We start from the raw sequence: 57,671 nt of genomic DNA, 5'->3' as shown, positions 1-57,671 counted from the left end.
TGGGCACTTTCACGGATATCGCCGTCAAAGGTCAGGATGTTGATCATCGGCAGCGCGTGACGTTTACCCACTTCATAGTCGTTAAAGTCGTGCGCCGGAGTGATTTTCACGCAGCCGGTGCCTTTTTCCATGTCGGCGTGTTCGTCGCCAACGATCGGAATACGACGGTTAACCAGCGGCAGAATGACATATTTGCCAATCAGATCTTTGTAACGCGGATCTTCCGGGTTAACGGCTACGCCAGTATCGCCCAGCAGGGTTTCCGGACGGGTAGTCGCAACCACCAGATAATCTTTACCGTCTGCGGTTTTCGCGCCGTCAGCCAGCGGATAGCGGATGTGCCACATCGAACCTTTCGATTCGCGGTTTTCCACTTCCAGGTCAGAGATAGCGGTGCGCAGTTTCGGGTCCCAGTTTACCAGGCGCTTGCCACGGTAAATCAGGTCTTCTTTATACAGACGAACGAAAACTTCTTTCACCGCATTGGACAGGCCTTCGTCCATGGTGAAGCGTTCACGCTCCCAGTCCACGGAGTTGCCGAGACGGCGCATCTGACGGGTAATGGTGCCGCCGGATTCCGCTTTCCATTCCCAGATTTTGTCGATGAAAGCTTCGCGGCCGTAGTCGTGACGGGTTTTACCTTCTTCTGCGGCAATCTTGCGCTCAACGACCATCTGGGTAGCGATCCCGGCGTGGTCAGTACCGACCTGCCACAGGGTGTTTTTGCCCTGCATGCGCTGATAGCGGATCATGGTATCCATGATGGTTTGCTGGAAGGCGTGACCCATATGCAAACTGCCGGTGACGTTCGGCGGCGGGATCATGATGCAGAAACTTTCCTGGCTTTCATCGCCATTAGGCTTAAAGTAGCCCTGCTTTTCCCAGTGCTCGTAAAGCGGCTGTTCGATATCTTGTGGGTTATATGTCTTTTCCATTATTTCCAGGTTGCCGTATTCAGGTTGAAACCAGCCACGCGGTAGGCTTTATAGCGTTCGCGCGCCAGTTGTTTCAGAGAATCTTCATAAGGAACGAAGTCTACCACTTCTGTGAAAGCGGTGGCAAAATCTGCAAAGCTTGTTCGCAGACTAATCAATATATCGCGCGGGCTGCTGCTGCGTTTTTGCGGCCAGGCGATCTCCACCGGCGCACCGCCGCGCGGTCCTTCTCCCGCTAAATTATGCGGAACAAAGCTTTCTGCCGGACGCGCCCACAGGGCTTCATCCAGCCGGTAAGCCTGCTTTTCATCTTCACAGGCGATGAGCACGCGCTTACCACTGCGCCAACGTTCTGCGGCAATTTCACACACCAGCTGCTCAACGGCGCTTAAGCCATCGACGGTGGTGTCATTGTCCAGAAGGTAGAACGTCGCGTTTTTCATAAATGGGGCTTCTTGTGGTGGATTTAAATATTGCTGCATTCCTCACCCTAAAAGATGAGCAATGAATTTCTATTGCGCTCGATCGGTTCCCTCTCCCTTAGGGAGAGGGTTAGGGTGAGGGTAAAACGCAAACTTACTCTTCGCCGTTAAACCCAGCGCGGTTTAACAGGAACTGTGCCAGCAACGCTACCGGACGACCGGTGGCGCCTTTTGCTTTACCAGAACGCCAGGCGGTACCGGCGATATCCAGGTGCGCCCAGTTGTACTTACGGGTAAAGCGTGACAGGAAGCAACCTGCGGTAATCGCCCCACCAGGACGACCGCCAATGTTCGCCATATCGGCAAAATTGGACTCCAGTTGTTCCTGATACTCGTCACCCAGCGGTAAGCGCCATGCGCGGTCACCGGATTGTTCAGACGCGGCAATCAGTTCATGGGCCAGCGGATTATGGTTCGCCATCAGACCGGTAATGTGATGACCCAGCGCGATCACGCAGGCACCGGTCAGTGTCGCCACGTCAATCACCGCTTCCGGCTCAAACCGCTCAACGTAAGTTAACACGTCGCACAGTACCAGACGGCCTTCGGCGTCGGTGTTCAGCACTTCAACAGTTTGACCGGACATGGTGGTTAACACATCGCCCGGACGATAGGCTCGTCCGCCAGGCATGTTTTCGCAGCCTGCCAACACGCCGATAACGTTAATCGGCAGTTGTAGCTCCGCGACCATCCGCATCACGCCGTAAACCGCTGCCGCACCGCACATATCGTACTTCATCTCATCCATGCCTTCTGAAGGCTTGATGGAGATACCGCCGGAGTCGAAGGTTAAACCTTTACCCACCAGCACGATTGGGCGTGCATCTTCCGACGCGTTGCCTTTGTACTCAATCACGGACATCAGCGATTCGTTTTGCGAACCCTGACCGACCGCCAGATAGGAATGCATCCCCAGCTCTTTCATCTGCTGTTCGCCGATAACGCGGGTGATGACATTCTTGCTGTAGCTGTCAGCCAGCTGGCGCGCTTGTGAAGCGAGGTAAGCGGCGTTACAGATATTCGGCGGCATATTGCCGAGATCTTTCGCTGCTTTAATCCCGGCGGCAATCGCCAGACCGTGCTGGATCGCGCGCTCACCGCTGGTCAGTTCACGGCGGGTCGGCACGTTGAACACCATTTTACGCAGCGGACGACGCGGTTCGCTCTTGTTCGTTTTCAGCTGATCGAAACTGTAGAGCGTCTCTTTTGCCGTCTCGACAGCCTGACGCACTTTCCAGTAGTTGTTACGGCCTTTAACGTGCAGTTCAGTCAGAAAGCAGACCGCTTCCATTGAGCCAGTATCATTCAGCGTATTAATGGTTTTCTGAATAACCTGCTTGTACTGACGCTCATCCAGCTCACGTTCTTTGCCGCAACCAATAAGGAGAATTCGCTCGGAAAGTACATTCGGAACATGGTGCAGCAACAATGTCTGCCCCGGTTTTCCTTCCAGTTCGCCCCGACGTAGCAGGGCGCTGATGTACCCATCGCTGATTTTATCGAGCTGTTCTGCAATCGGAGAAAGGCGACGTGGTTCGAAGACGCCCACGACGATGCAGGCACTCCGCTGTTTCTCCGGGCTACCGCTTTTTACACTAAACTCCATGCACTACGCTCCTGAATCTTAAAGACAACGGCGGTGGCTACAGATAGAATTGCAAGCTTTCGTAACTCATGTCCGCTGTTGCGATGACTTCGTGTTAATCTTAACGTTATTACGGCATTGGCACGTCAGAACAAAATCTGAGAGGTGAATCCGTTGAGTATAATTATCTTAGCGACGATTTCGACGACTCAAGAGAATAAATGACGTTTAAGCCATGAAACAAGCTAAAATCCTGCAAAAGACGAGTTTTTACGGGCGTATTTAAAGTGATAATCATAAGATATCTGGTGCGGGAGACGCTCAAAAGCCAGCTGGCGATACTCTTCATCTTGCTTTTGATCTTCTTCTGTCAAAAGTTAGTGAGGATCCTCGGCGCAGCGGTTGACGGCGATATTCCGGCGAATCTGGTGCTCTCCCTGCTCGGGTTGGGCGTGCCGGAAATGGCGCAGCTTATCCTGCCATTAAGCCTGTTCCTCGGGCTGCTGATGACGCTGGGCAAACTGTATACCGAAAGTGAAATTACGGTAATGCATGCCTGCGGCCTGAGCAAAGCGGTTCTGGTGAAAGCGGCAATGATCCTTGCGGTATTCACGGCAATCGTCGCGGCGGTTAACGTGATGTGGGCGGGACCGTGGTCATCGCGTCATCAGGATGAAGTGTTAGCAGAAGCGAAAGCGAACCCTGGCATGGCGGCGCTGGCGCAAGGGCAATTCCAGCAAGCGACTAATGGCAGTTCGGTGCTGTTCATCGAAAGCGTTGACGGCAGCGATTTCAAAGATGTGTTCCTCGCGCAAATTCGACCAAAAGGTAATGCACGTCCTTCTGTGGTGGTGGCCGATTCCGGACATTTAACCCAGCTGCGCGACGGCTCCCAGGTCGTCACTCTCAACCAGGGAACGCGCTTCGAAGGCACTGCACTGTTACGTGATTTCCGCATTACGGACTTCCAGGATTATCAGGCGATCATTGGTCACCAGGCGGTGGCGCTCGACCCGAACGATACCGACCAGATGGACATGCGTACATTGTGGAACACTGACACCGATCGTGCCCGCGCAGAACTGAACTGGCGTATCACGTTGGTATTCACCGTGTTTATGATGGCACTTATGGTCGTACCGCTGAGCGTGGTTAACCCACGTCAGGGACGCGTACTATCGATGCTGCCAGCCATGCTGCTGTATCTACTTTTCTTCCTGATCCAGACCTCCCTGAAATCGAACGGCGGTAAAGGTAAGCTGGACCCGACGCTGTGGATGTGGACCGTTAACCTGATTTATCTGGCTTTGGCGATTGTTCTCAACCTTTGGGACACCGTGCCGGTCCGCCGCCTGCGCGCCAGTTTTTCGCGTAAAGGAGCGGTGTGATGCAACCTTTTGGCGTACTTGACCGCTATATCGGTAAAACTATTTTCACCACCATCATGATGACGCTGTTCATGCTGGTGTCGCTGTCAGGCATTATCAAATTTGTCGATCAGTTGAAAAAAGCCGGGCAGGGGAGTTACGACGCGTTAGGCGCAGGAATGTATACCTTGCTGAGCGTGCCGAAAGATGTGCAAATATTCTTCCCGATGGCGGCTCTGCTTGGGGCGTTGCTTGGTCTTGGGATGCTGGCGCAGCGCAGCGAACTGGTGGTGATGCAGGCTTCTGGTTTCACCCGTATGCAGGTTGCGCTGTCGGTGATGAAAACCGCCATTCCGCTGGTCTTACTGACGATGGCGATTGGTGAATGGGTTGCGCCGCAGGGCGAGCAGATGGCGCGTAACTACCGTGCGCAGGCGATGTACGGCGGCTCGTTGCTCTCTACCCAGCAAGGCTTATGGGCGAAAGATGGCAACAACTTCGTCTACATTGAGCGGGTTAAAGGAGACGAAGAGTTAGGTGGCATCAGCATTTATGCCTTTAACGAGAATCGTCGTCTGCAATCCGTACGCTATGCTGCTACTGCGAAGTTTGACCCGGAACATAAAGTCTGGCGTCTGTCGCAGGTTGATGAATCTGATCTGACCAATCCGAAACAGATTACCGGTTCGCAGACGGTGAGCGGCACCTGGAAAACCAACCTCACACCGGACAAACTGGGCGTGGTGGCGCTGGACCCGGATGCACTCTCCATCAGTGGTTTGCACAACTACGTGAAGTATCTGAAGTCGAGCGGTCAGGATGCCGGACGTTATCAGCTCAACATGTGGAGCAAAATCTTCCAGCCGCTATCCGTGGCGGTGATGATGCTGATGGCGCTGTCGTTCATCTTTGGCCCACTGCGTAGCGTACCGATGGGCGTGCGTGTGGTCACCGGTATCAGCTTCGGTTTTGTCTTCTACGTACTGGACCAGATCTTCGGTCCGCTGACGTTGGTTTACGGCATCCCGCCGATCATTGGCGCACTGTTGCCAAGCGCCAGCTTCTTCTTAATCAGCCTGTGGCTGTTAATGAGAAAATCGTAACCTGATGAACGAATAAAGGGAGCTAAAGCTCCCTTTATTATTGTTAGCAAAGTGTGCTTCGTTCATGCCTGAAAAATCATGAAAATCCAATATATTGCAGTGGTGTAGGCATGATAAGACGCGCCAGCGTCGCATCAGGCAAAGACAAATCGCGCCTGACTTACCTTCTTCTTCCCCCAGCAAACTCCCCAACATCCCACGTACAATCTGATTCGTCACCTGGCGGGCGGCGCTTTTCGCCATTGTTTGCACCACACCATCTTTCTTCCCGCCGCGTGGTCCGGTAGTGCCAAACAAAATATCCTTCAATCCACCAAGAATGCCGTCATCTACCGCTACCTCTTTCCCTTTCGCGGGGGGATTATTTTGCTGCTCGGTACTGGCCTGTACGCCTTTTTGCAACATCTCATAGGCGGATTCCCGGTCCACGTCATCCTCGTACTTGCCATACACCGGAGAGTGATTAATCAAGCCATTACGCTCATCTTCCGTCACCGGTCCCATCCGCGAACAAGGCGCAATCACCATCGCCCGTTCCACCACAGAAGGGCTTCCTTTCGCATCCAGAAAAGAGATCAACGCCTCGCCGGTGCCCAGTTCCTGAATCGCCTTTTCGGTATCAAACGCCGGATTGGCCCGCATGGTTTGCGCCGCAGCTTTTACCGCTTTCTGATCTTTGGGCGTAAAAGCACGCAAAGCGTGTTGAACGCGATTACCGAGCTGGCCGAGCACATTATCTGGAATATCAGACGGGTTTTGCGAAACGAACCAGACGCCCACGCCTTTTGAGCGAATAAGCCTTATCACCTGCTCAATCTTATCCAGCAGTACCTGCGGGGCATCGTTAAACAGCAGATGTGCCTCGTCGAAGAAAAACACCAGTTTTGGTTTCTCCAGATCGCCCGCTTCCGGCAATTGTTCATACAACTCTGAAAGCATCCACAGCAGGCTGGCGGCATACAGTTTCGGCATCTGATAAAGCTTCTCGGCGCTGAGGATATTGATAACGCCTTTACCGTTGGCATCGGTGCACATCCAGTCTTTGATATCCAGCATCGGCTCACCAAAGAAGTGTGCTGCGCCTTGCTGTTCCAGCGACAACAGCCCGCGCTGGATGGCACCAACCGATGCGCTACTGATATTTCCGTACTGATTCTGGAAGGATTTGGCGTTATCGCCGATGTACTGGGTAATTGCCCGCAGATCTTTAAAGTCGAGCAGCAACAATCCCTGATCATCAGCAATGCGGAAGATGATATTCAGCACGCCAGACTGCACATCGTTGAGATTCAACAGCCGCGCCAGCAACAGCGGCCCCAGATCCGAAACCGTCGCCCGCACCGGATGGCCTTTCTCGCCAAAGATATCCCACACCACCACTGGATTGGCATGCGGTTGCCAGTCATTGACGCCGATATTTTTAAGCCTTGCGAGCAGTTTTTCCGACGCCGTTCCTGCCTGCGCGATGCCGGTCAGATCGCCTTTCACATCGGCCATAAACACCGGAACACCGATTTCCGATAGAGACTCCGCCAGTTTTTGCAGCGTAACGGTTTTACCCGTCCCCGTTGCGCCAGTAATTAGCCCGTGACGGTTAGCCATTCCCGGCAGTAAAAACAGTTCTGTGTCCGGCGTGCGGGCAATTAACAGGGGTTCGCTCATGAGATATCCTCCAGTTTCCTGCCTGGAGTATAGGCAACGGCTGCGCACTCTTCACCGCTAAATTCAGCAGATTGCGAGACGCCTTCCAAAGAGATTTAAGTGCCGGGCGACAGGCACCCGGCAAAGAGATCAGAAGTCAGCTTTCAGAACCACGCGGTAACGCGCCTTACCGTCGCGCACATGCTTGATGGCGTCGTTAATTTTCGACATCGGGAACAGTTCGGTGGTCGGCGCAACCTTGCTGCGGGCGGCAAAGCGCATCAGCTTACGCAACTCATAAGGCGTGCCGGTAGCAGAACCAGAGACGCTGCGGTCGCCCGCAATTAACGTAAAGGCCGGAACAGACAGCGGCGTGAGAACCGCACCGACAGTGTGGAAATTACCGCCATAGGTCAGCGCCTCAAAATAGGGCTGCCAGTCGAGGCTGACGTTCACAGTATTGATAATGAGATCAAACTGCCCCGCTAGTGCTTTCAGTGCCTGCGGATCGCGGCTATTCACCACTTTATCGGCACCCATCGCCAGCACTTCCTGCTCTTTCGCCGGATTAGAACTAAAGGCTGTCACCTCGCATCCCATTGCGTGCAGAAGTTTTATAGCGATATGCCCCAGCCCGCCAATACCAATTACCCCAACGCGGCTGGTAGCAGTGATATGGTGCATCAACAGTGGTTTAAAGACCGTGATACCGCCGCACAACAGCGGCCCGGCGGACTCGATATCAATATTTTCTGGCAGTGGAATCACCCATTGCCAGTCCGCACGCAACTTCTCGGCAAAGCCACCGCGATTCATAATCGTCGGCACCGCACCTTGCTTGCAGTTGATCTGATTACCGCTAATACAGGCATCGCAATGCCCGCAGCTGCGTGCCGTCCAGCCAATCCCGACACGCTGACCGACCAGCAAACCTTTATCCTGTGCGGCGCTCCCGAGCGCCACCACGCGACCAATCACCTCATGCCCGGCAACCAGCGGATATTGTGAAAATCCCCATTCGTTATCGATCATCGACAGATCGGAATGGCAGATCCCGCAGTAATCCACCTGCACTTCAATATCTTGTGGCTTCAGCTCACCGGGATCGTACTCATAAACTTCCAGTTCGCCGCCCGCTTCTTTTGCGGCATAGCTTCTTATCATCGACATTTTTTGGTCCTTCTCTGGTGTTGTCTGGGAAGTGTAGAGCATGGCAGGGCGGGGTGCCTGGAGTGTGACAAAGGTTACACATCGCTGTATGCAATGCTGAAAATTTCAGCACTTAGCGAGGTGCGAGCAAGCTGGCGCTTGCATGGTGGCGTGCGACAGGTATAATCCACAACGTTTTCCGCATACCTCTTCAGTGCCGAAGTGGCGAAATCGGTAGACGCAGTTGATTCAAAATCAACCGTAGAAATACGTGCCGGTTCGAGTCCGGCCTTCGGCACCACATCGTATGCAAATAGAGTCGCTCAAGGGCGGCTTTTTTTGTGTCTGGGAGCCGTTAGTTACCTATCTTTCTCGCTATTTTAACTCTCTCAGGGCTAACCAATTCCAACCCATCGCAAACAAAAAATGTTGGTACAGGCGTTGGTATTTTCGGTTCGATATTAATTTGTATTAGCTCAGTCCTGATCTGACAGCTATCTGCCAGATCAGGTTCGGATTAATACATTATATCTGCCCGCCTACACCTTTAAACTTCTCAATAAACGCGACGATCTTCTGGAAAACCGTCTGTTTTTTCGTCTTATATTGCGGATTTAACGGACTGAGTTTTGGCAATGTCTCGTTTAATTCCGTGCCATTTTCGGTGGCGTATTCGCGTTTTAAAGACGTGCGAATATAGCGTTTCGCCGCCTCTTCATTGAGATTTTCTTCTTTGATCAATGCTGCTGCTTCACGTTGCTGTTCGCGTTGAGCAAAGGTAAAAAACGCGTCAATGATGCTGGCTTTATCCGGCAAATCATCCAGGTTCGTTTGTTGAATAAAATCGACCACCAGACCTTCTTTGGCACGGTTCCCAAGGCTTGAACGAATTAAGCGTTTGACCTCTTCGGTCATTTCGCCCTTACCTTTGTTTTGTCTGTTGTGTTCGAAAATCAGTCCAAGGATATAATCCAGGTTTATTTCCTGAGACTTCAGCAAATCGACCTCAAAAACCACGTCATCCCAGTCAGTGGTTGATTTTTCTTTTTTATCAGCTTCTTTCTCGCGGCGCTGCCAGTCACGAATATCGTTATAGGCAGAACGATAATCCTGAATCTTGCGTTCAGCAGGGAGACGAATCGTTTGCAATTCAGCGAACTTTTCATCATCCACATAATGTTCTTCTTTGAATTTTTCTACCGCAACAGGATCGCTAAGATCGATTTGTTGCAGGGCTTTCAGCGTGGCAAATTCATCATAGTTTTGCAGGATGTTCTCGGCACGCAGGTATTCACCAAACAGTTTAACGAAGTCTTTCTTCTCTTTTTCACTTTCAATACTGGCAGGGTCAGGGAACCGTTGTTCCAGTTCTGAAACTACTGCCATAAAGCCGCGCTTAGCTTCACCAGTGGCAGCATCAGTAAAGCCTTCCATATACTCTGCATAACTCTTTTCTAACACCACATTTTTGGTATTTTTATCACCAAACAGCGTTATGGCATCAATGGTTGAGCGTTCCAGATCCCGGAAAGTGACGATGTTACCGAAGGTTTTAGTAGCGTCATAAATGCGGTTGGTGCGGGAAAATGCCTGCATCAGGCCGTGAAAACGCAAGTTTTTATCGACGAATAGCGTGTTCAATGTTGGAGCATCGAAGCCGGTTAAAAACATCCCCACGACGATTAACAAGTCAACATCCTGATTTTTAACCCGCTGAGCCAGGTCCCGATAGTAGTTCTGAAAACCCTTGCTATCAGTACTGAAATTCATTTGAAAATGGTCGTTATATTCACGAATTGCAGCATCCAGAAACTCTTTAGCACTGCTGTCCATTGCGCTGGTATCAAAAGTTTCATCGGAAATTTCACCAATGGCATTTTGTTCTTCATTAGCGGCAAAGGAGAAGATTGTTGCAACACGTAGCGGTTTATAGGTGGCCGATTTATTAGCTGCTTCCTCTTGTAACCGTTTAAACGTCGCGTAATAGGCTTTCGCGGCATCCACGCTACTTACTGCCAGCATGGCATTAAAGCCTTTAGAGCCTGGGAAAGTACGGTGGGTCTTCTGGCGGAAGTTATTCAGAATATATTGCGTAATTTCCTGTATACGCATGGGATGAAGAAATGCCTGCTGATTTTCAGCCGCACTCAGTTTTTTCTCGTCGGTTTCTGTCTCTAAAGACTTAAACTGTGGCCGCACATCGTTGTAGTCCACCTTGAATTTAAGCACTTTTTCATCTCGAATCGCATCGGTAATAACATATGAATGCAATTCACGACCAAATACGCTGGCGGTCGTTTCTGAACCTAAAGCGTTTTCCGGGAAAATAGGAGTGCCGGTAAAACCAAACTGATAATAGCGTTTGAATTTCTTCTTCAGGTTTTTCTGCGCTTCTCCAAACTGGCTGCGGTGACATTCATCAAATATAAACACCACTTGCTGATTGTATACAGGCAGGTCGCTTTCTGCTTTCATCAGGTTATTAAGTTTCTGAATAGTGGTGACGATAATTTTGTTATCGTCCTTATCCAGATTTCGTTTAAGACCTGCGGTATTTTCCGAGCCGTTAACACTATCTGGCGAAAAACGCTGATATTCCTTCATGGTCTGGTAATCGAGGTCTTTCCTGTCGACCACAAAGAAAACTTTATCAATAAAGTCCAGTTCCGTTGCCAGACGCGCGGCTTTAAAGCTGGTCAGTGTTTTACCAGAACCGGTAGTGTGCCAGATAAAGCCACCACTTTCGGGGTTAGACCAGTTTTTCGCTTTATAGGAGCTGTTGATTTTCCATAAGATTCGTTCGGTGGCGGCAATCTGGTACGGTCGCATCACCAGTAGCGTCTGGCTAATATCGAACACGCTGTAGTTCACCAGAACATTAAGCAGAGTATGTTTCTGGAAAAAGGTAGCGGTAAAATCTTTGAGGTCTTTAATCAGCGTGTTGTCTGATTTCGCCCAGTTCATTGTGAAGTCAAAACTGTTTTTATCGCGCTTTGTGGTGTTGGCAAAGTAACGGGTATCGGTGCCGTTAGAAATGACAAACAGTTGCAGATACTTAAACAGAGAATTTTCGCTGTTAAAACTCTCTTTGCTGTAACGATGTATCTGGTTAAAGGCCTCACGAATCGCCACGCCGCGCTTTTTCAGTTCGATTTGTACCAGTGGTAAGCCATTAACCAGGATCGTGACGTCATAACGGTTAGCATGAGAACCCGCCTGTTCAAACTGCTGGATAATCTGCACCTTATTGCGCATGAGATTCTTTTTATCTATCAAATAGATGTTCTCAAGACGCTCGTCATCAAAAATAAAGTCGCAAATATAGTCGATATGGATTTTACGGGTCTTATCCAGAATGCCATCACTCGGGTTGTCCAGATATTGCTCCGTGAAACGCCGCCACTCGCTGTCATTAAACACCACACCATTGAGGTTCTGAAGCTGTTCCCGAACGTTGGCCAGCATCGCTGACTGTGATTTTACGGGTATAAATTCATAGCCCTGATTCCGCAGGTCCTGAATTAGTTCACGTTCCAGGTCCGATTCGCTCTGATAGCTGTCGCTTGTTTGCTCAGTTTTGATGTACTTATCAAGGACGATAAAGTTATTGGATTCAGCAATGGTGTGTGTTTGATGAGTCATAGCGCATCCTTTGTGCCGTCTGGCAAGGGCCGGAAGGGCGTTAATGGTGACTTCCAGCGTGTAAAAATAGTCTAAATACTGACCGGATGTTAAGGTGATCCGGTCTGTAATAATGGTCAATTAATTACTGACAGTTTCAGGTTTCGGGAAACTGAACAGTAAATCACGATAGTACTCGTATTGTTTCTGGCGCAACTCGATTTCACGCGGAAGACCTTCGGTAATCGAATTTGTTAAGATGTCAAATTTATCGAGAGTCGCTGCGATTCTAGCTTGTTCGTTATAAGATTCCTCCGGATTACCGGGGCATGGGAAGGGGATTTTAATGTCTTTGAGCATCGGTTTAGTTAGCTGGGGTATACCTGCCTCAGGGATTTTGTAATTATTCTCAATGGTTTTCATGAAGTAATAAGCGTACTTCAAGTTTAATTTAATTTTTGGCGTCAAGACCAGCAGTCGCACTATCGGAAAGAATGGTCTACTTCTATAGCTAGTCCATCCAATAGTACCTCTTGCAGATATGGTGAGACTCGGTTTCTCAATCTTGGCTCTGTCAGTCCATCCATATAGTGATTTATTACCTATACCGTTTGATAAAACGGGGATGCTGAATTCCTCGGTCTCAAATTCGGATAAGGCATCTTTTGGTGCATCGCCGCCTGCAACAATATCAAAAACATCATCCAATGCCTTCCACTCAACCTCACCCTCTTTAAACCTCAACAACTGGTCACGATAGTAGTTGTACTGTTTTTTACGCATGTTAAGCTCAGCGGTAAGCTCAGCTGTAAGTGCAGTAAATTTATCCAGAATCCGAACGATTTCAGACTGGATGGCAAGGGATTTTTCCGGATTATCCGGGCAGGGGATGGGGACTAACCTTTTTTCAATTGTAGTTTTGCTGATGTGCATCATAGTAGAACCAGTGCTATGTGCATCTTTAAGTGCTTTAGTATCCCATTGTAACAAGTAATATAGAAACTGTTTACAAATAAGATTCGAATCTGGAACCACTTTCCATATGTGATAATGGTAAATAGATTTACCCCCATGCCAAATTCTTGGACCAAATGATGCGGACCAAGCATATAAAAGGTCACCGTTATCACAATACTTGTCTTGATCTAATTCTAAATCTGAGTAATACCAATTTTGGTTAGTAAAAAAATTACCGACTCTCAATACTGGATATTTGCCTTTGGAAAGCAGTTCTTCTTGCTTATATGCTCTCCCGTTTATTAAACGACAAACTTTAGCCAATGGCAACCACTCAACCTCAACCCCATCCAGCAATTTTTCCAGATAACTCATCTCGCTCATTTCTGCACCTCGCAGCCTTCAATTTCAGCCACAATCGCATCAATATCTTTGCGCAACTGGTCGATTTTGCTGACCGTGGTTTTCAGTTCTGCATTCAGCTCACCGATATCGATAATTTCGCGGTTATCTTTCGCTTCCACATAGCTGCTCACCGACAGGTTATAGTCATTCGCGACAACAGTCTCAAACGCAACAGATTTCGCCAGATGAGCAACATCTTCCTTGCTGGCAAATACCTGCATAATTTTTTCTATATGGGCATCGGTCAGAATGTTGTTGTTAGTCTCTTTTTTGAACAGTTCGCTGGCATCAATAAACTGAACTTTGGTATCCGTTTTATGTTTAGACAGCACCAGAATATTGACGGCAATGGTGGTGCCAAAGAACAGGTTCGGTGCCAGTGAAATCACGGTTTCTACATAGTTATTGTCGACCAGATACTGACGGATTTTCTGCTCAGCGCCGCCACGGTAAAAAATACCCGGGAAGCAGACAATCGCAGCGCGACCTTTGGCCGAAAGATAGTTCAGTGCATGTAATACAAACGCAAAGTCAGCTTTGGATTTGGGGGCCAGAACGCCAGCCGGGGCAAAACGTTCATCGTTAATCAGCGTCGGGTCATCGCTGCCAATCCATTTCACCGAATACGGCGGGTTAGAAACGATGGCATCAAACGGTTTTTCATCTCTGAAGTGCGGCTCAGTCAGCGTATTGCCCAGCTTGATATCAAACTTGTCGTAGTTGATGTTGTGCAAAAACATGTTCATACGCGCCAGGTTATAGGTCGTATGGTTGATTTCCTGACCAAAAAAACCTTCTTCGATGATATGGTCATCAAACTGTTTTTTAGCCTGCAACAACAGCGAACCGGAACCTGCTGCCGGGTCGTAGATTTTGTTAACGTGGGTCTGGCCGTGCATTGCCAGTTGTGCAATCAGCTTAGAGACGTGCTGCGGTGTAAAGAACTCGCCGCCTGACTTACCAGCATTCGCCGCATAGTTAGAAATCAGGAACTCATAGGCATCGCCGAACAGGTCAATCTGATGTTCGTTAAAGTCGCCAAGCTTTAACCCTTCAACCCCTTTCAGAACCGCAGCCAGGCGGGCATTTTTATCCTTAACGGTGTTACCCAGGCGGTTACTGGTGGTATCGAAATCAGCAAACAAACCTTTGATGTCTGCTTCTGAAGGATAACCGTAAGCAGAACTTTCGATAGCAACGAAGATGCTGTTTAAATCTGCGTTCAGTCTGTCATTGGTATTTGCTTTCGCAGCTACGTTGCAGAAAAGCTGACTTGGGTAGATGAAGTAGCCTTTGGTTTTGATGGCATCTGATCTTACCCAGCAATAGTGGACACGCGGCTAAGTGAGTAAACTCTCAGTCAGAGGTGACTCACATGACAAAAACAGTATCAACCAGTAAAAAACCCCGTAAACAGCATTCGCCTGAATTTCGCAGTGAAGCCCTGAAGCTTGCTGAACGCATCGGTGTTACTGCCGCAGCCCGTGAACTCAGCCTGTATGAATCACAACTCTACAACTGGCGCAGTAAACAGCAAAATCAGCAGACGTCTTCTGAACGTGAACTGGAGATGTCTACCGAGATTGCACGTCTCAAACGCCAGCTGGCAGAACGGGATGAAGAGCTGGCTATCCTCCAAAAGGCCGCGACATACTTCGCGAAGCGCCTGAAATGAAGTATGTCTTTATTGAAAAACATCAGGCTGAGTTCAGCATCAAAGCAATGTGCCGCGTGCTCCGGGTGGCCCGCAGCGGCTGGTATACGTGGTGTCAGCGGCGGACAAGGATAAGCACGCGTCAGCAGTTCCGCCAACACTGCGACAGCGTTGTCCTCGCGGCTTTTACCCGGTCAAAACAGCGTTACGGTGCCCCACGCCTGACGGATGAACTGCGTGCTCAGGGTTACCCCTTTAACGTAAAAACCGTGGCGGCAAGCCTGCGCCGTCAGGGACTGAGGGCAAAGGCCTCCCGGAAGTTCAGCCCGGTCAGCTACCGCGCACACGGCCTGCCTGTGTCAGAAAATCTGTTGGAGCAGGATTTTTACGCCAGTGGCCCGAACCAGAAGTGGGCAGGAGACATCACGTACTTACGTACAGATGAAGGCTGGCTGTATCTGGCAGTGGTCATTGACCTGTGGTCACGTGCCGTTATTGGCTGGTCAATGTCGCCACGCATGACGGCGCAACTGGCCTGCGATGCCCTGCAGATGGCGCTGTGGCGGCGTAAGAGGCCCCGGAACGTTATCGTTCACACGGACCGTGGAGGCCAGTACTGTTCAGCAGATTATCAGGCGCAACTGAAGCGGCATAATCTGCGTGGAAGTATGAGCGCAAAAGGTTGCTGCTACGATAATGCCTGCGTGGAAAGCTTCTTTCATTCGCTGAAAGTGGAATGTATCCATGGAGAACACTTTATCAGCCGGGAAATAATGCGGGCAACGGTGTTTAATTATATCGAATGTGATTACAATCGGTGGCGGCGGCACAGTTGGTGTGGCGGCCTCAGTCCGGAACAATTTGAAAACAAGAACCTCGCTTAGGCCTGTGTCCATATTACGTGGGTAGGATCAATCGTCTTTAATGTCATCAGTAATTACGCTGTCATCCAGTTTCGCATAACAGATACTGTCATCACCGGCTTCAATATAGCTGGAAAAATTTTCGCTGATAAAACGATAGAAAAGCGCGCCCAGAACGTACTGCTTAAAATCCCATCCATCGACCGAACCTCTGACATCGTTAGCAATTTGCCAGATTTGGCGATGAAGCTCCGCGCGCTGCTGAAGACTGGTCATTTTTTATCCTTTGAATGTGTTTTTAACGTCGGCTTTTGCCGGGATTTTACCGGAAGTTGTTTGGTTTTTCAGATTTGTATGACGGCGAGGAGGGGATTCAGCATCAGATTGTTAGTGCAACTTACTCAGCATTCACCGCTTGAGTCAGGAGGCTACTTTATATGCCCATCGCCCATCCGTAGGTGATCAGATAATTTATTGCGAGTCACCTTCCCGATTTTCAATCTCATTATTTACCCAATCTTTCACCAGTGGATAATCCGTCTGCTACTAACGGCGAGTGTATTTTTTTACGGATGAAAGATTATGCAAACAGAAGCTGAAGTCTTAACCGATCACAACGAGATAATTCGCTCGACCAATATTGAGCGTATCGTCACAGGACGTGATAGCGCACTGAAGCTGATAGCGACGCTAATCCAAAAACTGGATGATATCTCCAGTCTGACATCCAGTATTGGCGGTGATGTGGCTGGAACCTGGGGAATGCGTAATGGATATGCCTTTGACTGCTGGTTGATGCAACCAACCGACAAAGCGATGTCGGCGATCACCCGCAATATCGATCGCAGCATCTGGCGCGATCTCATGCTGAAGTCCGGGATGTTGACTCTGATGGATGCCGAAGCCCGCAGTCAGTGGGCAAAGAACCTGGAGGAGGGCGATCTCCCGGCGATTAGCGAAGCCAACATCCTGAGTACCTTTGAACAACTCCACCACAATAAGCAGGACGTTTTCGAACGTGGGATTATCAATGTATTTAAGGGATTGAGCTGGGATTACAAAACCAATAATCCCTGTTATTTCGGTAAGAAGATTATCGTTAACAATCTGGTGAAGCATGACCGATGGGGTTACAGCCTGCACTGGGGCTGGCGAGGAGATCAGCTTGCCGATCTGGAACGGATGTTCTATCTGCTGGATGGGAAGGCTATTCCTGATAACCGCCATGATGTCTCCATCCGGTTTATGGATTTTGTGCGCGATAATCCGCATCAGCAGATTTTCGAAGATGAGTTGTTCACTATTCGCTACTTTCAGAAAGGCAGTGGACACATCACATTCAAGCGACTGGATCTGGTGGATAAGATGAATGACATTGTGGCGAAGCACTATCCGTCAGCGTTATCAGCAAAATGAATGTCGTATGTTTGCTTTCAATAATGTCGTTACTGGAACCCTCTGAATTTCGGCATATCCATTTACTGGAAACGATGTTTACCTAAAAACAGTTGATTCCCTATGCAACTAGAAACCTCACACAGGTTGAAAAACGAGTAGCGATTTTACGTATGAAAGAATGCTATAGCCTTCTCTGAGAGCCATCAACATCATGCGTTTTGCAGTTAAGTCATCAGATAAATGTGGTGGTTCCAGGGCAGAAGGTAATTTCAGGATGAAAGTTATTTTTTTTATCACAAAATTTAACATTTTTGAGATTAATCCGATAAGATAAGGCTATCCCAATTTCCCTCCCCCCTACATATTGGATTAAGAGATGGTTCAGGATTCATCAGCATTAGCCCCCTTCTTTCGTGCTCAAATTGAAAAAAATAATCAATACAATTCAGTTTGGGGCAAACACTACCGCCAGCTTGTAGAACAGATTCAGGCCGAAAAACCAAACTTTTCTGAAGCCACGATTCGGCAGGTATGGTATGAACGTGACAATGGTGTCTCCAGCCTGATGCAAGGAGGGATGTCATTGGTTGAATTTGAAAATGCACAAAAAGACCTTCTAACGCTCACCCGTCAGATAGCAGAAGAGTGTACACAAGAAAATTATAATCGGGTCATTGAACGCCTTATCAAACTTAAAGCGGACGGAGTATTAAATAAGGTATATAGGGCTCTTTGTAATCGTGCTTTTGCAGCAATATACCCATCAAAAATTAGCAGTGTCGTGAATGTTAATAATTTTTTTAGTTGCTACAATTATTGCAACAACCATTTCCAGCTAGGTCTTTCCGGAGAACGGGAGTGGCTGGCTCGCAATGTTGATCTTAAAGAAACGCTAAATCGTGCGCTGGGTGATGATATCGACCCTATTGAGCTGAATATGTCACTTTGGCATCTCTATGCGTATGAAATTCAGGATAAAAATGCTATCGGTTTAGTTGGAAGCGAAAGTGCTTTACAAGAAAATGAGCAAGAAGATGATGTTATAAGTTCGCCATTGCCTAAAAACACAATTCTCTATGGCCCGCCAGGTACAGGTAAAACATATCGTACTATTGAGCTTGCTGTACAAATTTGTGATCCGATCGCTTACTCCCTGCAGGAGGGTAAGGATGAGAGTGAAAAACGTCGCGAGTTGAAAAAGATTTATGATCAGCTTATCAAAGAAAATCGAGTGCGTTTTATCACCTTTCATCAGAGCTTTGGTTATGAAGAGTTTATTGAAGGTTTAAGAGCTGAGACTACTGATGACGGTAATGTAAAATACGAAATAAAAGCAGGTATTTTTAAGCAGATATGCGAGGATGCCGCCTTTGGTCATGCTGGTGCGCAGGAAATGTTGGATAGCGCACTTACTCGCCTACAAGAACGTTTATCTGAAGGTGAAAATATCACGCTGGAAACACAACAGGGTAAGGCCTTCCAGCTGACGTATAAAAGTCAAACCAACTTTGGAATTTTTCCGTCACAATCGAAAAAAGAGGATTTAGGACAGGGTTACAATGCCTATTTGAAGGATATTCGGCAAGTTTATCAGGATCCACGAGCAAAAGTACATAATCCATCTTATGTACGCAGTATCCTTAACTATTTAATTAATCAACGTTATCTGCCTCTGAATACTCAGAGCGTAGCTTCAGAAAAAAAGGAAAACTATGTTCTCATTATTGATGAAATAAATCGGGGTAATATTTCAAAAATTTTTGGTGAACTAATTACCCTTATTGAGCCATCTAAACGGGCTGGTGAGCCAGAATCACTTAGCGTATTGCTGCCATACTCTTCCACTCCATTTAGTGTACCGAATAACCTTTATTTAATTGGTACCATGAACACTGCTGATCATTCGCTTACTGCACTTGATACTGCACTACGTCGCAGATTTGATTTTGAAGCGATGCTGCCAGATATTACTGTTCTGAAAGATACTGTCATTAAAGGTATTGATCTGCCTCGTCTATTGCAGACGCTTAACGATCGCATCCAGGTTTTATACGATAGAGAACATATGCTGGGGCATGCTTTTTTTATCCCTGTTGTGCAGGCAAAAGAAGACGAAGCTCTGGCATTTGAAAGATTCAAACGGATTATGCGAAATAAGATACTACCATTGCTGGAAGAATATTTTTACAATGACTGGCAAAAAATTCGCATGGTACTGGCTGATAACCAAAAAGAGGAAGCACCAGATCTTCAATTTGTACGTGAGGTGAAATACCAGAAAAAGTATGCCGATCTCTTTGGTGATAACGGAACAGATGACTTGGGAACCAGTTTTCACCTGGCAGCAGAGGATGACAACGTTTGGGACAATCCAATCGCCTGGCAGCAAATTTATGCACCTCAAAAAGAAAAACGCAGGAGTGCGGAATGAAATCTTCCAGTCATTTCACTGTGTTCGAATACGGGCATTTAGTGAGTGAGGAAGGTGATGCCCGTATAAATAATGCGGTAGTGCTACCTGCAGACCTATTTAAATGGCTTGAGCTGCGCTGTCTGAAAGACGATGCTGATAATACTCATCGTTTGCTCACCCTTAGCAGCCGGAATGGAGTAAAAACGCTGCAGGTAAAAAACTATGCAGGAGTAATCTCACTGCCAGGGGGGCGATTTCTCGAAATCCTGCCTAAAACAGGTCAGGATAATGAGGATACTGTTCGTCAACAATTACTGATGATGTTACGTACGTTAAAATCATTTCGTCATATTGCCTCCTCTGAATCTGGCGTCAAAATATCTAAAATGCCTCTGATGGATATCTTTATTCAACAATTTATAGAGAGCGTGCGTAAGATTGTGCAGAGAGGGTTAAAACGTGACTATTTACGTCAGGAAGATAATCTTCCATGGATGAAAGGAAGATTACGGATCTCTGCACAATTAAGCAAAAACTGTATTAGGCGGGATCGTTTTCAGGTGGAGTATGACGAGTACAGTGTCAATCGTCTGGAAAACCGGATACTCAAAACTGCAATCAATAAGATTAGTCGCCAGACCAGTAATCCACAATTATTACAGCAGATAACACAGCTGCAGTTTCACTTTGAAAATATCACGTCAGTTCATGATGCTTATATAGCTTTCGAGCAGTTACACTTTGATAGACACATGCATCACTATGAGCAAGCATTAGCGTGGGCGAAGATGATTTTATTGGGCGATTCTCCACACTGTATGTATGGGGATGTTAATGCTTTTTCACTGCTTTTCCCGATGGAGGCTGTTTTTGAATCTTTTGTGACGACATGGATGCGTTATCGTTATTATGATAAATGGCGAGTGGACGCACAGGTAAGTTCAAAAAATCTGATTAGTTATAACGGTAAAGCTTTATTTAAGCTGCGGCCTGATATTTGTTTACGGCCTCGTAAAAGTACTACTGGTTCAGTTATTACCTGTGATGTTAAATGGAAGATAGTAAATGGCAGAAAGGACAGTCTTGAACAATCTCAAGCCGATCTCTACCAAATGCTTGCCTATGGATTGAATTACCAGGAGGGGGAAGGTGATATGATTTTGATATACCCCTATCATAACGGATTTAATCAGCCATCTCCTCATCCTTATGAATTTAGCCATCAGAAGGAAAATAGGTTACGTTTATGGGTTGTACCTTTCTTTATTGGCGAGAGTTTACAGACATCAGAGTTGCGTTTTCCTAGTGGGGCTGAATTTATTTAGTATTTGTAGGCTATCTCTTTATACAATTTATTTGTCTATTTGTATGCACAAGATAGCCTACCTCACCCCCTAAAAACCTCTTTCCGATGCCACTCCACAAATCCCTCATAAGGGTAATTTTTACGTACCTGCGGCAACGCAATAGTTTTCCCGTCAAAATCCCAGAATAGTTTCTCAACGATCCCTCCGCCGTTTACCGCATCTGATACCAGTACCCGCATATTTTCATCCAGGCCAATCGATCCTTTATCAAAGGCTTTATGGTGTATTGCACAAAGCGCCAGGCCATTAGGAATTTCACAAGGACCGCCGTGCTGTTTCCATTTTATATGCGCCGCTTCCAGCGCGACGGTGGTGTCGTCGTGGCGCATATTAAAGCCACATATCGCGCACTGGTAGTTATAAGCGCGTAATACATTTTTGCGAAATAACGGGTCGCGCTGTTTACGGATTTGCTGGAGATCAAAACCCAGCTCGTCAGCAATTTCTTCCTGAATACTCTCGGTGAAGTGCGCTTCGAGTATCTGTTGCGCCAGAGTATTGATAAGTTTTTTATTGCCGGTTACCGGGGCGTAGTGCTGTTCATCGAAACCGCCTGCAACGTGGTATTCGTTCAGTTCCTTCACTGGCGGTTGTCGGCTGCTCCCTGCTGTTGAGCAAAGCTCGGCATTGTGTAATTGCCAGAATCCGTCGCCTTGTAATCGCCAGAACGGCATATCAGGTCGGTACTGTGAACGCTGTGGCCCAAAACGTTCCAGTAAACTGTGCAGAGGTTCGTAGATTTCCGATCCATAATCGAAAAGGCGTGGATGTCCATTCAGGTATCCCGCTAATACGTATAGCAATAACAATGGCTTATGCGGCGCGCGCTGTTCACCCTTGTGCCAGATTTTTATGTTGGCAATTGCCTGCTGTAGCGATTTACTGGAAGCCATTGATATCCCTGGCAGTGAAATAATTGCGATCATGCTCGCAAATTTTCTGCTGTTCAAGCCTGCAAGTGAAGATATATTACTTTGATCTCATTTGTTTTTTTGCTGCTTGTTCTGAGAACGTATAAGGACATTCTCTATGAATAAACTCCCCGATCATCTTCCGCGGCGGTATATCATCGAAGCTATTCATTTATGGGATGCGGGAGAAACTCATCAGTTCCAGCCTGCACGGTTGTATGAGATTGAATATCATGGCCGACGTTACCCCTCGAAGGCGATTGCTGGCATCGCAGCGACATTGATGACGGGGACGCAATTTACCCCTGCGGATTTCACCGGCGGAATAAAATCTAAATGCGTCAAGCTACTTATAGATCAGGGATTTCATATTCATCAGGATAAAGCCGCTGCGGCTCCCATAGCCGATGTTCTGTTCCCGGATGAGTTGCCGTCGCAGGGGACCTACGTTGAAGGTGCGGCGATAAAGGTGACGGTAAACCGCTATGAACGCGATAAAAAAGCTCGCGAGAAAGCAGTCGAATATCACGGATGCCAGTGCAACGTATGCGGCGTTGATCTGGTGAAGATCTATGGCGATATCGCTGAGGGCTTTATCCATATGCATCACCTGGTGCCGCTTTCAGCCGTTAAAGAGGATTACCTGCTGGATCCAGTTAATGATTTGCTTCCTGTGTGTCCTAATTGCCATGCGATGTTGCACCTACGCAAACCACCGTTTACGCCGGAGGAGTTAAAAGCGCTGATGGATGCGAATAAATCAAATTAATGAACGCTCACCTTTCGCGCCAAAACTGCAAAATTGCTTCTACAAACTTGTCAGAAATAATCCCCCGACGGGCTGCCGCGCTGAAATGACTGCTTCGCAGTGCCGTCGTCCAGTTCTCCGGTGACCGGTACGCTGAACCGTAATATCCCGTGCTTAAATCGTCCGGATCTTCATCAGGCGCGTTCGTCAGTCCTCTTTCACCTTGTTGCTGGAAGTCGACGAAAATAATATTGGCTAAAACATTATTTTGATAATTGCCATAAATAGCTTCATACGCATGAGGGAAATTTTCTTTCCAGTACCAGGTGGTATCGCCGCAGAACCAGGGCGCATCAGTAATATTATTAAGCTGAGAATGGTATTGTTTTAGATCCCTACGAAAGGCTTCAACCATATGATTAAAGTGTTGAGGGTGTGACGCGTAGTCACTGGTCATTAAGTCAAATTCGCCTTGCATCCAGCATACGCCGAGGAATTTGTTCTGCGGATTTTTTGCCAGTGCGGCTCGCGTTCTGCTGACTAAATCCTGGTACAGCGGAGTATCCGTTCCCCAACGACAAGCATCATGGCTGGCTCCGTGCCGTTCTGAATATGTCCCTTCGCTGCCCGCGGTAAAAGCCGATCCGCCACGGCAACATGGAACGATGAGAACCCCTGCATTATCAGGAATAAAGGGTAGTAATTTCCGTGCAATATGCAGTGCCTGGCCAACGGTGCCGTACTGTGTTTGATGATTCGTTGCCAGAGGATGGTGATAACCCTGCATATCCTGAACATCGTGTGGGCAGTGAGTCAGTGGAATAATGTCGTTAAAGTGACATGACGGGCCTCCGGGATGCGTATGCGCAAATCTCGCTAATTGTTTAATTCTGGGATGAGGCGCATCTTCACTGTCCGGTAATGGCAGTCCTTCGCCATACGCCATGGCATTAGACTGACCAGCAACGGTAAGAACATAGTAATAATCGGGCGATATTATTGCGTCCATATAATTTTCGCGTAATTGAAATGGTAAATTGATAGCAGGGCCCCTTTACCGGGGCCCTGAAGCGTTAGTTTTGTACTGTGACTTTATTATCCTTCACAGTGATCAAAACTGAATCCGTCACCGCTTTGCCGCCTGCAGTTTCACCGCCAATAATTAATAAACTATTATTCCAGGGCAATGATACTCCGTAGGCCCGACCTTGCGATAATTCACCCGATTTATCCCATTTCCCGTTATGCCAAAGATGAATATCAGCGCTATATGATTTTTTCAGGCCTTCATGCGCATAGTTCTTACCGTTCTGGTAATTTTCTCGTGAACCTTTGAATCCGGCCCCTCCGGCAAATATAAGAGAATCATTGCTTACCCCCGCAAAACCGCCAGCGACGCCATCTGGTGATGAGACGGGAGCAAGCTTATTCCATTTTAAATTATTACCGGTGAAATCAAGTTCAAATACGGCATCCGTTCGCAATCCTGGTTTGGCTTCGCCATTAATAAGCCAGGTTTTATCACCTTTATTAACAACCGCCGCACCAGCCGTTCCGTACCAGGGAGATTCGCCAGCGTAACTCCATTGCTGTGTTGAGGGATCAAAAGACAACAGAAACTTATTGAAGAAATAATCTTCTGCTTTTTTGTCAAAATAGTGAGCGTTGATTTTATCTACAGCGGTTTGATCTTTTCCAGCCTCGTTGAGATCTTCAAAATAGCCATTGAAGATATTCTGGTTAACACCGCCAGTAACATAAGCCTTGCCGTTGTGTACAAAAGTCACATGGCCCGCCATGCCCACCGGCGCGTGCGACATCAATTTAACCCAACTATTGGTTTTGGGGTTGTATTTGTGTACATCATTAAATACCTGAGTCAAGCCCTCGCTGTTTTTGCCAATGCCGCCAAACACATACAGATTGCCATCAATAAATGCAGAGGTTGCTTGATCTCTTGGTCCACCAGGGAATGCAGCTAACGCTTTCCATTTTTTATCTTTGGCCTGTGTATCCAGCTTGTACCATGCCGTACCTGCGCTACCTAAACCAATGTAGACAGTGTCGTTATCAATTGCTCCGGTACCACTTTTAAATGGCACAGGAGTTTCCGGTAATACAGACGCGTTTGCGGCAAATGAAGCCATCATGATAGCAAGCGCCGTTATTGTTTTATTCATTGTGACTGTCTCCTGTCTACTACAGTTTAAATGACACACCAATGCGATAACTGTTTTCCGATAAATTATCTCTGCCGTTGTAAACACCCTGACGGTCAAGGTAGTCATATTCTATGTATGGCGTAATATCCGGCGTCATATGGTATTGTAGAACAAATGCATTTTCCGTCGCCCATTTCTTATGGTTTGCATAGCGATAATCGTTCTGTTTGCTGTATAGCGTCGTTTGCCATGCGAAGGTGAAATCACTATTAATATGGTAAGTGACATATCCATCCCAACGATGAACGTTATCACGAGACATATCACCGGATAAGTCTTGTTGTCGGTAAGCTTTCCAGTCGTAACGATAGCGAATGCCAAAATTAAGATCTTTTGTCGCGTCCCAGGACAGTTTTACGTAGGGTCCGTAGCGTGTGCCGTTGCTGCTAAAATGCGTTAACATTCCCGGGCGCACCGTCCATTGATCATCAAGTTTAATCGCGTAATTAACATCAACCTGAACATCATTGAGTGCGGCATTTTCCTTTTTATTATCATGAATGGTATTCCAGGTATTACTTTCCATACTTGCCCACCATCCATTTTGCCATCCCTCACTGACTTTGAGTCGAGTCTCATAGGCGTGGCTTCCACTACGATATCCACCACGTACGTCCAGTGTCGCAGCTTGAGAAATTAATGGTGACGAAAAGCACAGTAATAATACGCCAGAAAGTATTTTAGCCTTTTTCATAAATTTCACTCATTTGTAGGAAACAGAAAGCAATACAAAGCCCGCATAAACAATTAGCATTTATGTTGTGTAATATTTTTTTGCCAGGCTTATAGTGTCTTTGGCAACCGGTAGCTGTATTTTATATTTTTTGTATAAGGTCTCCTGTGAAAAATCTCTTTTCACATTATTTAAATAAACAGAGAGCCAGATTAAATACCTGAGTATAAAATCTCTTCTGATGTTTAATTGATTTGAATGTTCGTAAGCTATATCACTTACTCAATCCATTTTACCCAGAGTCATAAAATAGAGTGTCTGTTGATCTCATTTTCATATTCCTTTCAGACTGAAGTGCATTTTCATCACCCGATGTGAAAGAACTGAAGTGATGTTTGCCATAGATTGCGAGATGCCCTGTCTCATTGACTATCTTGGTGCACCTTTATACCTGTTATACCAGATCAAAAATCACGCAATCCATACAACAAAACCAGATTTGCAATTCGTGTCACAAAATATGTCGATATTTTTCTAAGAAGAAGATGCCATGTGAAGCCAAACGAACACTTGCGGAGGCCTTCACAAACCAAGGGTTGTTATTTAATTATATGTTTTATAAGTAATTTATTTAGAGTATAAACAAGGAAAGATTTGCAAGATAACTCAGTGGGCGTGGTGAAAATAAGTGTTTACCCGCCATCAGGCTGAGCATAATTCTCATCATGAAATATGTTTCCTGGTTTGTGGCTTGTAGCTGGTCACTCCTGAAGTCTCTCTGGAGAGGCTTGTTGATGTTGGTGTTTTCAGGATGATGTTTCACTTAGCTTGTTTGCCGAATAGCCCGGCGAACAGCTGTGATTGAGGAAGGTTTAAGTCGCAGTGACCAAAGCCATATTTACCAACGGATGCAGATGAAAAAATCATCTCCTGCTTTCCCCCATATCTCCAGGATAAAAAGGAATGTAACAATCTCATGAACTAAACTGACGAACCAGCCAGGAATAATCGCTAGGGACCTAAGAATTAGCCTGATAATAGCTACTAAGAAATTACTGCGTTCCATGAAATAGCCATTTTGTGGCAAATGGAGTTGTCTAATAATGTCATATGTGAGACGGATAGTTGAACGAATATTAAATTTTGCTGAATTTTTTATGTTGATTTTACTTGTTACAGAACATATCACATGATATATAGATAAGATTAGTTGCATTAATGATGAGGGTTATTATTAGATTCGTATCCGATTGATAAATATATAAAGGTACATAGCATGCAAGAGCATAGCGTTTGTATGGCAACGTTATTATAAGTAACTGTTGCTACTCCATTTAAGTTCACTCAGAAGAACTGGTCCACTTACGTTAGTTATTAAGCAAACGTTCGCTTTTATAAACATAATCAGGATAAAAATGTTGGATTATTGCTAACCCAGCACAGCTAGTGCGCGTCTGTAATTATAAGGGAAAAACGATGAAGAATAAGGCTGATAACAAAAAAAGGAACTTCCTGACCCATAGTGAAATCGAATCACTCCTTAAAGCAGCAAATACCGGGCCTCATGCAGCACGTAATTATTGTCTGACTTTGCTTTGTTTTATTCATGGTTTCCGGGCGAGTGAAATTTGTCGATTGAGGATTTCGGATATTGATCTTAAGGCAAAGTGTATATATATCCATCGATTAAAAAAAGGCTTTTCAACAACGCACCCGCTATTGAACAAAGAAGTTCAGGCTTTAAAAAACTGGTTGAGTATCCGTACTTCGTACCCGCATGCTGAGAGCGAATGGGTATTTTTATCGCGTAAGGGAAATCCGCTTTCTCGGCAACAGTTTTACCATATTATCTCGACTTCCGGTGGTAATGCCGGGTTGTCACTGGAGATTCATCCGCACATGTTACGCCATTCGTGTGGTTTTGCTTTGGCGAATATGGGAATAGATACGCGACTTATCCAGGATTATCTTGGGCATCGCAATATTCGTCATACTGTCTGGTATACCGCCAGCAATGCAGGGCGTTTTTACGGCATCTGGGATAGAGCCAGAGGACGACAGCGTCACGCTGTTTTATAGAGATAGTTGAGATACCAGGGATGGTGTTAAAAACTACATTATTCTTACGATATATCAAAAATGATTAACCATTTATTAATTGATGTTATTGTAAGTGTGATTATTAATTTTCATAATAAACATTAAGTTAACCATATCCATACAAAATACAATGGTTTATGTTCTTAAAAATAAATAAACAAAATCATTCATAAATTTACACATCACTTAAATTCTCCTGTTTCCGCACTTTTTTCTTTATTTTTTAAGCAACTGGAAGTTAATCCACTGCAATCTATTGTTATATTGAATCAAATCAATGAAAATAGATGTTATCACATCAGTGATATTTTATTTTTGTATGATATTTAATGTAATTGACTGATAGCCACATCACTTCGTGTGTGGTTATCTTTTTATCTATTGGGCTAATTTTGACCGATTGAGGTTTCCTATAGGTATTCATTCAAATATATCTCAGTTAGGAGTACTACTATTGTGAGTAAACGTCGTTATCTTACCGGTAAAGAAGTTCAGGCCATGATGCAGGCGGTTTGTTACGGGGCAACGGGAGCCAGAGATTATTGTCTTATTCTGTTGGCATATCGGCATGGGATGCGTATTAGTGAACTGCTTGATCTGCATTATCAGGATCTTGACCTTAATGAAGGTCGAATAAATATTCGCCGACTGAAGAACGGATTTTCTACCGTTCACCCGTTACGTTTTGATGAGCGTGAAGCCGTGGAACGCTGGACCCAGGAACGTGCTAACTGGAAAGGCGCTGACCGGACCGACGCTATATTTATTTCTCGCCGTGGGAGTCGGCTTTCTCGCCAGCAGGCCTATCGCATTATTCGCGATGCCGGTATTGAAGCTGGAACCGTAACGCAGACTCATCCTCATATGTTAAGGCATGCTTGCGGTTATGAACTGGCGGAGCGTGGTGCAGATACTCGTTTAATTCAGGATTATCTCGGGCATCGAAATATTCGCCATACTGTACGTTATACCGCCAGTAATGCTGCTCGTTTTGCCGGATTATGGGAAAGAAATAATCTCATAAACGAAAAATTAAAAAGAGAAGAGGTTTGATTTAACTCATTGATAATAAAGTTAAAAACAAATAAATACAAGACAATTGGGGCCAAACTGTCCATATCATAAATAAGTTACGTATTTTTTCTCAAGCATAAAAATATTAAAAAACGACAAAAAGCATCTAACTGTTTGATATGTAAATTATTTCTCTTGTAAATTAATTTCACATCACCTCCGCTATATGTAAAGCTAACGTTTCTTTGGCTCGACGCATCTTCCTCATTCTTCTCTCCAAAAACCACCTCATGCAATATAAAAATCTATAAATAAAGATAACAATAGAATATTAAGCCAACAAATAAACTGAAAAAGTTTGTGCGCGATGCTTTCCTCTATGAGTCAAAATGGCCCCAAATGTTTCATCTTTTGGGGGAAAACTGTGCAGTGTTGGCAGTCAAACTCGTTGACAAAACAAAGTGTACAGAACGACTGCCCATGTCGATTTAGAAATAGTTTTTTTAAAGGAAAGCAGCATGAAAATTAAAACTCTGGCAATCGTTGTTCTGTCGGCTCTGTCCCTCAGTTCCGCAGCGGCTCTGGCCGATACTACGACGGTAAATGGTGGGACCGTTCACTTTAAAGGGGAAGTTGTTAATGCCGCTTGCGCAGTTGATGCAGGCTCTGTTGATCAAACCGTTCAGTTGGGCCAGGTTCGTACCGCTAGCCTGAAGCAGGCTGGAGCAACCAGCTCTGCCGTTGGTTTTAACATTCAGCTGAATGATTGCGATACCACTGTTGCCACAAAAGCCGCTGTTGCCTTCTTAGGTACGGCAATTGATGCTACGCATACTGATGTACTGGCTCTGCAGAGTTCTGCTGCAGGTAGTGCAACAAACGTTGGTGTGCAGATCCTGGACAGAACGGGTGCTGCGCTGGCGCTGGACGGTGCGACATTTAGTTCAGAAACAACCCTGAATAACGGAACCAACACCATTCCGTTCCAGGCGCGTTATTTTGCAACCGGGGCCGCAACCCCGGGTGCTGCTAATGCGGATGCGACCTTCAAGGTTCAGTATCAATAACCTACCCAGGTTCAAGGACGTCATTACGGGCAGGGATGCCCACCCTTGTGCGATAAAAATAACGATGAAAAGGAAGAGATTATTTCTGTTAGCGTCGTTGCTGCCAATGTTTGCTCTGGCCGGAAATAAATGGAATACCACGCTGCCCGGCGGAAATATGCAATTTCAGGGCGTCATTATTGCGGAAACTTGCCGGATTGAAGCCGGTGATAAACAAATGACGGTCAATATGGGGCAAATCAGCAGTAACCGGTTTCATGCGGCAGGGGAAGATAGCGCACCGGTGCCTTTTGTTATTCATTTACGGGAATGTAGCACGGTGGTGAGTGAACGTGTGGGTGTGGCGTTTCACGGTGTCGCGGATGGTAAAAATCCGGATGTGCTTTCCGTGGGAGAGGGGCCAGGGATAGCCACCAATATTGGCGTAGCGTTGTTTGATGATGAAGGAAACCTCGTACCGATTAATCGTCCTCCAGCAAACTGGAAACGGCTTTACTCAGGCTCTACTTCGCTACATTTCATCGCCAAATATCGTGCTACCGGGCGTCGGGTTACTGGCGGCATCGCCAATGCCCAGGCCTGGTTCTCTTTAACCTATCAGTAATTGTTCAGCAGATAATGTGATAACAGGAACAGGACAGTGAGTAATAAAAACGTCAATGTAAGGAAATCGCAGGAAATAACATTCTGCTTGCTGGCAGGTATCCTGATGTTCATGGCAATGATGGTTGCCGGACGCGCTGAAGCGGGAGTGGCCTTAGGCGCGACTCGCGTAATTTATCCGGCAGGGCAAAAACAAGTGCAACTTGCCGTGACAAATAATGATGAAAATAGTACCTATTTAATTCAATCATGGGTGGAAAATGCCGATGGTGTAAAGGATGGTCGTTTTATCGTGACGCCTCCTCTGTTTGCGATGAAGGGAAAAAAAGAGAATACCTTACGTATTCTTGATGCAACAAATAACCAATTGCCACAGGACCGGGAAAGTTTATTCTGGATGAACGTTAAAGCGATTCCGTCAATGGATAAATCAAAATTGACTGAGAATACGCTACAGCTCGCAATTATCAGCCGCATTAAACTGTACTATCGCCCGGCTAAATTAGCGTTGCCACCCGATCAGGCCGCAGAAAAATTAAGATTTCGTCGTAGCGCGAATTCTCTGACGCTGATTAACCCGACACCCTATTACCTGACGGTAACAGAGTTGAATGCCGGAACCCGGGTTCTTGAAAATGCATTGGTGCCTCCAATGGGCGAAAGCACGGTTAAATTGCCTTCTGATGCAGGAAGCAATATTACTTACCGAACAATAAATGATTATGGCGCACTTACCCCCAAAATGACGGGCGTAATGGAATAACGCAGGGGGAATTTTTCGCCTGAATAAAAAGAATTGACTGCCGGGTGATTTTAAACCGGAGGAATAATGTCATATCTGAATTTAAGACTTTACCAGCGAAACACACAATGCTTGCATATTCGTAAGCATCGTTTGGCTGGTTTTTTTGTCCGACTCGTTGTCGCCTGTGCTTTTGCCGCACAGGCACCTTTGTCATCTGCCGACCTCTATTTTAATCCGCGCTTTTTAGCGGATGATCCCCAGGCTGTGGCCGATTTATCGCGTTTTGAAAATGGGCAAGAATTACCGCCAGGGACGTATCGCGTCGATATCTATTTGAATAATGGTTATATGGCAACGCGTGATGTCACATTTAATACGGGCGACAGTGAACAAGGGATTGTTCCCTGCCTGACACGCGCGCAACTCGCCAGTATGGGGCTGAATACGGCTTCTGTCGCCGGTATGAATCTGCTGGCGGATGATGCCTGTGTGCCATTAACCACAATGGTCCAGGACGCTACTGCGCATCTGGATGTTGGTCAGCAGCGACTGAACCTGACGATCCCTCAGGCATTTATGAGTAATCGCGCGCGTGGTTATATTCCTCCTGAGTTATGGGATCCCGGTATTAATGCCGGATTGCTCAATTATAATTTCAGCGGAAATAGTGTACAGAATCGGATTGGGGGTAACAGCCATTATGCATATTTAAACCTACAGAATGGGTTAAATATTGGTGCGTGGCGTTTACGCGACAATACCACCTGGAGTTATAACAGTAGCGACAGATCATCAGGTAGCAAAAATAAATGGCAGCATATCAATACCTGGCTTGAGCGAGACATAATACCGTTACGTTCCCGGCTGACGCTGGGTGATGGTTATACTCAGGGCGATATTTTCGATGGTATTAACTTTCGCGGCGCACAATTGGCCTCAGATGACAATATGTTACCCGATAGCCAAAGAGGATTTGCCCCGGTGATCCACGGTATTGCTCGTGGTACTGCACAGGTCACTATTAAACAAAATGGGTATGACATTTATAATAGTACGGTGCCACCGGGGCCTTTTACCATCAACGATATCTATGCCGCAGGTAATAGTGGTGACTTGCAGGTAACGATCAAAGAGGCTGACGGCAGCACGCAGATTTTTACCGTACCCTATTCGTCAGTCCCGCTTTTGCAACGTGAAGGGCATACTCGTTATTCCATTACGGCAGGAGAATACCGTAGTGGAAATGCGCAGCAGGAAAAACCCCGCTTTTTCCAGAGTACATTACTCCACGGCCTTCCGGCTGGCTGGACAATATATGGTGGAACGCAACTGGCGGATCGTTATCGTGCTTTTAATTTCGGTATCGGGAAAAACATGGGGGCACTGGGCGCTCTGTCTGTGGATATGACGCAGGCTAATTCCACACTTCCCGATGACAGTCAGCATGACGGACAATCGGTGCGTATTCTCTATAACAAATCGCTCAATGAGTCAGGCACGAATATTCAGTTAGTGGGTTACCGTTATTCGACCAGCGGATATTTTAATTTCGCTGATACAACATACAGTCGAATGAATGGCTACAACATCGAAACACAGGACGGAGTTATTCAGGTTAAGCCGAAATTCACCGACTATTACAACCTCGCTTATAACAAACGCGGGAAATTACAGCTCACCGTTACTCAGCAACTCGGGCGCACATCAACACTGTATTTGAGTGGTAGCCATCAAACTTATTGGGGAACGAGTAATGTCGATGAGCAATTCCAGGCTGGTTTAAATACTGCATTCGAAGATATCAACTGGACGCTCAGCTATAGCCTGACGAAAAACGCCTGGCAAAAAGGACGGGATCAGATGTTAGCGCTTAACGTCAATATTCCTTTCAGCCACTGGCTGCGTTCTGACAGTAAATCTCAGTGGCGACATGCCAGTGCCAGCTACAGCATGTCACACGATCTCAACGGTCGGATGACCAATCTGGCTGGTGTATACGGTACGTTGCTGGAAGACAACAACCTCAGCTATAGCGTGCAAACCGGCTATGCCGGGGGAGGCGATGGAAATAGCGGAAGTACAGGCTACGCCACGCTGAATTATCGCGGTGGTTACGGCAATGCCAATATCGGTTACAGCCATAGCGATGATATTAAGCAGCTCTATTACGGAGTCAGCGGTGGGGTATTGGCTCATGCCAATGGCGTAACGCTGGGGCAGCCGTTAAACGAAACAGTGGTGCTTGTTAAAGCGCCTGGCGCAAAAGATGCAAAAGTCGAAAACCAGACGGGGGTGCGTACCGACTGGCGTGGTTATGCCGTGCTGCCTTATGCCACTGAATATCGGGAAAATAGAGTGGCGCTGGATACCAATACCCTGGCTGATAACGTCGATTTAGATAACGCGGTTGCTAACGTTGTTCCCACTCGTGGGGCGATCGTGCGAGCAGAGTTTAAAGCGCGCGTTGGGATAAAACTGCTCATGACGCTGACCCACAATAATAAGCCGCTGCCGTTTGGGGCGATGGTGACATCAGAGAGTAGCCAGAGTAGCGGCATTGTTGCGGATAATGGTCAGGTTTACCTCAGCGGAATGCCTTTAGCGGGAAAAGTTCAGGTGAAATGGGGAGAAGAGGAAAATGCTCACTGTGTCGCCAATTATCAACTGCCACCAGAGAGTCAGCAGCAGTTATTAACCCAGCTATCAGCTGAATGTCGTTAAGGGGGCGTGATGAGAAACAAACCTTTTTATCTTCTGTGCGCTTTTTTGTGGCTGGCGGTGAGTCACGCTTTGGCTGCGGATAGCACGATTACTATCCGCGGCTATGTCAGGGATAACGGCTGTAGTGTGGCCGCTGAATCAACCAATTTTACTGTTGATCTGATGGAAAACGCGGCGAAGCAATTTAACAACATTGGCGCGACGACTCCTGTTGTTCCATTTCGTATTTTGCTGTCACCCTGTGGTAATGCCGTTTCTGCCGTAAAAGTTGGGTTTACCGGCGTTGCAGATAGCCACAATGCCAATCTGCTTGCACTTGAAAATACGGTGTCAGCGGCTTCGGGACTGGGAATACAGCTTCTGAATGAGCAGCAAAATCAAATACCCCTTAATGCTCCATCGTCCGCGATTTCGTGGACGACCCTGACGCCGGGTAAACCAAATACGTTGAATTTTTACGCCCGGCTAATGGCGACACAGGTGCCTGTCACTGCGGGGCATATCAATGCCACGGCTACCTTCACTCTTGAATATCAGTAACTGGAGATGCTCATGAAATGGCGCAAACGTGGGTATTTATTGGCGGCAATATTGGCGCTCGCAAGTGCGACGATACAGGCAGCCGATGTCACCATCACGGTGAACGGTAAGGTCGTCGCCAAACCGTGTACGGTTTCCACCACCAATGCCACGGTTGATCTCGGCGATCTTTATTCTTTCAGTCTGATGTCTGCCGGGGCGGCATCGGCCTGGCATGATGTTGCGCTTGAGTTGACTAATTGTCCGGTGGGAACGTCGAGGGTCACCGCCAGCTTCAGCGGGGCAGCCGACAGTACCGGATATTATAAAAACCAGGGGACCGCGCAAAACATCCAGTTAGAGCTACAGGATGACAGTGGCAACACATTGAATACTGGCGCAACCAAAACAGTTCAGGTGGATGATTCCTCACAATCAGCGCACTTCCCGTTACAGGTCAGAGCATTGACGGTAAATGGCGGAGCCACTCAGGGAACCATTCAGGCAGTGATTAGCATCACCTATACCTACAGCTGAACCCGAAGAGATGATTGTAATGAAACGAGTTATTACCCTGTTTGCTGTACTGCTGATGGGCTGGTCGGTAAATGCCTGGTCATTCGCCTGTAAAACCGCCAATGGTACCGCTATCCCTATTGGCGGTGGCAGCGCCAATGTTTATGTAAACCTTGCGCCCGCCGTGAATGTGGGGCAAAACCTGGTCGTGGATCTTTCGACGCAAATCTTTTGCCATAACGATTATCCGGAAACCATTACAGACTATGTCACACTGCAACGAGGCTCGGCTTATGGCGGCGTGTTATCTAATTTTTCCGGGACCGTAAAATATAGTGGCAGTAGCTATCCATTTCCTACCACCAGCGAAACGCCGCGCGTTGTTTATAATTCGAGAACGGATAAGCCGTGGCCGGTGGCGCTTTATTTGACGCCTGTGAGCAGTGCGGGCGGGGTGGCGATTAAAGCTGGCTCATTAATTGCCGTGCTTATTTTGCGACAGACCAACAACTATAACAGCGATGATTTTCAGTTTGTGTGGAATATTTACGCCAATAATGATGTGGTGGTGCCTACTGGCGGCTGCGATGTTTCTGCTCGTGATGTCACCGTTACTCTGCCGGACTACCCTGGTTCAGTGCCAATTCCTCTTACCGTTTATTGTGCGAAAAGCCAAAATCTGGGGTATTACCTCTCCGGCACAACCGTAGATGCGGGCAACTCGATTTTCACCAATACCGCGTCGTTTTCACCAGCGCAGGGCGTCGGCGTACAGTTGACGCGCAACGGTACGATTATTCCAGCGAATAACACGGTATCGTTAGGAGCAGTAGGGACTTCGGCGGTAAGTCTGGGATTAACGGCAAATTACGCACGTACCGGAGGGCAGGTGACTGCAGGGAATGTGCAATCGATTATTGGCGTGACTTTTGTTTATCAATAAAGAAATCACAGGGCATTGCTAATGCAGTTACGCAATATTACCTGAAGCTAAAAACCTGCACGTTAGCCCTTTGTAGGCCAGATAAGACGCGTCAGCGTCGCATCTGGCATAAACAAAGCGCACTTTGCTGGTCTGTTCCCCTCACCCTAACCCTCTCCCCGGAGGGGCGAGGGGACTGTCCGGGCACATTTTTAGACTTTGTCATCAGTCAGAGCCTGCCATTGGCAGGCTCTGGTGTTCTTTTACGCTACCTTGCTAATAATCAGCCCAACCACGGAGTTGACCAGCTCCAGCAGACCCCAGGTTTTCAACGTGTCTTTTACTGACAGGTCAAAATTATCTAAGAGGCATTGCTAATGCAGCGAATGTGTCTGAACCTGCGGTCTTTGTCAGTACCAGCATCAGGCCAATGCCGAATACCACCCAGAGAATGTTAAGCACATGCATAACGTTTTACCTTACCTGGTTGAACCGTTGTTATTTTGGGCGACATGTTATGTAAATTGGTCAACCATTGTTGCGATGAATGTCACATCCTCTGATCAATAACCATCGATTACCCTTTGCTGCAATTTGCAGCAACAACCATGAGAGTGAAATTCTTGTGATGTGGTTAACCAATTTCAGAATTCGGGTTGACATGTCTTACCAAAAGGTAGAACTTATACGCCATCTCATCCGATGCAACGCCACGGCTGCGGTCTGGTTGTTCATCCGGATACCTAAACAACTCCAGGGTTCCGCGTCTCTTTGCTGTGGAACCCACTATGTGAAAGAGGAAAAATCATGGAACAGACCTGGCGCTGGTACGGCCCAAACGATCCGGTTTCTTTAGCTGATGTCCGTCAGGCGGGCGCAACTGGTGTGGTTACCGCGCTGCACCATATCCCGAACGGCGAAGTATGGTCCGTAGAAGAGATCCTCAAACGCAAGGCGATCGTTGAAGACGCAGGCCTGGTGTGGTCTGTCGTAGAAAGCGTGCCAATTCACGAAGATATCAAAACCCACACCGGCAACTATGAGCAGTGGATCGCTAACTATCAGCAGACTCTGCGCAACCTGGCGCAGTGCGGCATTCGCACCGTGTGCTACAACTTCATGCCGGTGCTCGACTGGACCCGTACTGACCTCGAATACGTGCTGCCAGACGGCTCCAAAGCTCTGCGCTTTGACCAGATCGAATTCGCTGCATTCGAAATGCATATCCTGAAGCGTCCAGGCGCGGAAGCGGATTACACCGAAGAAGAAATTGCTCAGGCTGCTGTTCGCTTCGCCACCATGAGCGACGAAGACAAAGCGCGTCTGACCCGTAACATCATCGCAGGTCTGCCGGGCGCGGAAGAAGGGTATACCCTCGACCAGTTCCGTAAGCACCTGGAGCTGTACAAAGATATCGACAAAGCCAAACTGCGCGAAAACTTTGCTGTCTTCCTGAAAGCGATTATTCCGGTTGCCGAAGAAGTTGGCGTCCGTATGGCTGTTCACCCGGACGATCCGCCGCGCCCGATCCTCGGTTTGCCGCGCATTGTTTCCACCATTGAAGATATGCAGTGGATGGTTGATACCGTAAACAGCATGGCGAACGGTTTCACCATGTGCACCGGTTCCTACGGCGTGCGTGCTGACAACGATCTGGTTGATATGATCAAGCAGTTCGGTCCGCGTATTTACTTCACCCATCTGCGCTCCACCATGCGTGAAGATAACCCGAAAACCTTCCACGAAGCGGCGCACCTGAACGGTGACGTTGATATGTACGAAGTGGTGAAAGCGATTGTTGAAGAAGAACACCGTCGTAAAGCGGAAGGCAAAGAAGACCTGATCCCGATGCGTCCGGACCACGGTCATCAGATGCTGGATGACCTGAAGAAGAAAACCAACCCTGGTTACTCCGCAATTGGTCGTCTGAAAGGCCTGGCCGAAGTTCGCGGTGTCGAACTGGCGATCCAGCGCGCTTTCTTTAGCCGTTAATATCCACCGGCATGGCTGCGCGCCGTGCCGGTTCCTTCTTCCTTGCCGTCACTCTCTGAAGACGGATTCTGGAGTTTACGATGACTACTATTGTTGACAGCAATCTGCCGGTTGCCCGCCCGTCATGGGATCATTCTCGTCTGGAATCACGCATTGTGCATCTCGGTTGCGGGGCGTTTCACCGCGCGCACCAGGCGCTGTATACCCATCACCTGCTGGAAAGCACCGACAGCGACTGGGGTATCTGCGAAGTTAACCTGATGCCAGGCAACGACCGCGTGCTGATCGAAAACCTGAAAAAACAGCAACTGCTGTACACCGTGGCGGAAAAAGGCGCGGAAAGCACCGAGCTGAAAATTATCGGTTCAATGAAAGAAGCGCTGCATCCGGAAATCGACGGCTGCGAAGGTATTCTCAATGCGATGGCGCGTCCGCAGACGGCGATTGTCTCCCTGACGGTCACGGAAAAAGGCTACTGCGCCGATGCGGCGAGCGGCCAGCTGGATCTCAATAACCCGCTGATCAAGCACGATCTGGAAAACCCGACTGCGCCGAAGTCCGCGATTGGTTACATCGTCGAAGCGTTGCGCCTGCGTCGTGAAAAAGGGTTGAAAGCGTTTACGGTGATGTCCTGCGATAACGTGCGTGAAAACGGTCATGTGGCGAAGGTCGCGGTACTGGGACTGGCTCAGGCACGCGATCCGCAGCTGGCGGCATGGATTGAAGAAAACGTCACCTTCCCGTGCACCATGGTTGACCGCATCGTTCCGGCGGCGACGCCAGAAACCTTACAGGAAATTGCTGACCAGCTGGGTGTTTACGACCCGTGCGCCATTGCCTGCGAACCGTTCCGTCAGTGGGTGATTGAAGATAACTTCGTTAATGGTCGCCCGGACTGGGATAAAGTGGGCGCACAGTTCGTTGCAGACGTTGTGCCGTTCGAAATGATGAAGCTGCGTATGCTGAACGGCAGCCACTCTTTCCTGGCGTACCTCGGTTACCTCGGCGGCTATGAAACTATTGCCGACACCATGACTAACCCGGATTATCGCAAAGCGGCCTTTGCCCTGATGATGCAGGAACAAGCGCCAACGCTGTCGATGCCGGAAGGTACGGACCTGAACGCCTATGCGACGCTGCTGATCGAGCGTTTCAGCAACCCATCTCTGCGTCACCGTACCTGGCAGATTGCAATGGACGGCAGCCAGAAGTTACCGCAGCGTCTGCTGGATCCGGTGCGTCTGCACCTGCAAAACGGCGGCAGCTGGCGTCACCTGGCGCTGGGCGTGGCGGGCTGGATGCGTTACACCCAGGGCGTGGATGAGCAGGGTAATGCCATTGACGTGGTTGATCCGATGCTGGCGGAGTTCCAGAAGATCAACGCGCAGTATCAGGGCGCAGACCGCGTGAAAGCGCTGCTGGGCCTGAGCGGTATTTTTGCCGATGATCTGCCGCAAAATGCCGACTTTGTTGGCGCGGTGACGACGGCATATCAGCAGCTGTGCGAACGCGGTGCGCGCGAGTGTGTGGCTGCGCTGTAACTAACTGATTACCCTACAGACTTACTGGTCAATCAAACTGATATTTGGTTGACCAGTTTTCGTTTTTTTGCCCACCTGTACGTGCCAACTTCCAGTGCTAATGGTATAGTTTGAGATTAACGGGTGCCGTAAAATTGCCCGTTGTAGGCCGGATAAGGCGTTCACGCCGCATCCGGCAAAAATTTGATTAACCGCACCTAACGGACACAACACCATGAAATCTGCCACCTCTGCGCAAAGACCTTACCAGGAAGTCGGGGCGATGATCCGCGATCTGATCATAAAGACGCCGTACAATCCTGGCGAACGGCTGCCGCCGGAGCGTGAAATTGCAGAAATGCTTGATGTCACGCGGACGGTGGTACGTGAAGCGCTGATCATGCTGGAGATCAAAGGGCTGGTGGAAGTACGCCGGGGTGCCGGTATCTATGTTCTTGATAACTCAGGCAGCCAGAACACAGACAGTCCGGATGCCAACGTCTGCAACGATGCCGGTCCTTTTGAGCTGTTACAGGCGCGGCAGTTATTGGAGAGCAACATCGCCGAGTTTGCCGCTTTGCAGGCTACCCGCGAAGATATCGTCAAAATGCGTCAGGCATTGCAACTGGAAGAGCGTGAACTGGCTTCCAGTGCGCCGGGCAGCAGCGAAAGCGGTGACATGCAGTTCCATCTCGCTATTGCCGAAGCAACGCATAACAGCATGCTGGTGGAGCTGTTCCGTCAGTCCTGGCAGTGGCGGGAAAACAATCCAATGTGGATCCAGTTGCACAGCCATCTGGATGACAGCCTGTATCGCAAAGAGTGGTTGGGCGATCACAAACAGATCCTCGCCGCGTTAATCAAAAAAGATGCCCGAGCGGCGAAGCTGGCAATGTGGCAGCATCTGGAAAACGTTAAGCAACGTCTGCTGGAATTCTCGAACGTTGACGATATTTATTTTGATGGCTATCTGTTTGATTCATGGCCGCTGGATAAAGTCGACGCCTGACTTATTATAATAAGCGCAAGGGTAAACGTTCCTTGCGCTTTCTTAAATTAAGAAGTCGCAATGAGTATTACTTTGTAAATTGCAGGGTATTGTTTAGCTATCTGTATAACCTGAATGTTAGTACTCATTCTTCTCAGTGGCTATTTACCAATATAATTCCATTCACCATTTTTTAATTCAAACAGTTCTGGAAGAGATGACGGTTGCAGAGTCATACGTTTGAGTGGTGCATTTTCATCACCCGGGATAACTTTATATCCCATTTTTGCATGGATCTCCGCGGTACCGGGATAGGCTTCTATACCAATTATTGGGTCATTACCCAACTCAATATTAGCATTAAGTAATGCGGCAAGGGCGAATCCGGAAGAATTTGCCACCCCTGAGACAGTCATTATCTGATCAATATAGATATCAATCCTTGGCTGCTCATTGGTCCATCTTTTTGCCTGAGAAGCTGGAAGGGTTGAAATATATCCTATCGTGGTTCCGGCGTAACCTGGAACATTGCAACCAGGGCCTAATGTTATTTCATGAACTGTATAGTTCTCAACAGGATAGGAAGGGCTCTTCATAAATAAATTTAGCCGTAATCCTTCTGCTAACTCTGTGGCAGCATGCGCCTTTTTACATATACCACCATATATATCGTCTAAAGCTGAGGTGATTTTCAAGTTTCGATAGAGCATACGTCCTGTTGTTGTAATACCATCGGATTCTCTGCATGTTTCTGTCACATAATTAAATGGCCAGTACTCTTTACTAATATCAAGCTTTCTAATTTCGACAACGCTTTTTCCATCGTAATTATGGTTATTGCCACGAACAAGAGGCAGAAGATAGATATTTTCCGTATCCAGGCGTGCACGTTCATATTTACGTGTTAACTCATTGTCGACTTTTGGATGATGAAGGAAGTGATTATTTATATAGAATTGGTTATTAGCGGCATTGCTTAATGGCATAGACTTAATAGTTACCTTTTATGAGTATTTCACTGATGTTTAGAAAAATAGATAAATTTTTCTGTAGTAAAAGAGAAGTAAACAAATGACATGCATGTTTCTGTTGTAGTGATATCAACTCTACACAGTGATATTAAATGGTAGGAAACACTCTAAAGTATCAAAAAACGCTCATTTAAAATTATTTGCATGCAATTTAAAAGCATATCTTATTACTAATTGGAATTTGATGTTGCTATATTGAGGTCTATATTAATAATGCCTGTGAATGGTATTTTTGATGTATTTGATATGTTATCAATTTATATTATTTACAAACTAATTGTTTCAAATAATACATAGATGATTATGCGGAAATAAATAATTTCCAACCGGAATTAAGTAGCGGCGGTGACAAGTATTTTCATCTACGTAACTATTCGGAATATTCAGAATATACTAGCGGTTTTTTTTTGAGTTTGATGATTTTTATCAAATCATGACTTTTTTCCTGAAAAGTCAGTAGATATTCATAGGCAAGTAAGGTTTTATACTTTGCTGACAGGATTCAGGCCTGTCTCAGACTGACATGGATGTAATGAACAAAAGGGAATGGCTATGGAAAATGAGCATCAATACAGTGGTGCCCGGTGTTCAGGGCAAGCCGCATATGTTGCTAAACGTCAGGAGTGCGCAAAATGATGCGCCAATCACTTCAGGCTGTTTTACCTAAAATTTCAGGCAATAAAACGTCATTGCTGCGTAAATCGGTATGCAGCGATCTCCTCACTCTTTTTAATTCTCCTCATTCGGCATTACCGTCATTACTTGTTTCAGGCATGCCCGAGTGGCAAGTGCATAACCAGAGCGACAAACATCTCCAGAGCTGGTATTGCCGTCAGCTGCGTTCTGCACTGTTATTTCATGAGCCACGGATTGCGGCGTTGCAGGTTAATTTTAAAGAAGCGTACTGCCACACTCTGGCGATCAGCCTTGAGATAATGCTGTACCACGACGGTGAACCGCTAACGTTTGATCTGGTCTGGGATAATGGCGGTTGGTGTAGTGCGATGCTGGAGAATGTCAGCTAAGCACAATCTCCAGCTCGCGCAGTTCACGCCAGAAGCGTTCGGCAATTGGATTCATGCGGGTATTCATTCGGTATGCATAGGCCTGGATCGGGATCACCAGTTCGTCCCGATTCAGCACAACGAGCTGCCCGCTGCGAATTTCTTGTTGGATAGCGTATTCCGGCAGCCAGGCAATCCCACAGCCGTCGAGGGCAACCTGCTTTAATAGCTCGCTCATCGAAGAGACAAAAAAGGTGCTGAAACTTAACTCACTGTGGCGCGTCAGGGTGCGATTAATCAATCGCCCCATGTAGGAGTTGCGGCTGTAATTCAGTAACGGAAAGTGTGGCTGCGCGAGGTTAAAAAGTGCTTCTCCGTGTTCGTCACTGGCGCAAACGGGGAACAATTGAGATTCAAATAAGCGAATGTGGTCAAACGGCGCTTCCAGCAAATCTTCGTCGTGAAAGGAAAAAATACAGTCACTTTGCCCTTCACGCAGTTTATCGACCGCTTCATCGACATCAATAGCTTCAATTGCCCAGGTAAAGAGCGGCGGCATCTGGCTGATAATGGACGGTAACAGCCCGAGGGAAAGAGAGTGTGCAGCGGCTATCTTGATTTTTCGTTGCGCGTAATCGCTGCCGCCACGCAGCTCTGCCAGGTTGCTTTCTAGCTGTTGCAACAGATGGCGGATCTGCGAATGAAAGATTTTCCCTTGTTCCGAGAGTTGCAGCGGCGTCACCTGGCGGTTAAACAATTCAACGCCAATCGCCTGTTCCAGCGCACGGATGCGGCGGCTGAATGCCGGTTGCGAGACGTTGCGACTGACTGCCGCCTGGGAAAAATTGCGGCATTTTTCCAGGGTCAGAAAATCATAAAGCCATTTAGTTTCAATATTATGCAAAACCGCACCACAGTCATCCATTACGTTTTACTCTGTCAGCCGCCCTTGCGGGCATTCTACGTCCATTCGGGCGGCTGACAACCGTTTATGCCGTTTCAAACGTTCCTTTCACGCAGGCTTTGCCGTCTTTGACCATCAGTTTGCCGCGAGCGTATACCTGCTCAATGCGCAATTCTGGCGTCATGACCAGCAAGTCTGCGTCATTGCCTGGCAGAATTTCGCCTTTCCCGGTCAGGTTAAGGAAACCGGCTACGCTACTGGTGAGCGGGCGCAGGGCATCGCTGATACTGAAATCATAGTCTTTGACCAGCACTTGCACGGTTTCCAGCAACGTTTCAAAACCGGCAACACCGATATGGGTTAAATTCCCTTCGTCATCGAAGAACGGCTGGCTACCGTTGCCGTCGGAGCTGAGGGTGACGCGTGCCAGCGGAATACCCGCCTGAACGGCGCGGGCAATACCTTCGGCAGGGGCGACCGGTTCGTCAATGCTGCTGGTGATATCGATGGTGCCGCCTTTGCGCGCGAACTCCAGCGCCTGCTCAAACAACGGTACGTTGCGGTTAACGTGGGTCGGCAGCAGCTTGCTGATCGGCACATCGCAGTTTTCCAGCAGGTCATAAATAGGCTGTAACGCCTTTTTACTGTCGCCCATGTGGAACACGGTGACGCCAGGTTTACTGCCGAGCAAACCGCCAACGCGGGATTCTGCCGCCATATTAGCCAGGTGATAAACGTCCGGTGCGGCAGAACGGTGATCAGAGATGGCGCATTTCACGCCAATCACACGATCGATAATCGCCACGTCTTTTTCCACGGAACCCGTAATAGTGCGGGAAGGGACATGATAAGCGCCGGTCAGCATCCAGGCGCTGATGCCTTCTTCATTGAGCGCACGGGTCTTGGCGAGCAGGGATTCCGGGTGGCGAGAGATAGAGTCGGTGCCCAGCAGACCAACCACTGACGTGACGCCCGCTTCCGTCAGGCGACTTAGCGCCACTTCCGGCGTGCGCGTCGTGGGACCTGCTTCGCCGCCACCACCAATCAAATGGACGTGTTGATCAATAAAACCAGGACAGAGGATCTGCCCGCTGAGATCGACAACCGTGCAGTCCGGTACAATGTCAGAAGGGATATTGCTGGCAACGGCGATAATTTTGCCGTTAGCGACGAGGACATCGCAAATTCCCCGATCTTCCGGCGCATACAAATGGGCTCCCTGCAGCAGGGTAAAACCGGCTGCGGTATAATCAATCATGGTAACTCCTTGTTAAACAATAAGCTGCATAACCCAGATCGACAGCAATGCGTTAATCACGCAGACCGTAATGATATGCGGGTAATATTTGGCATTCACTTCGGCTGTCCCCAGGCAGCGACCGACATTTTGCACCGGGTTGCCCATTAAATACATCGCGGGCAGTAAAACGGTGACATCGTGACCGGTTAATGCACCGGCGGTCGCCAGACTGGCGGCAACACCGACTGCGCCGCCCATACTCATTAATGCGGCTAAAAGGACGGTTGCCGCTTCACCGGGCAATCCCCACAGCGCCATTACGGGTTCACAGATATGCCCCACCCAGTCGAGCAGGCCGGTAATTTTCAGCGCCTGAATGATGACAAATGCCATCACCACGTTTGGCAGCAGGTTGGTCGTGGCGATAGTAAAGCCACGGCGCGCACCATCGATAAACATATCCATGACATTTTTGCGGACCTGAGTTGTCATGCTTGCGCTCCTTGCGTTGGGTTGCGACGTTCTTCGAAGTTAAGCCAGACGCGCAAAATGTTGGCTCCGACAAATTTAAACACCAGGATGACGGCTAAAGGTACGATTACGGACGTGCCCAGAAAGGCAAATACCGCGACGCCGGAAGAGAAGTAGTTGGTGATGATGGCGCTACCGCTGGTTTGATATGCGGCGAAAATCACTTTATCGCGTTCGGTAATTTCACCCTCCTGCGCCAGCTCTTTGGTCATACCGGCGGCGGCATCAGTGTTTTGCAGGTTAGCGATCAGCGCCAGCGAGCAGATCCCGGGAATGCCCAACAACGGTTTTAGCACAGGTGTCATTAACTGCTGCGCGGCGCGTAATCCACCAAGACCATCGGTAATTGAAATAATCCCCAGAGAGAGAATGACTGACGGTGCCAGCTCCAGCGCAAAGAGAAAGCCATCTTTAGCCCCCGCGCCACCCGCGCCGCGAAATGAGGTGGTGGCTCCGTTCGCACCAGGCAGTTGCCCAAACGATCCGTTCAGAACGGAAAAATCAAAAACGCGCCACCAGCTGTCTGTCCCGGAAAAAACACCGGAAAAAAAGATTATGGTGAGAAAAAAAGCCAGATACCCTTTAATGCCCACTTTTTCTGTCGCCAGCTCCCCGGCTACAGCATCCCCTTGTTGTGTCATAACAATCCCCATTGTTTTTTTGTGTTTGTGTGTTGCTTGAGCCAGGAAAATTCCTGGAGCGGAAAAACCTTATCAGTCATGTGGGTATGGGGAAAATGCAAGTATGTTTCTGGCTATGCGTTTTTTGCATAGCGGAAAAATTACGCTGTGTGGAAAAGGCTCTGCGCAGGATTGAGTTGCAGAAAATTCATAAACCCAGTGACAATGACATCAGTAAATTAAAACAGAAAATCCAGGGACGAAAACGAGATGGCAAAGTACAACGAAAAAGAGCTGGCGGATACGAGCAAGTTTTTAAGTTATGTCCTCCGACACAAACCGGAGGCGATTGGTATCGTACTGGACCGTGAAGGATGGGCGGATATCGATAAGCTCATACTTTGTGCCCAAAAAGTGGGCAAGCGGTTAACCCGTGCATTGCTGGATACCGTGGTCGCCACCAGCGATAAAAAGCGTTTTAGTTATTCCAGTGATGGTAGGTGCATCCGCGCGGTTCAGGGGCATTCGACTTCGCAGGTCGCCATTTCCTTTGCCGAAAAAACACCGCCACAGTTTCTTTACCACGGTACGGTAAGCCGTTTCCTTGACGAGATAAAAAAACAGGGGCTGATTGCAGGGGAGCGTCATTACGTGCATCTCTCTGCTGATGAAGCAACGGCACGCAAAGTGGGAGCAAGACACGGATCGCCGGTTATCTTAACCGTCAAAGCACAGGAAATGGCGAAACGAGGCATCCCTTTCTGGCAAGCGGAAAACGGAGTCTGGCTGACATCAACGGTTGCGGTCGAATTTCTTGAGTGGTAAGGGAAACACTCCTCATGAAGTGACCACTTGCAGCTTAAATAATTGTACTGTGCTGATAAGCGCAGCAATAAACAACGCCGCCGCGCCGCAGAGAGTGGCGCCGGCAAGCGCCGATGTTCCATTGCCGAGCATACTGGTCAGCGCCGGGCCGAGGATTTGTCCAATGCCGTAAATGAGCGTCACAAAGCCTAAAAGATTGAGATTTCCCGGAACGCTCAGTTGGCGGGCGATAGTCATCACCAGAGATGTCGTGCCCATAAAGGTACCGCCAAAACCGATACTACTAATGATAAGCAAGAGAGGAGAGTCGCTGGCGAGAGTAAGCAGCACACTGATAGCCTGCACCAGCAAATTCGCCGTCAGGCAAGGCAAAGCCCCCCAACGTTTTGCTGCCCATAGCCAGCCAAAGCAGCCTGGCACAATTAATAAGCCGACTAACGTCCAGAGATGGGCGGTTAACAATGGTGAGCCTGCATCTTTCGCCATGAGCGGCAGGAAAGTCGCGACGATGATATAACCAAATCCCGCCAGGCCGTACAGAATAGCCAGTAACCACCAGTTCATTATCTGTTGCTCCGTTTTTGCCAATGGCATTGGTGCGATGGCGTGTTTTTTCGAGGGCATTAAAAGCGTAAGTGCAATCAGCATCATGCCAGAAAGCGCCCCGGCGCCTTGCCATAACGTTTGCGAGGAGAAGGCAAAATGCAGGCCTGCCAGAACATATTCGTTGCCCAGTGCAATGCCAATGCCAACGCCAGAAAACAAAGCTGCCAGCACAAAAGGATGGCGCGTGTGCTGCATAATCAGCGTCGAACCAAAAATCAGCATACCGGCGCTGGCGACACCCGCCAGGAAGCGAATCAATAACACCAGAATAAATGGCGGCAACCATGCCATTGCGAGGATCAACAACCCGCTCGCCAGGGCAGAAACCAACAGAAATGGGCGCAGGCGCGACGGCTGGTGAAATGCGCCAAACGAAAATAGCAGACTGCCAGCCAGATACCCCGCATAGTTGCCGCTGGCAATCCACGAGAGCTGGCTAAATGAAAACGCCCCTTCCGCCATCATGACGGGCAACATAGGCGTATAAAGGAAGCGACCTAATCCCATACCTAAGGTCAGAACCAGCATCCCGAAAAGCGCGGTGCTGAAAGAAAAGCGTTCTACGGGATGCGAGGACGAAGGCATGTTTAACCTTGTATGTCATTTTTGTTGTTAACAAGTTAATAACAAAAAGGTGAAATATGCCAGTCTGTTAATGCGATGATTTAGGGGTAAAGCGATAAAAACGATTTGGTTCGCTAACGATATAAATATTACCAGAGGCATCCATCGCAATCCCTTCGGCCTGTTTGATGTTATGCGACAAACCTCGACTACCTTTGGTTAGTGATATTTCACCGATAACCTCGCCAACCAGGGTTACTTCCTGGAGTGCGCGAGATTCATGAGACAGCACCAGAAGCGTATTTTTTTGCTGGTTAAATTCTGCGCCGGACACATCATCTAAAGTAAATTGCCGTTGTAGTGCCTCGTCTTTGCTGATGTGTAATTCATTGCTACTTAACAGCCCGTTAACTTTGTAGACCTCAATCGGATTTTTCTCTTTAAAAAACCAGAAAGTGTGATCCTGGCGAGAATAAGCCAACCCTTCAAAACCGCAATTGGTTGGGGAGTCTTGCAGCGGGATTTTTATTTTTTTGAGGATTTTTACTTCCGAGTTTGGGGTCAGTGAAATCACATAAATGGCGTAATCGCGCTCATCGCTAATGACAAACTGATTATCGCCAATGTATTCGATCGTCTCGAGATCCTTAACAAAATCCAGAGGAATTGTGCGGATAAAATCACCATTGGTGGTCATTTCAACAATGGCGGCAGGTTTGTTGATAGTGCTAAAAAGAGTATTGCTTTGTGCCGACCAGGTCAGCGAAGAGATATTATTCGTTATGCCTGCAATTTCTTTGCCGTCAATGGTGGCGTGGTAATTCTGAAATGATGCTGCATGATTGCTTTTACGGGCGCAAGATTGCACGAAGAAAGTACACACTGCCACAATGGCAAAAAGAATCACAATAACGGAGATGCGTTTACTTAACGAAATACTTTTTGTCACGGTAATCCCTTTAAGGCAAATCAATAAGATATCGAGAAGTATACGTAGCGACCTTAATGAATCCTTAACGCGGAGAAACCCGGTAATGTGCAATGCAGCGCCAGACACCATCCTGCTGGCAATAAATTGACTCAGTCAGCCCAGGGATCACCCATTGTATTTCCTCGCCGGGGGGACAGGTCAGCCAAATGCATAACCCGCAGCCGCCGCGTAAATCACGGGGAATATCGCTGACGCGAAAAGTCATGCCCGCTGCCTGCAACGCCTTGCGGGTTTGTATCACGCCGACCGTGGAGTGAAATAAAAATAAAAACTCTTTCATCGGCGTGTCCTCACTCGTTGACCAATTACCGCCGCGCCAATTGCGCCAGCAAATTGCGCATCAGGGTGGGTATTTACCGGCATTCCCAGGTGAGATTCCAGCATCCTGGCAAACGTCTGGCAATGACTAACGCCACCAGTAAACAGAATCGGCGCTTCACAGGAGAGACGAGCAATGAAATTGGCACTCCGCCGCGCCATCGCGTTAATCACTCCGGCGAGAATCGCTTCTGGCGCGACGCCCGCTGAGCGCAGGCTGATCACTTCTGATTCAGCAAACACTGTGCACATACTCGTGATGGCGTGCGGCGTGACATTTTCGGTAATGCTGTCGAGTTGCTCGACGCTGGTGCCAAGCGTGCGCGAGATCACCTCCAGGAAACGCCCGGTGCCCGCCGCGCATTTGTCATTCATCAGGAAATCGCACAGGTTACCGTCATCATCAAGCTGAATCACTTTGCTGTCCTGACCACCGATGTCGATTACCGCGCGCGTTGCTGGCGCAAGAAACCGTGCGCCCAGCCCGTGACAGGAGATTTCCGTCACTTGTTTATCGGCAAAATCCACCAGTTGCCGCCCGTAGCCGGTGAGCGCCAGAAACGGCGTTGTCTCTAACCCTTCGCGCAGAGTTTCCCAGGCTTCAGTAATTGCTGTTGCCGGGCGAAAGGGGGTTGGAACGAGGAAACGGCGCGTAATCACGCCGTCTGCCAGTAAGATCCCTTTGGTGGCGGTAGAACCAGAATCAATGCCAATCGAATATGTCACTGCCACTCCTTACAGCATCTCAATAAAGGCCGCGACACGGGTACTGAGCTGCCCAACATCCGAGGTGGAGTAGTCTGTTTCAATAGCGATATAAGGAATGTTGTGCTGCTGACGCACATGACGTTTAATCGCCAGCGATTCCACCGCGTAGGTATGGCACGCCTGCAAAATCACATCAACTACGCCATCGACCTGATATTCTTCCACCATCTGGCTGAGCATTTTCAGGCGCTGATCGTTCGGCGAAACACAGGAGCAGCCAATCGCCAGATATTTATCCGCCAGCGCGTCGTAGACATCGCCCGTTTCTGCCACGCATTGCTCGGTCGCTTTCGCCCCGGTGCAGTTTTCATAACCGACAACCCAGCCGCCATTCTCTTCAATCGCGCGCACCACTTTTTCTGCTGCGCCGCCAATCGGGCAGCCGGTGATTAAAATGCGTGGACGCGGGTCCAGTCGCTGGCCTTCTTCCCACTGCTGACGAACGCGGGCGGTCATCGCGTCCAGTTCATTGATCAACGCCTCTTTATCGAACCGGAAGGTTGCGCCGTAAACCACTTTCAGAATGTCGCTGCCGCTAAGCGCCGGAGGATTTAACTGCCCAAGATGATAAAAATTAGCCAGTGCGCGACGTTCGCGGTTTTTCAGAGCAATGGCATCGCGCAGAACATCTTCGCTAATTTCGTGCCCAAAACGTTCTTCCACCGCTTTTTGTAAGCGCAGCATCTCGGCTTTCCATAACGCACGCGAGGCATCGTCTTTAACGCTATTTGGCAGCTGCATCACATGAACAGGCTTAAACTCCGCCATGTATTCATACATTTTCTTTTTGCCGTCGCAGGTGGTTTCACCGACCACCAGATCAGAAAAGTAGAAGTAGGGGCATTTATCGGTTTTACCGAAGCCGTAGCTGCTTTTAATCAGCGGGCAGAGGTTGCGCGGCAGATCTTTCTCCGCTTCTTCAATGGTTTCATCAGAGGTGGAACAGAGCGAAACCACAACCGCACCGGCTGCCATCGGGATCTCTTGCGGCATAAAAGTGCAGTAAGTGCCAACCAGCGGAATGCCGCGCTCCTTGAGATCCATGACGGTGAGAAAGCCTTTCTGGCGAGCTTCAGAGAACTGATCGAAAATGGCGGGTAGATCGGTGACAAGTGACATGATTTTCCTTCCCCGTACCACGGGAGATAATGAAAAGAGGCCACATTATTACCATTCTTTTAGTGTGGTTTATTTGATCTCTCTCGCGGTTAGCCACTTAGTTTTTCATGGATTTCTAAAAATTGCCGAGGGGGAACAAGGCCGGGAGCTGTGACAGCAAATATAAAATTAGCCCAATACAACCGCCAACCAGCGTACCGTTGACACGGATAAACTGCAGATCTTTGCCGATATTTAACTCTATTTGCCGCGACATATCCCGGGCATCCCAGCTTTTTACCGTATCGCTGATGTGGCGCGTCAGGAATGCGGAAAACTCAGGTGCGACGCGGTGCGCGGCTTGTTCCAGATGACCATTTAACGACGCCCGCAAGGCATCATCGGCAATTAACGTTTCGCCAAACCATTGACCCGCCCGCGCGATACGTTCTTTCACACGAGAATCTTCACTGTTGATATCCGCTTTCAGCCATTCCCGTAAATCCCCCCACAATTCACTGAGATAGCGGTTAAAAGCTTCATCTTCTTTCAGATAACTTTTTACGGCATCGGCTCGCGCTGCCATTTCCGGATCGTTTTTCAACTTGTCGATCAGGGCAAAAGTGGCGCGATCAAACGCATGGCGGATCTGATGTGCACGATCGCGGCTGATATCATCAAGCAAAGAATTCACCGCGTCAGAAACCAACTCCGCGCTATGTTCGCCCAGCCATTCGGTGGGGAGAATTTTGGCTTTCAGTGGATGCTCGCTCTCCAGCCAGCGAACAATTTGCTGGGCAATAAACTTGCGCGATTTATCGCGCTGGAGAAGGGCGATCAACTGTGCGATCAGCGTATCCAGCAGCACCTGATGACGATCGTTTTTGGTCATACTCTCCAGCATCAACGCACTGGTGCCGGAAAGATCGACCTTATCAATCGCCCGATGGACCGCGCGCTTAAGCAGGCGCTGAATACGCGCATCATCAGTTAATTCGAGAAAACCGCTCATGATCTGCAACAGATGCTGACCAACGCGGCGGGCGTTTTCTGGCTGGCTAAACCAGTTGCCAATCAGCAACGCCGGTTCGTGACGTCGAATCAATGCCACCAGCGACTGGGTATCGAGAAATTTTTCCTGCACGAACTGGCCGAGATTTTCGCCAATCCGGTCCTTATTACGCGGGATAATCGCCGTATGACGAGAAATGATCGGAATCGGCACGCGGCGAAACAGCGCCACCACCGCAAACCAGTCCGCCAGCGCGCCGACCATCGCCGCTTCAGCAATCGCCTTCACGCCGCTCACCCAAAAATTGGGCGGCAAAAACAGCGTAACGACAAAGGTAGCAGCGGCGATAAGCAGTAAAGAGAGCGCCAACATTTTGGCGCGTCTGAGTTCAATGAGTTTATTCATAACGTTAAGAATAGAGCCTGACGGCAGGATCGCGCAAAAATCACCGCTCCTCCGCCAGCTCGGCAGCCTGATGTTGGCGCACGCGATTAAGCAATCCTGCCAGGGTGAAAACGACGATAATGCCCGCCACGATGGCTAACAGATGAAACGGCAAGCGACCGCCGTTAAACCACAGCCACCGGCCGATTTCGACCGAGACAGACATCACCATCAGGATCACCATATTCAGCGATGCGGAGACTGTCCCTTTCGGTAAGTTATTGGAAAACAGCGTAAAGCGGAATAAGGTCGGGAAAATCAAACCAATCCCGAAAGCATACAGACTGGTGCCCAGCACCGACCACAGCCAGACGTGCGGTGACAGCAGATTGCCGATAATCAACAGCGCGAGGCCGACCAGTTGAATGGGTACGGCACGCCAGATAAAGCGCGGTTCGGTCGGATCTTTAACGAAACGCGCCACGATGGCATTCGCGACAATCACCGCGCCGAACACCGGAACCTGTGTCCAGGCGAACTGCGAAGTTGTTAAGCCGCCTGCGTCAATCAGGATCACCGGCGAGACAGCCACCCAACTCATCATTGGGATATAGCTTAAAGAGATGGTTGCTGCGCCAAAGAGGAACAGCCGATTGCAAAAGACATTACGAAAATCGCGCAAGACGCTTTTGGCGCTAAATGGAACCGCGCCGCGCTTCACCGTCTCTGGCATCGCCAGCAGTAAGCCAACAAATGAGATAAAACCCATAACCGCAATGATGGCAAAAAGGACTTTCCAGTGCACAAAGTGCATCAGAGCTGCGCCGGAAAGCGGGCCAATAATCGGCGCAATCAGTACGATGGAGGTGATAATCGCCATCAACTTGATCCCTTTTGTCTGTCCGAACGCCTCCTGCACCGTGACATAACCAACGGTAGCAATAAAACAGATACTGGTGCCCTGAATTGCACGCGCGATAAGAAACTGTGTCATAGACGTTGTGAACATTGTCGCAGCGCAGGCAAGGGTAAAAATGAGCGCCCCGGTAATCAGCACTGGCCTGCGGCCAATCCTGTCGGAAAGCGGCCCCAGCAGCCACTGTAACGCCATACCGCCAGCGAGATAGAGACTGACGGCAGCAGGGGCCAGACTGACATCGGCATTAAAATCACGGACCACATTAATGATCCCCGGCTGGATCAGATCCGTCGACAGGTACGCGGCAAAGTCATACAAAATCAACGCCATCGGGAAAAACAGCGTGGCGGCATGGCGGGCAAAAAAACGTGGCATAACAAACAACTCCTTGTCCGGAGAACCCCAACGGGGAAAACTAAATTCAATACCGTCGGTAATGACGAAAGGCAGGCGAGAAGGACAAATGTACTGAATTTCATGTAATCAACCACACTGCCTGTGAACACACAGACAGAGAAATACCTTCTGACTTCGGGTCAGAATGTATAACGATTACAAATAGTCATCAGCACATTACACCTCTTGAATTGATGGGTTGCATAGAAAATATACACCTTAAGTGTAATTAAAATTTGCGGTTAATCAAAAGAGCGCGGTGGAAAGGGGAATATCTGCCGGGTACAGGAAATGTAAAACGCGAGCCTGTTTCCGGAAAAATGTATCGTTTGCAGATGAACAAAAATAGCCTGGAAAGCGCCTCGGGGAACGGGAAATTGCCGGGTGAGAATGGTTTTGTTAGTCGCTAAAGTCGGGCCATCTTATCTACAGGTGACGGATCGCCATGACAAACTTCACGACCAGCACGCCGCATGACGCATTATTTAAGTCCTTTCTCACGCACCCTGACACCGCGCGGGATTTTATGGAGATCCACTTACCCAAAGATTTACGTGAACTGTGCGATCTCGACAGCTTAAAACTGGAGTCAGCCAGCTTTGTCGATGAAAAATTGCGGGCGCTACACTCCGATATTCTGTGGTCGGTAAAGACCCGTGAAGGTGATGGCTATATCTATGTGGTGATTGAACATCAGAGCCGTGAGGATATTCATATGGCCTTTCGCCTGATGCGCTATTCCATGGCGGTGATGCAGCGCCATATCGAGCATGATAAACGCCGGCAGCTACCGCTGGTCATCCCGATGCTGTTTTATCACGGTAGCCGTAGTCCTTATCCCTGGTCCCTGTGCTGGCTGGACGAATTTGCCGACCCGACTACTGCACGGAAACTTTATACTGCAGCGTTCCCGCTGGTGGATGTCACTGTCGTGCCAGACGACGAGATTGTGCAGCACCGCAGAGTCGCCCTGTTGGAGTTGATCCAAAAGCATATTCGCCAGCGCGACCTGATGGGGCTTATCGATCAACTGGTAATATTACTGGTTACAGAGTGTGCTAATGACAGCCAGATAACTGCGCTGTTAAATTACATTTTACTGACTGGCGATGAAGCGCGTTTTAAGGCGTTTATCAGCGAACTTACCAGGCGAATGCCACACCACAGGGAGCGAATAATGACAATTGCAGAGCGAATTCATAATGATGGATGGCTGTTGGGAAGGGAGAGGGGGAGGAAAGAAGGGAAAGTAGAAGGGGAACGGAGCCTCCTCCGATTGTTGTTGCAGAATGGGGCCGATCCTGAATGGATACAACGATATACCGGACTTTCGGCAGAGCAAATGCAGGCATTAGATCAGCCCTTGCCTGAAAGCAAGCGCGAACCATGGATCGAGTACTAATCAGAGGCTGATGACAAACGCAAAGCAGCCTGATGCGCTACGCTTATCAGGTCTACATAATCCATTAAATATATTGAACTTTTAATATTTTGTAGACCTGGTAAGGCGTTCACATGGCATCTTGATCTTACCCAGCAATAGTGGACACGCGGCTAAGTGAGTAAACTCTCAGTCAGAGGTGACTCACATGACAAAAACAGTATCAACCAGTAAAAAACCCCGTAAACAGCATTCGCCTGAATTTCGCAGTGAAGCCCTGAAGCTTGCTGAACGCATCGGTGTTACTGCCGCAGCCCGTGAACTCAGCCTGTATGAATCACAACTCTACAACTGGCGCAGTAAACAGCAAAATCAGCAGACGTCTTCTGAACGTGAACTGGAGATGTCTACCGAGATTGCACGTCTCAAACGCCAGCTGGCAGAACGGGATGAAGAGCTGGCTATCCTCCAAAAGGCCGCGACATACTTCGCGAAGCGCCTGAAATGAAGTATGTCTTTATTGAAAAACATCAGGCTGAGTTCAGCATCAAAGCAATGTGCCGCGTGCTCCGGGTGGCCCGCAGCGGCTGGTATACGTGGTGTCAGCGGCGGACAAGGATAAGCACGCGTCAGCAGTTCCGCCAACACTGCGACAGCGTTGTCCTCGCGGCTTTTACCCGGTCAAAACAGCGTTACGGTGCCCCACGCCTGACGGATGAACTGCGTGCTCAGGGTTACCCCTTTAACGTAAAAACCGTGGCGGCAAGCCTGCGCCGTCAGGGACTGAGGGCAAAGGCCTCCCGGAAGTTCAGCCCGGTCAGCTACCGCGCACACGGCCTGCCTGTGTCAGAAAATCTGTTGGAGCAGGATTTTTACGCCAGTGGCCCGAACCAGAAGTGGGCAGGAGACATCACGTACTTACGTACAGATGAAGGCTGGCTGTATCTGGCAGTGGTCATTGACCTGTGGTCACGTGCCGTTATTGGCTGGTCAATGTCGCCACGCATGACGGCGCAACTGGCCTGCGATGCCCTGCAGATGGCGCTGTGGCGGCGTAAGAGGCCCCGGAACGTTATCGTTCACACGGACCGTGGAGGCCAGTACTGTTCAGCAGATTATCAGGCGCAACTGAAGCGGCATAATCTGCGTGGAAGTATGAGCGCAAAAGGTTGCTGCTACGATAATGCCTGCGTGGAAAGCTTCTTTCATTCGCTGAAAGTGGAATGTATCCATGGAGAACACTTTATCAGCCGGGAAATAATGCGGGCAACGGTGTTTAATTATATCGAATGTGATTACAATCGGTGGCGGCGGCACAGTTGGTGTGGCGGCCTCAGTCCGGAACAATTTGAAAACAAGAACCTCGCTTAGGCCTGTGTCCATATTACGTGGGTAGGATCATCTGGCATGAACGAAGCACACTTTGCCTAAGCCATGCCGGAACGTGGCGATGTCGCTATAAAGATAAAACGAGTCACAGGTTATTCGTGAGAGTAAATCAGGGGCCTCGGCACTAATTCGAATTTATTCCATTGCCCGATACACGGCATCGCCAATTTGCTTTAGTGCTTCGCGATAGGTTTCGCTGAGCGGCAAAGCGCAGTTGATGCGCAGACAATTACGGTATTTGCCGGAAGCTGAGAAAATCGAGCCTGCCGCCACCTGGATTTTCATGCGGCACAGCTGCCGCGCAACGCAAACCATATCGACCTGTTCAGGCAATTCTATCCACAGTAAAAATCCGCCTTTCGGACGCGTAATACAGATTTCGCAGGGAAAATATTCCCGTATCCAGCAGGTATAAAGCGCCAGATTGCGCTGATAGATCTGCCGCATCCGCCGGATATGGCGATGATAGTGACCTTCCAGCACAAACGTTGCCGCCGCCATTTGCGTGGACGGCACATTAAAGCTGCTGATGGCATATTTCATATGCAGCAGTTTATCGTGATAACGCCCCGGTGCGACCCAACCCACGCGCAGGCCTGGAGCAATACTTTTACTGAACGAGCTGCACAACAGCACTCGCCCGTCGATATCCCAGGAATGAATGGTCCGCGGGCGCGGATACTCCGATGCCAGTTCGCCGTAGACATCATCTTCAAAAATCACAATATCATGACGCTGAGCGAGAGAGAGAACGGCCCGTTTGCGCGCGTCCGGCATAATAAATCCCAGCGGATTATTACAGTTTGGCACCAGAATGATGCCTTTAATCGGCCACTGTTCCAGCGCCAGTTCCAGCGCTTCAACGCTGATGCCTGTTTCTGGATCGGTTGGGATTTCAATTACTTTCACGCCCATGCCGCGCAGCATCTGCATTGAATCGTAATAACAGGGGGATTCGACCGCGACAATATCGCCCGGTTTACACACCGCCATTAACGCCATCGACATCGAGTTATGGCAGCCGCTGGTGATGATGATGTCATCGGCGGTGACCACCGAGCCGCTGTCGAGCATCAGGCGGGCAATCTGCTCTCGCAATACCCGCTGACCGGCTAACAAGTCATAACCGAGAACGGTTTGCAGATTATGTTGCACCACCCGGCTTAGCTCACGCCACAGCGGTTTCAGGCTGGGCGTTTCGACATCCGGCGTGCTTTTGCTTAACGGAACAATGGAACTGTCGCTATGCGCCTCCAGCATATCCAGCACCTGATCCCACTGGGTAATTTCCACCGGGCGCTGCACCGGACGCGTCATCGGCGGTACTGGCGGCTGGGCTTTACGTTGTGCGACAAAATAACCCGAACGCGGCTGCGGAGTGATGAGCTTCATCGTCTCCAGTATCTGATACGCCTGCTGCACGGTACTGATGCTGACGCCGTGCTCCTGACTTAAGCTGCGCACCGACGGCAATTTCTCCCCGTGACGA

51 protein-coding genes, 1 tRNA gene and 4 pseudogenes (2 of these 56 only partly in view) are annotated in these 57,671 nt (G+C 48.4%); 29 read left to right on the top strand and 27 right to left on the bottom strand.

Features of this window, described 5'->3' with window-relative positions; translation table 11 throughout:
* The 3 genes from valS to pepA form a co-directional block, all read right to left on the bottom strand.
* Positions 1-935: the 5' end (the start) of a valine--tRNA ligase gene (valS, locus tag AB4H76_RS20320; RefSeq protein ID WP_000416392.1), read on the bottom strand. Its footprint begins 1,921 nt before the window's first position; only the first 935 of its 2,856 coding nucleotides appear in the window; the start codon lies at positions 933-935; the stop codon falls past the left edge of the window.
* Entirely contained in the window at positions 935-1,378 is a 444-nt protein-coding gene (gene holC / locus AB4H76_RS20315; RefSeq protein ID WP_000786399.1) for a DNA polymerase III subunit chi, read from the bottom strand. Before holC ends, valS begins: the two co-directional genes overlap by 1 nt.
* Positions 1,379-1,511: 133 nt before the next feature.
* Entirely contained in the window at positions 1,512-3,023 is a 1,512-nt protein-coding gene (pepA, locus tag AB4H76_RS20310; protein WP_000397144.1) for a leucyl aminopeptidase, read from the bottom strand.
* A gap of 153 nt (positions 3,024-3,176) precedes the next feature.
* On the opposite strand from pepA, the gene ytgA reads away from it, so the two are divergent.
* From ytgA to lptG, 3 genes are all read left to right on the top strand, one after another.
* A complete protein-coding gene (gene ytgA, locus AB4H76_RS20305; protein ID WP_211180521.1) occupies positions 3,177-3,227 on the top strand; it encodes a protein YtgA in 51 nt (16 codons plus the stop codon).
* A gap of 62 nt (positions 3,228-3,289) precedes the next feature.
* Entirely contained in the window at positions 3,290-4,390 is a 1,101-nt protein-coding gene (lptF, locus tag AB4H76_RS20300; protein ID WP_000584114.1) for an LPS export ABC transporter permease LptF, read from the top strand.
* The gene (gene lptG, locus AB4H76_RS20295; protein ID WP_001295681.1) at positions 4,390-5,472 is read left to right on the top strand and encodes an LPS export ABC transporter permease LptG; all 1,083 of its coding nucleotides are present in this window, start codon (positions 4,390-4,392) and stop codon (positions 5,470-5,472) included. Before lptF ends, lptG begins: the two co-directional genes overlap by 1 nt.
* Here lptG and AB4H76_RS20290 read toward each other — a convergent pair.
* Positions 5,455-7,134, bottom strand: coding sequence for a helicase HerA-like C-terminal domain-containing protein (locus AB4H76_RS20290; protein ID WP_420062616.1), 1,680 nt, complete (start codon positions 7,132-7,134; stop codon positions 5,455-5,457). The genes lptG and AB4H76_RS20290 overlap by 18 nt on opposite strands.
* 129 nt (positions 7,135-7,263) lie before the next feature.
* Positions 7,264-8,283, bottom strand: coding sequence for an NADPH-dependent aldehyde reductase Ahr (ahr, locus tag AB4H76_RS20285; protein ID WP_077492339.1), 1,020 nt, complete (start codon positions 8,281-8,283; stop codon positions 7,264-7,266).
* Between the two features lie 195 nt (positions 8,284-8,478).
* Here ahr and AB4H76_RS20280 point away from each other — a divergent pair.
* Positions 8,479-8,563: transfer RNA gene (locus AB4H76_RS20280), tRNA-Leu, on the top strand.
* Positions 8,564-8,787: 224 nt separating this feature from the next.
* On the opposite strand, the gene AB4H76_RS20275 is transcribed toward AB4H76_RS20280, so the two are convergent.
* The 3 genes and pseudogenes from AB4H76_RS20275 to AB4H76_RS20265 all read right to left on the bottom strand — a co-directional run.
* Positions 8,788-11,904, bottom strand: a complete 3,117-nt coding sequence (locus AB4H76_RS20275; protein ID WP_085452765.1) for an HsdR family type I site-specific deoxyribonuclease — start codon at positions 11,902-11,904, stop codon at positions 8,788-8,790.
* Positions 11,905-12,024: 120 nt separating this feature from the next.
* Positions 12,025-13,224, bottom strand: a complete 1,200-nt coding sequence (locus AB4H76_RS20270) for a restriction endonuclease subunit S (RefSeq protein ID WP_077492340.1) — start codon at positions 13,222-13,224, stop codon at positions 12,025-12,027.
* A pseudogene (locus tag AB4H76_RS20265) lies at positions 13,221-14,564 on the bottom strand (type I restriction-modification system subunit M); the annotation flags it as partial. The pseudogene AB4H76_RS20265 and the gene AB4H76_RS20270, both read right to left, overlap by 4 nt.
* A gap of 56 nt (positions 14,565-14,620) precedes the next feature.
* On the opposite strand from AB4H76_RS20265, the gene AB4H76_RS20260 reads away from it, so the two are divergent.
* Positions 14,621-15,783 (top strand): IS3-like element IS3 family transposase gene (locus AB4H76_RS20260; protein ID WP_085947771.1). Its coding sequence is split into 2 segments (ribosomal slippage): positions 14,621-14,882 and positions 14,882-15,783, totalling 1,164 coding nucleotides; the frame shifts between segments, so codons are not numbered across the junction.
* Positions 15,784-15,813: 30 nt separating this feature from the next.
* On the opposite strand, the pseudogene AB4H76_RS20255 reads toward AB4H76_RS20260, so the two are convergent.
* Positions 15,814-16,038 (bottom strand): annotated as a pseudogene (locus AB4H76_RS20255) (type I restriction-modification system subunit M N-terminal domain-containing protein); the annotation flags it as partial.
* A 306-nt stretch (positions 16,039-16,344) separates the two neighbouring features.
* Between AB4H76_RS20255 and AB4H76_RS20250 the strand changes: the two are divergent.
* The 3 genes from AB4H76_RS20250 to AB4H76_RS20240 all read left to right on the top strand — a co-directional run bounded on the left by AB4H76_RS20250 (position 16,345) and on the right by AB4H76_RS20240 (position 20,898).
* A complete protein-coding gene (locus AB4H76_RS20250) occupies positions 16,345-17,178 on the top strand; it encodes a DUF4942 domain-containing protein (RefSeq protein ID WP_024225535.1) in 834 nt (277 codons plus the stop codon).
* Positions 17,179-17,536: 358 nt separating this feature from the next.
* Positions 17,537-19,591: an McrB family protein gene (locus AB4H76_RS20245; protein WP_047624341.1), complete on the top strand. Its 2,055-nt coding sequence runs from the start codon at positions 17,537-17,539 to the stop codon at positions 19,589-19,591.
* Entirely contained in the window at positions 19,588-20,898 is a 1,311-nt protein-coding gene (locus AB4H76_RS20240) for an McrC family protein (RefSeq protein WP_063116564.1), read from the top strand. Before AB4H76_RS20245 ends, AB4H76_RS20240 begins: the two co-directional genes overlap by 4 nt.
* A 62-nt stretch (positions 20,899-20,960) precedes the next feature.
* Here AB4H76_RS20240 and AB4H76_RS20235 read toward each other — a convergent pair whose 3' ends face one another.
* Positions 20,961-21,833, bottom strand: a complete 873-nt coding sequence (locus AB4H76_RS20235; RefSeq protein WP_077492523.1) for a phosphorothioated DNA-binding restriction endonuclease — start codon at positions 21,831-21,833, stop codon at positions 20,961-20,963.
* 136 nt (positions 21,834-21,969) lie between these two features.
* On the opposite strand from AB4H76_RS20235, the gene AB4H76_RS20230 reads away from it, so the two are divergent.
* Both AB4H76_RS20230 and AB4H76_RS20225 read left to right on the top strand, forming a co-directional pair.
* Positions 21,970-22,620, top strand: a complete 651-nt coding sequence (locus tag AB4H76_RS20230) for an HNH endonuclease (RefSeq protein WP_063116177.1) — start codon at positions 21,970-21,972, stop codon at positions 22,618-22,620.
* Positions 22,620-22,709: a hypothetical protein gene (locus AB4H76_RS20225; protein WP_374758120.1), complete on the top strand. Its 90-nt coding sequence runs from the start codon at positions 22,620-22,622 to the stop codon at positions 22,707-22,709. The genes AB4H76_RS20230 and AB4H76_RS20225 overlap by 1 nt, the downstream gene beginning before the upstream one ends.
* A gap of 332 nt (positions 22,710-23,041) precedes the next feature.
* Here AB4H76_RS20225 and AB4H76_RS20220 read toward each other — a convergent pair.
* The 3 genes and pseudogenes from AB4H76_RS20220 to nanC all read right to left on the bottom strand — a co-directional run.
* Positions 23,042-23,386: pseudogene (locus AB4H76_RS20220) on the bottom strand (sialate O-acetylesterase); the annotation flags it as partial.
* Between the two features lie 286 nt (positions 23,387-23,672).
* Complete coding sequence (gene nanM, locus AB4H76_RS20215) at positions 23,673-24,779, bottom strand: N-acetylneuraminate epimerase (protein ID WP_001355522.1); 1,107 nt, start codon at positions 24,777-24,779, stop codon at positions 23,673-23,675.
* Between the two features lie 19 nt (positions 24,780-24,798).
* Entirely contained in the window at positions 24,799-25,515 is a 717-nt protein-coding gene (nanC, locus tag AB4H76_RS20210) for an N-acetylneuraminic acid outer membrane channel NanC (RefSeq protein ID WP_001443018.1), read from the bottom strand.
* Between the two features lie 1,455 nt (positions 25,516-26,970).
* Here nanC and fimB point away from each other — a divergent pair.
* From fimB to fimH, 9 genes are all read left to right on the top strand, one after another.
* The gene (gene fimB / locus AB4H76_RS20205; protein ID WP_000790583.1) at positions 26,971-27,573 is read left to right on the top strand and encodes a type 1 fimbria switch DNA invertase FimB; all 603 of its coding nucleotides are present in this window, start codon (positions 26,971-26,973) and stop codon (positions 27,571-27,573) included.
* A 477-nt stretch (positions 27,574-28,050) separates the two neighbouring features.
* Positions 28,051-28,647, top strand: coding sequence for a type 1 fimbria switch DNA invertase FimE (fimE, locus tag AB4H76_RS20200; RefSeq protein WP_000044711.1), 597 nt, complete (start codon positions 28,051-28,053; stop codon positions 28,645-28,647).
* 479 nt (positions 28,648-29,126) lie between these two features.
* Positions 29,127-29,675 (top strand): type 1 fimbrial major subunit FimA, encoded by a 549-nt coding sequence (gene fimA, locus AB4H76_RS20195; protein WP_000695543.1) that lies wholly within the window; start codon positions 29,127-29,129, stop codon positions 29,673-29,675.
* 64 nt (positions 29,676-29,739) lie between these two features.
* A complete protein-coding gene (locus AB4H76_RS20190) occupies positions 29,740-30,279 on the top strand; it encodes a fimbrial protein (RefSeq protein WP_000824105.1) in 540 nt (179 codons plus the stop codon).
* 36 nt (positions 30,280-30,315) lie between these two features.
* On the top strand, positions 30,316-31,041 hold the full coding sequence (gene fimC / locus AB4H76_RS20185; protein WP_000066560.1) for a type 1 fimbria chaperone FimC: 726 nt from the start codon (positions 30,316-30,318) through the stop codon (positions 31,039-31,041).
* 66 nt (positions 31,042-31,107) lie between these two features.
* Complete coding sequence (gene fimD, locus AB4H76_RS20180; RefSeq protein ID WP_077492519.1) at positions 31,108-33,744, top strand: fimbrial usher FimD; 2,637 nt, start codon at positions 31,108-31,110, stop codon at positions 33,742-33,744.
* A 9-nt stretch (positions 33,745-33,753) separates the two neighbouring features.
* Positions 33,754-34,284: a type 1 fimbria minor subunit FimF gene (gene fimF, locus AB4H76_RS20175; protein ID WP_001244826.1), complete on the top strand. Its 531-nt coding sequence runs from the start codon at positions 33,754-33,756 to the stop codon at positions 34,282-34,284.
* A 72-nt stretch (positions 34,285-34,356) separates the two neighbouring features.
* A complete protein-coding gene (locus AB4H76_RS20170; protein ID WP_077897989.1) occupies positions 34,357-34,800 on the top strand; it encodes a fimbrial protein in 444 nt (147 codons plus the stop codon).
* 19 nt (positions 34,801-34,819) lie between these two features.
* Entirely contained in the window at positions 34,820-35,722 is a 903-nt protein-coding gene (gene fimH / locus AB4H76_RS20165; RefSeq protein ID WP_000832229.1) for a type 1 fimbria D-mannose specific adhesin FimH, read from the top strand.
* A 242-nt stretch (positions 35,723-35,964) separates the two neighbouring features.
* Here the strand turns inward: fimH and AB4H76_RS20160 are convergent.
* Positions 35,965-36,057, bottom strand: a pseudogene (locus AB4H76_RS20160) (hypothetical protein); the annotation flags it as partial.
* A gap of 451 nt (positions 36,058-36,508) precedes the next feature.
* Here AB4H76_RS20160 and uxuA point away from each other — a divergent pair.
* The 3 genes from uxuA (at position 36,509) to uxuR (ending at position 40,222) form a co-directional block, all read left to right on the top strand.
* Positions 36,509-37,693: a mannonate dehydratase gene (gene uxuA / locus AB4H76_RS20155; RefSeq protein WP_000438591.1), complete on the top strand. Its 1,185-nt coding sequence runs from the start codon at positions 36,509-36,511 to the stop codon at positions 37,691-37,693.
* Between the two features lie 80 nt (positions 37,694-37,773).
* On the top strand, positions 37,774-39,234 hold the full coding sequence (locus AB4H76_RS20150; protein WP_000208195.1) for a fructuronate reductase: 1,461 nt from the start codon (positions 37,774-37,776) through the stop codon (positions 39,232-39,234).
* A 214-nt stretch (positions 39,235-39,448) separates the two neighbouring features.
* Positions 39,449-40,222 carry a Uxu operon transcriptional regulator gene (gene uxuR / locus AB4H76_RS20145; protein ID WP_000833679.1) on the top strand — a complete coding sequence of 258 codons (774 nt, stop codon included), beginning with the start codon at positions 39,449-39,451 and terminating at the stop codon, positions 40,220-40,222.
* Positions 40,223-40,362: 140 nt separating this feature from the next.
* On the opposite strand, the gene AB4H76_RS20140 is transcribed toward uxuR, so the two are convergent.
* Positions 40,363-41,187, bottom strand: coding sequence for a DUF2686 family protein (locus AB4H76_RS20140; protein ID WP_077492517.1), 825 nt, complete (start codon positions 41,185-41,187; stop codon positions 40,363-40,365).
* A 258-nt stretch (positions 41,188-41,445) separates the two neighbouring features.
* Between AB4H76_RS20140 and AB4H76_RS20135 the strand changes: the two genes are divergently transcribed.
* The 4 genes from AB4H76_RS20135 (at position 41,446) to iraD (ending at position 42,257) form a co-directional block, all read left to right on the top strand.
* Positions 41,446-41,529 (top strand): hypothetical protein, encoded by an 84-nt coding sequence (locus AB4H76_RS20135; RefSeq protein WP_047635435.1) that lies wholly within the window; start codon positions 41,446-41,448, stop codon positions 41,527-41,529.
* Positions 41,526-41,669, top strand: coding sequence for a hypothetical protein (locus AB4H76_RS20130; protein ID WP_269439472.1), 144 nt, complete (start codon positions 41,526-41,528; stop codon positions 41,667-41,669). The genes AB4H76_RS20135 and AB4H76_RS20130 overlap by 4 nt, the downstream gene beginning before the upstream one ends.
* A 115-nt stretch (positions 41,670-41,784) precedes the next feature.
* Positions 41,785-41,868, top strand: a complete 84-nt coding sequence (gene idlP / locus AB4H76_RS20125; protein ID WP_120795393.1) for an iraD leader peptide IdlP — start codon at positions 41,785-41,787, stop codon at positions 41,866-41,868.
* Complete coding sequence (iraD, locus tag AB4H76_RS20120) at positions 41,865-42,257, top strand: anti-adapter protein IraD (RefSeq protein ID WP_063116311.1); 393 nt, start codon at positions 41,865-41,867, stop codon at positions 42,255-42,257. The genes idlP and iraD overlap by 4 nt, the downstream gene beginning before the upstream one ends.
* Here iraD and hypT read toward each other — a convergent pair.
* The 4 genes from hypT to AB4H76_RS20100 form a co-directional block, all read right to left on the bottom strand.
* On the bottom strand, positions 42,250-43,161 hold the full coding sequence (gene hypT / locus AB4H76_RS20115; protein ID WP_063116312.1) for a hypochlorite stress DNA-binding transcriptional regulator HypT: 912 nt from the start codon (positions 43,159-43,161) through the stop codon (positions 42,250-42,252). The genes iraD and hypT overlap by 8 nt on opposite strands.
* A 64-nt stretch (positions 43,162-43,225) precedes the next feature.
* Positions 43,226-44,398 (bottom strand): beta-aspartyl-peptidase, encoded by a 1,173-nt coding sequence (gene iadA, locus AB4H76_RS20110; protein WP_063116313.1) that lies wholly within the window; start codon positions 44,396-44,398, stop codon positions 43,226-43,228.
* A 12-nt stretch (positions 44,399-44,410) separates the two neighbouring features.
* Positions 44,411-44,872, bottom strand: coding sequence for a YjiG family protein (locus AB4H76_RS20105; protein ID WP_000211971.1), 462 nt, complete (start codon positions 44,870-44,872; stop codon positions 44,411-44,413).
* The gene (locus tag AB4H76_RS20100; RefSeq protein ID WP_001295597.1) at positions 44,869-45,552 is read right to left on the bottom strand and encodes a nucleoside recognition domain-containing protein; all 684 of its coding nucleotides are present in this window, start codon (positions 45,550-45,552) and stop codon (positions 44,869-44,871) included. Before AB4H76_RS20100 ends, AB4H76_RS20105 begins: the two co-directional genes overlap by 4 nt.
* Positions 45,553-45,801: 249 nt before the next feature.
* Here AB4H76_RS20100 and kptA point away from each other — a divergent pair, with 249 nt between their 5' ends.
* A complete protein-coding gene (gene kptA, locus AB4H76_RS20095; RefSeq protein WP_077492206.1) occupies positions 45,802-46,356 on the top strand; it encodes an RNA 2'-phosphotransferase in 555 nt (184 codons plus the stop codon).
* Positions 46,357-46,368: 12 nt separating this feature from the next.
* Here the strand turns inward: kptA and AB4H76_RS20090 are convergent, their stop codons facing one another.
* The 7 genes from AB4H76_RS20090 to mdtM form a co-directional block, all read right to left on the bottom strand.
* Positions 46,369-47,547, bottom strand: coding sequence for an MFS transporter (locus tag AB4H76_RS20090; protein WP_085452767.1), 1,179 nt, complete (start codon positions 47,545-47,547; stop codon positions 46,369-46,371).
* Between the two features lie 67 nt (positions 47,548-47,614).
* The gene (locus tag AB4H76_RS20085) at positions 47,615-48,475 is read right to left on the bottom strand and encodes an SdiA-regulated domain-containing protein (RefSeq protein WP_001298932.1); all 861 of its coding nucleotides are present in this window, start codon (positions 48,473-48,475) and stop codon (positions 47,615-47,617) included.
* A gap of 64 nt (positions 48,476-48,539) precedes the next feature.
* On the bottom strand, positions 48,540-48,797 hold the full coding sequence (locus tag AB4H76_RS20080) for a DUF3343 domain-containing protein (RefSeq protein ID WP_000657676.1): 258 nt from the start codon (positions 48,795-48,797) through the stop codon (positions 48,540-48,542).
* Positions 48,794-49,561, bottom strand: a complete 768-nt coding sequence (gene yjiL, locus AB4H76_RS20075) for a putative 2-hydroxyacyl-CoA dehydratase activator YjiL (protein ID WP_077492324.1) — start codon at positions 49,559-49,561, stop codon at positions 48,794-48,796. The genes AB4H76_RS20080 and yjiL overlap by 4 nt, the downstream gene beginning before the upstream one ends.
* Positions 49,562-49,570: 9 nt before the next feature.
* On the bottom strand, positions 49,571-50,722 hold the full coding sequence (locus tag AB4H76_RS20070; RefSeq protein ID WP_077492326.1) for a double-cubane-cluster-containing anaerobic reductase: 1,152 nt from the start codon (positions 50,720-50,722) through the stop codon (positions 49,571-49,573).
* A gap of 115 nt (positions 50,723-50,837) precedes the next feature.
* Positions 50,838-52,118: a DUF445 domain-containing protein gene (locus AB4H76_RS20065; RefSeq protein WP_001037376.1), complete on the bottom strand. Its 1,281-nt coding sequence runs from the start codon at positions 52,116-52,118 to the stop codon at positions 50,838-50,840.
* 40 nt (positions 52,119-52,158) lie between these two features.
* A complete protein-coding gene (mdtM, locus tag AB4H76_RS20060) occupies positions 52,159-53,391 on the bottom strand; it encodes a multidrug efflux MFS transporter MdtM (protein WP_077492350.1) in 1,233 nt (410 codons plus the stop codon).
* 466 nt (positions 53,392-53,857) lie between these two features.
* Here mdtM and AB4H76_RS20055 point away from each other — a divergent pair, with 466 nt between their 5' ends.
* Positions 53,858-54,814: an Rpn family recombination-promoting nuclease/putative transposase gene (locus AB4H76_RS20055; RefSeq protein WP_001406770.1), complete on the top strand. Its 957-nt coding sequence runs from the start codon at positions 53,858-53,860 to the stop codon at positions 54,812-54,814.
* A gap of 187 nt (positions 54,815-55,001) precedes the next feature.
* Positions 55,002-56,164 (top strand): IS3-like element IS3 family transposase gene (locus AB4H76_RS20050; RefSeq protein WP_085947771.1). Its coding sequence is split into 2 segments (ribosomal slippage): positions 55,002-55,263 and positions 55,263-56,164, totalling 1,164 coding nucleotides; the frame shifts between segments, so codons are not numbered across the junction.
* A 153-nt stretch (positions 56,165-56,317) separates the two neighbouring features.
* Here AB4H76_RS20050 and AB4H76_RS20045 read toward each other — a convergent pair.
* Positions 56,318-57,671, bottom strand: the 3' portion of a protein-coding gene (locus AB4H76_RS20045) for a PLP-dependent aminotransferase family protein (protein WP_077491819.1). It continues 59 nt past the right edge of the window; only the last 1,354 of its 1,413 coding nucleotides appear in the window; its start codon lies beyond the right edge, outside the window; the stop codon is at positions 56,318-56,320.

It is taken from the genome of Escherichia sp. UTM R2, assembly GCF_048593455.1.
In the GTDB taxonomy this organism is placed as follows: Bacteria; Pseudomonadota; Gammaproteobacteria; order Enterobacterales; family Enterobacteriaceae; genus Escherichia; species Escherichia coli.
The sequence above is the reverse complement of the archived record's forward strand: the minus strand, read 5'-3'. Positions and strand labels throughout refer to the sequence as shown.

Bases quoted from the DNA above. Each gene is read 5' to 3' on its own strand.
- holC (WP_000786399.1), bottom strand. From the start codon at position 1,378: ATGAAAAACGCGACGTTCTACCTTCTGGACAATGACACCACCGTCGAT.
- pepA (WP_000397144.1), bottom strand. From the start codon at position 3,023: ATGGAGTTTAGTGTAAAAAGCGGTAGCCCGGAGAAACAGCGGAGTGCC.
- lptG (WP_001295681.1), top strand. From the start codon at position 4,390: ATGCAACCTTTTGGCGTACTTGACCGCTATATCGGTAAAACTATTTTC.
- AB4H76_RS20290 (WP_420062616.1), bottom strand. From the start codon at position 7,134: ATGAGCGAACCCCTGTTAATTGCCCGCACGCCGGACACAGAACTGTTT.
- ahr (WP_077492339.1), bottom strand. From the start codon at position 8,283: ATGTCGATGATAAGAAGCTATGCCGCAAAAGAAGCGGGCGGCGAACTG.
- AB4H76_RS20275 (WP_085452765.1), bottom strand. From the start codon at position 11,904: ATGACTCATCAAACACACACCATTGCTGAATCCAATAACTTTATCGTC.
- AB4H76_RS20270 (WP_077492340.1), bottom strand. From the start codon at position 13,224: ATGAGCGAGATGAGTTATCTGGAAAAATTGCTGGATGGGGTTGAGGTT.
- AB4H76_RS20250 (WP_024225535.1), top strand. From the start codon at position 16,345: ATGCAAACAGAAGCTGAAGTCTTAACCGATCACAACGAGATAATTCGC.
- AB4H76_RS20245 (WP_047624341.1), top strand. From the start codon at position 17,537: ATGGTTCAGGATTCATCAGCATTAGCCCCCTTCTTTCGTGCTCAAATT.
- AB4H76_RS20240 (WP_063116564.1), top strand. From the start codon at position 19,588: ATGAAATCTTCCAGTCATTTCACTGTGTTCGAATACGGGCATTTAGTG.
- AB4H76_RS20235 (WP_077492523.1), bottom strand. From the start codon at position 21,833: ATGGCTTCCAGTAAATCGCTACAGCAGGCAATTGCCAACATAAAAATC.
- AB4H76_RS20230 (WP_063116177.1), top strand. From the start codon at position 21,970: ATGAATAAACTCCCCGATCATCTTCCGCGGCGGTATATCATCGAAGCT.
- AB4H76_RS20225 (WP_374758120.1), top strand. From the start codon at position 22,620: ATGAACGCTCACCTTTCGCGCCAAAACTGCAAAATTGCTTCTACAAAC.
- nanM (WP_001355522.1), bottom strand. From the start codon at position 24,779: ATGAATAAAACAATAACGGCGCTTGCTATCATGATGGCTTCATTTGCC.
- nanC (WP_001443018.1), bottom strand. From the start codon at position 25,515: ATGAAAAAGGCTAAAATACTTTCTGGCGTATTATTACTGTGCTTTTCG.
- fimB (WP_000790583.1), top strand. From the start codon at position 26,971: ATGAAGAATAAGGCTGATAACAAAAAAAGGAACTTCCTGACCCATAGT.
- fimA (WP_000695543.1), top strand. From the start codon at position 29,127: ATGAAAATTAAAACTCTGGCAATCGTTGTTCTGTCGGCTCTGTCCCTC.
- AB4H76_RS20190 (WP_000824105.1), top strand. From the start codon at position 29,740: ATGAAAAGGAAGAGATTATTTCTGTTAGCGTCGTTGCTGCCAATGTTT.
- fimD (WP_077492519.1), top strand. From the start codon at position 31,108: ATGTCATATCTGAATTTAAGACTTTACCAGCGAAACACACAATGCTTG.
- fimF (WP_001244826.1), top strand. From the start codon at position 33,754: ATGAGAAACAAACCTTTTTATCTTCTGTGCGCTTTTTTGTGGCTGGCG.
- fimH (WP_000832229.1), top strand. From the start codon at position 34,820: ATGAAACGAGTTATTACCCTGTTTGCTGTACTGCTGATGGGCTGGTCG.
- uxuA (WP_000438591.1), top strand. From the start codon at position 36,509: ATGGAACAGACCTGGCGCTGGTACGGCCCAAACGATCCGGTTTCTTTA.
- AB4H76_RS20150 (WP_000208195.1), top strand. From the start codon at position 37,774: ATGACTACTATTGTTGACAGCAATCTGCCGGTTGCCCGCCCGTCATGG.
- uxuR (WP_000833679.1), top strand. From the start codon at position 39,449: ATGAAATCTGCCACCTCTGCGCAAAGACCTTACCAGGAAGTCGGGGCG.
- AB4H76_RS20140 (WP_077492517.1), bottom strand. From the start codon at position 41,187: ATGCCATTAAGCAATGCCGCTAATAACCAATTCTATATAAATAATCAC.
- AB4H76_RS20135 (WP_047635435.1), top strand. From the start codon at position 41,446: ATGCCTGTGAATGGTATTTTTGATGTATTTGATATGTTATCAATTTAT.
- idlP (WP_120795393.1), top strand. From the start codon at position 41,785: ATGGAAAATGAGCATCAATACAGTGGTGCCCGGTGTTCAGGGCAAGCC.
- iraD (WP_063116311.1), top strand. From the start codon at position 41,865: ATGATGCGCCAATCACTTCAGGCTGTTTTACCTAAAATTTCAGGCAAT.
- hypT (WP_063116312.1), bottom strand. From the start codon at position 43,161: ATGGATGACTGTGGTGCGGTTTTGCATAATATTGAAACTAAATGGCTT.
- iadA (WP_063116313.1), bottom strand. From the start codon at position 44,398: ATGATTGATTATACCGCAGCCGGTTTTACCCTGCTGCAGGGAGCCCAT.
- AB4H76_RS20105 (WP_000211971.1), bottom strand. From the start codon at position 44,872: ATGACAACTCAGGTCCGCAAAAATGTCATGGATATGTTTATCGATGGT.
- AB4H76_RS20100 (WP_001295597.1), bottom strand. From the start codon at position 45,552: ATGACACAACAAGGGGATGCTGTAGCCGGGGAGCTGGCGACAGAAAAA.
- kptA (WP_077492206.1), top strand. From the start codon at position 45,802: ATGGCAAAGTACAACGAAAAAGAGCTGGCGGATACGAGCAAGTTTTTA.
- AB4H76_RS20090 (WP_085452767.1), bottom strand. From the start codon at position 47,547: ATGCCTTCGTCCTCGCATCCCGTAGAACGCTTTTCTTTCAGCACCGCG.
- AB4H76_RS20080 (WP_000657676.1), bottom strand. From the start codon at position 48,797: ATGAAAGAGTTTTTATTTTTATTTCACTCCACGGTCGGCGTGATACAA.
- AB4H76_RS20070 (WP_077492326.1), bottom strand. From the start codon at position 50,722: ATGTCACTTGTCACCGATCTACCCGCCATTTTCGATCAGTTCTCTGAA.
- AB4H76_RS20065 (WP_001037376.1), bottom strand. From the start codon at position 52,118: ATGAATAAACTCATTGAACTCAGACGCGCCAAAATGTTGGCGCTCTCT.
- mdtM (WP_077492350.1), bottom strand. From the start codon at position 53,391: ATGCCACGTTTTTTTGCCCGCCATGCCGCCACGCTGTTTTTCCCGATG.
- AB4H76_RS20055 (WP_001406770.1), top strand. From the start codon at position 53,858: ATGACAAACTTCACGACCAGCACGCCGCATGACGCATTATTTAAGTCC.